General features: G+C 65.0%; 59 protein-coding genes and 1 tRNA gene. 15 read left to right on the top strand and 45 right to left on the bottom strand.

The window, feature by feature from the left end; translation table 11 throughout:
- Positions 1 to 2: 2 nt before the first annotated feature.
- From JQ632_RS26770 to JQ632_RS26740, 7 genes are all read right to left on the bottom strand, one after another.
- Positions 3 to 80 (bottom strand) — tRNA-Pro (locus JQ632_RS26770).
- Between the two features lie 93 nt (positions 81 to 173).
- Complete coding sequence (locus tag JQ632_RS26765; protein WP_212405637.1) at positions 174 to 746, bottom strand: MerR family transcriptional regulator; 573 nt, start codon at positions 744 to 746, stop codon at positions 174 to 176.
- A gap of 24 nt (positions 747 to 770) precedes the next feature.
- On the bottom strand, positions 771 to 1,109 hold the full coding sequence (locus tag JQ632_RS26760) for an integration host factor subunit alpha (protein WP_212405636.1): 339 nt from the start codon (positions 1,107 to 1,109) through the stop codon (positions 771 to 773).
- 133 nt (positions 1,110 to 1,242) lie between these two features.
- Complete coding sequence (locus JQ632_RS26755) at positions 1,243 to 2,223, bottom strand: beta-ketoacyl-ACP synthase III (protein WP_212405635.1); 981 nt, start codon at positions 2,221 to 2,223, stop codon at positions 1,243 to 1,245.
- A complete protein-coding gene (plsX, locus tag JQ632_RS26750; RefSeq protein WP_212405634.1) occupies positions 2,220 to 3,281 on the bottom strand; it encodes a phosphate acyltransferase PlsX in 1,062 nt (353 codons plus the stop codon). The genes JQ632_RS26755 and plsX overlap by 4 nt, the downstream gene beginning before the upstream one ends.
- Before the next feature lie 300 nt (positions 3,282 to 3,581).
- Complete coding sequence (locus JQ632_RS26745; protein WP_212405633.1) at positions 3,582 to 4,151, bottom strand: DUF177 domain-containing protein; 570 nt, start codon at positions 4,149 to 4,151, stop codon at positions 3,582 to 3,584.
- On the bottom strand, positions 4,148 to 4,699 hold the full coding sequence (locus JQ632_RS26740) for a ubiquinol-cytochrome C chaperone family protein (RefSeq protein WP_212405632.1): 552 nt from the start codon (positions 4,697 to 4,699) through the stop codon (positions 4,148 to 4,150). Before JQ632_RS26740 ends, JQ632_RS26745 begins: the two co-directional genes overlap by 4 nt.
- Before the next feature lie 98 nt (positions 4,700 to 4,797).
- On the opposite strand from JQ632_RS26740, the gene JQ632_RS26735 reads away from it, so the two are divergent.
- Both JQ632_RS26735 and JQ632_RS26730 read left to right on the top strand, forming a co-directional pair.
- The gene (locus tag JQ632_RS26735) at positions 4,798 to 5,283 is read left to right on the top strand and encodes an outer membrane protein assembly factor BamE (RefSeq protein WP_212405631.1); all 486 of its coding nucleotides are present in this window, start codon (positions 4,798 to 4,800) and stop codon (positions 5,281 to 5,283) included.
- A 112-nt stretch (positions 5,284 to 5,395) separates the two neighbouring features.
- Positions 5,396 to 6,397, top strand: a complete 1,002-nt coding sequence (locus tag JQ632_RS26730; protein ID WP_212405630.1) for a tripartite tricarboxylate transporter substrate binding protein — start codon at positions 5,396 to 5,398, stop codon at positions 6,395 to 6,397.
- A gap of 186 nt (positions 6,398 to 6,583) precedes the next feature.
- On the opposite strand, the gene JQ632_RS26725 is transcribed toward JQ632_RS26730, so the two are convergent.
- From JQ632_RS26725 to JQ632_RS26665, 13 genes are all read right to left on the bottom strand, one after another.
- On the bottom strand, positions 6,584 to 8,698 hold the full coding sequence (locus JQ632_RS26725) for a sodium-translocating pyrophosphatase (protein WP_212405629.1): 2,115 nt from the start codon (positions 8,696 to 8,698) through the stop codon (positions 6,584 to 6,586).
- A gap of 263 nt (positions 8,699 to 8,961) precedes the next feature.
- Positions 8,962 to 9,576: a hypothetical protein gene (locus JQ632_RS26720; RefSeq protein WP_212405628.1), complete on the bottom strand. Its 615-nt coding sequence runs from the start codon at positions 9,574 to 9,576 to the stop codon at positions 8,962 to 8,964.
- 92 nt (positions 9,577 to 9,668) lie between these two features.
- A complete protein-coding gene (gene thiL, locus JQ632_RS26715; RefSeq protein ID WP_212405627.1) occupies positions 9,669 to 10,655 on the bottom strand; it encodes a thiamine-phosphate kinase in 987 nt (328 codons plus the stop codon).
- A gap of 161 nt (positions 10,656 to 10,816) precedes the next feature.
- Positions 10,817 to 11,314, bottom strand: coding sequence for a transcription antitermination factor NusB (gene nusB / locus JQ632_RS26710; protein WP_212405626.1), 498 nt, complete (start codon positions 11,312 to 11,314; stop codon positions 10,817 to 10,819).
- 3 nt (positions 11,315 to 11,317) lie between these two features.
- On the bottom strand, positions 11,318 to 11,809 hold the full coding sequence (gene ribH / locus JQ632_RS26705; RefSeq protein ID WP_212405625.1) for a 6,7-dimethyl-8-ribityllumazine synthase: 492 nt from the start codon (positions 11,807 to 11,809) through the stop codon (positions 11,318 to 11,320).
- Between the two features lie 188 nt (positions 11,810 to 11,997).
- Positions 11,998 to 12,606 carry a riboflavin synthase gene (locus tag JQ632_RS26700; RefSeq protein ID WP_212405624.1) on the bottom strand — a complete coding sequence of 203 codons (609 nt, stop codon included), beginning with the start codon at positions 12,604 to 12,606 and terminating at the stop codon, positions 11,998 to 12,000.
- A complete protein-coding gene (gene ribD, locus JQ632_RS26695; protein WP_212405623.1) occupies positions 12,606 to 13,763 on the bottom strand; it encodes a bifunctional diaminohydroxyphosphoribosylaminopyrimidine deaminase/5-amino-6-(5-phosphoribosylamino)uracil reductase RibD in 1,158 nt (385 codons plus the stop codon). Before ribD ends, JQ632_RS26700 begins: the two co-directional genes overlap by 1 nt.
- A complete protein-coding gene (gene nrdR / locus JQ632_RS26690) occupies positions 13,760 to 14,242 on the bottom strand; it encodes a transcriptional regulator NrdR (RefSeq protein ID WP_212405622.1) in 483 nt (160 codons plus the stop codon). Before nrdR ends, ribD begins: the two co-directional genes overlap by 4 nt.
- Before the next feature lie 12 nt (positions 14,243 to 14,254).
- Entirely contained in the window at positions 14,255 to 15,559 is a 1,305-nt protein-coding gene (gene glyA / locus JQ632_RS26685) for a serine hydroxymethyltransferase (RefSeq protein ID WP_212405621.1), read from the bottom strand.
- Between the two features lie 280 nt (positions 15,560 to 15,839).
- A complete protein-coding gene (locus JQ632_RS26680; protein ID WP_212405620.1) occupies positions 15,840 to 16,061 on the bottom strand; it encodes a hypothetical protein in 222 nt (73 codons plus the stop codon).
- Positions 16,062 to 16,110: 49 nt separating this feature from the next.
- Positions 16,111 to 16,347 carry a hypothetical protein gene (locus JQ632_RS26675; protein ID WP_212405619.1) on the bottom strand — a complete coding sequence of 79 codons (237 nt, stop codon included), beginning with the start codon at positions 16,345 to 16,347 and terminating at the stop codon, positions 16,111 to 16,113.
- Between the two features lie 199 nt (positions 16,348 to 16,546).
- Positions 16,547 to 17,065, bottom strand: coding sequence for a transcriptional regulator LdtR (gene ldtR / locus JQ632_RS26670; RefSeq protein ID WP_018320040.1), 519 nt, complete (start codon positions 17,063 to 17,065; stop codon positions 16,547 to 16,549).
- Positions 17,066 to 17,568: 503 nt separating this feature from the next.
- Entirely contained in the window at positions 17,569 to 18,054 is a 486-nt protein-coding gene (locus JQ632_RS26665) for a DUF6163 family protein (RefSeq protein ID WP_212405618.1), read from the bottom strand.
- A gap of 207 nt (positions 18,055 to 18,261) precedes the next feature.
- On the opposite strand from JQ632_RS26665, the gene hemB reads away from it, so the two are divergent.
- The 3 genes from hemB (at position 18,262) to JQ632_RS26650 (ending at position 20,967) form a co-directional block, all read left to right on the top strand.
- Positions 18,262 to 19,320, top strand: a complete 1,059-nt coding sequence (gene hemB / locus JQ632_RS26660) for a porphobilinogen synthase (RefSeq protein ID WP_212405617.1) — start codon at positions 18,262 to 18,264, stop codon at positions 19,318 to 19,320.
- Positions 19,321 to 19,576: 256 nt separating this feature from the next.
- Entirely contained in the window at positions 19,577 to 20,122 is a 546-nt protein-coding gene (locus JQ632_RS26655; protein ID WP_212405616.1) for an RDD family protein, read from the top strand.
- 68 nt (positions 20,123 to 20,190) lie between these two features.
- On the top strand, positions 20,191 to 20,967 hold the full coding sequence (locus JQ632_RS26650; protein WP_212405615.1) for an arginyltransferase: 777 nt from the start codon (positions 20,191 to 20,193) through the stop codon (positions 20,965 to 20,967).
- A gap of 21 nt (positions 20,968 to 20,988) precedes the next feature.
- Here JQ632_RS26650 and JQ632_RS26645 read toward each other — a convergent pair whose 3' ends face one another.
- Complete coding sequence (locus JQ632_RS26645) at positions 20,989 to 22,350, bottom strand: Nramp family divalent metal transporter (RefSeq protein WP_212405614.1); 1,362 nt, start codon at positions 22,348 to 22,350, stop codon at positions 20,989 to 20,991.
- Positions 22,351 to 22,516: 166 nt separating this feature from the next.
- Here JQ632_RS26645 and JQ632_RS26640 point away from each other — a divergent pair, with 166 nt between their 5' ends.
- A complete protein-coding gene (locus JQ632_RS26640; RefSeq protein WP_212405613.1) occupies positions 22,517 to 23,761 on the top strand; it encodes an MFS transporter in 1,245 nt (414 codons plus the stop codon).
- A 24-nt stretch (positions 23,762 to 23,785) separates the two neighbouring features.
- Here JQ632_RS26640 and JQ632_RS26635 read toward each other — a convergent pair whose 3' ends face one another.
- Together JQ632_RS26635 and arsC are read right to left on the bottom strand one after the other, a co-directional pair.
- Positions 23,786 to 25,045 carry an adenylate/guanylate cyclase domain-containing protein gene (locus JQ632_RS26635; protein WP_212405612.1) on the bottom strand — a complete coding sequence of 420 codons (1,260 nt, stop codon included), beginning with the start codon at positions 25,043 to 25,045 and terminating at the stop codon, positions 23,786 to 23,788.
- A gap of 49 nt (positions 25,046 to 25,094) precedes the next feature.
- Positions 25,095 to 25,499, bottom strand: coding sequence for an arsenate reductase (glutaredoxin) (arsC, locus tag JQ632_RS26630; protein WP_212405611.1), 405 nt, complete (start codon positions 25,497 to 25,499; stop codon positions 25,095 to 25,097).
- 154 nt (positions 25,500 to 25,653) lie between these two features.
- Here arsC and JQ632_RS26625 point away from each other — a divergent pair, with 154 nt between their 5' ends.
- From JQ632_RS26625 to JQ632_RS26615, 3 genes are read left to right on the top strand one after another with little or no spacing between them, the layout of a single operon-like run.
- Positions 25,654 to 26,811: an MFS transporter gene (locus tag JQ632_RS26625; protein ID WP_212405610.1), complete on the top strand. Its 1,158-nt coding sequence runs from the start codon at positions 25,654 to 25,656 to the stop codon at positions 26,809 to 26,811.
- Positions 26,812 to 26,862: 51 nt separating this feature from the next.
- A complete protein-coding gene (locus JQ632_RS26620) occupies positions 26,863 to 27,054 on the top strand; it encodes a hypothetical protein (protein ID WP_212405609.1) in 192 nt (63 codons plus the stop codon).
- Between the two features lie 22 nt (positions 27,055 to 27,076).
- Positions 27,077 to 27,487, top strand: a complete 411-nt coding sequence (locus JQ632_RS26615) for a RidA family protein (RefSeq protein WP_212405608.1) — start codon at positions 27,077 to 27,079, stop codon at positions 27,485 to 27,487.
- Between the two features lie 6 nt (positions 27,488 to 27,493).
- Here JQ632_RS26615 and JQ632_RS26610 read toward each other — a convergent pair whose 3' ends face one another.
- Positions 27,494 to 28,372, bottom strand: coding sequence for a DMT family transporter (locus JQ632_RS26610; RefSeq protein WP_212405607.1), 879 nt, complete (start codon positions 28,370 to 28,372; stop codon positions 27,494 to 27,496).
- A 130-nt stretch (positions 28,373 to 28,502) separates the two neighbouring features.
- The gene (gene dmeF, locus JQ632_RS26605) at positions 28,503 to 29,477 is read right to left on the bottom strand and encodes a CDF family Co(II)/Ni(II) efflux transporter DmeF (RefSeq protein ID WP_212405606.1); all 975 of its coding nucleotides are present in this window, start codon (positions 29,475 to 29,477) and stop codon (positions 28,503 to 28,505) included.
- A gap of 203 nt (positions 29,478 to 29,680) precedes the next feature.
- Between dmeF and JQ632_RS26600 the strand changes: the two genes are divergently transcribed.
- Together JQ632_RS26600 and chrA are read left to right on the top strand one after the other, a co-directional pair.
- Positions 29,681 to 30,499 carry a chromate resistance protein ChrB domain-containing protein gene (locus JQ632_RS26600; RefSeq protein ID WP_212405605.1) on the top strand — a complete coding sequence of 273 codons (819 nt, stop codon included), beginning with the start codon at positions 29,681 to 29,683 and terminating at the stop codon, positions 30,497 to 30,499.
- Positions 30,499 to 31,887 carry a chromate efflux transporter gene (chrA, locus tag JQ632_RS26595; RefSeq protein ID WP_212405604.1) on the top strand — a complete coding sequence of 463 codons (1,389 nt, stop codon included), beginning with the start codon at positions 30,499 to 30,501 and terminating at the stop codon, positions 31,885 to 31,887. The genes JQ632_RS26600 and chrA overlap by 1 nt, the downstream gene beginning before the upstream one ends.
- On the opposite strand, the gene JQ632_RS26590 is transcribed toward chrA, so the two are convergent.
- From JQ632_RS26590 to rpoZ, 14 genes are all read right to left on the bottom strand, one after another.
- Positions 31,884 to 33,509, bottom strand: coding sequence for a hypothetical protein (locus JQ632_RS26590; RefSeq protein WP_212405603.1), 1,626 nt, complete (start codon positions 33,507 to 33,509; stop codon positions 31,884 to 31,886). The genes chrA and JQ632_RS26590 overlap by 4 nt on opposite strands.
- 54 nt (positions 33,510 to 33,563) lie before the next feature.
- The gene (locus tag JQ632_RS26585) at positions 33,564 to 34,625 is read right to left on the bottom strand and encodes a hypothetical protein (RefSeq protein ID WP_212405602.1); all 1,062 of its coding nucleotides are present in this window, start codon (positions 34,623 to 34,625) and stop codon (positions 33,564 to 33,566) included.
- Between the two features lie 307 nt (positions 34,626 to 34,932).
- A complete protein-coding gene (locus JQ632_RS26580; RefSeq protein WP_212405601.1) occupies positions 34,933 to 35,148 on the bottom strand; it encodes a dodecin family protein in 216 nt (71 codons plus the stop codon).
- Between the two features lie 233 nt (positions 35,149 to 35,381).
- A complete protein-coding gene (gene parC, locus JQ632_RS26575; RefSeq protein WP_212405600.1) occupies positions 35,382 to 37,637 on the bottom strand; it encodes a DNA topoisomerase IV subunit A in 2,256 nt (751 codons plus the stop codon).
- 60 nt (positions 37,638 to 37,697) lie between these two features.
- Entirely contained in the window at positions 37,698 to 37,976 is a 279-nt protein-coding gene (locus JQ632_RS26570) for a hypothetical protein (protein ID WP_212405599.1), read from the bottom strand.
- Between the two features lie 99 nt (positions 37,977 to 38,075).
- Complete coding sequence (recO, locus tag JQ632_RS26565; RefSeq protein WP_212405598.1) at positions 38,076 to 38,828, bottom strand: DNA repair protein RecO; 753 nt, start codon at positions 38,826 to 38,828, stop codon at positions 38,076 to 38,078.
- A gap of 147 nt (positions 38,829 to 38,975) precedes the next feature.
- Positions 38,976 to 39,356, bottom strand: coding sequence for a hypothetical protein (locus tag JQ632_RS26560; RefSeq protein ID WP_212405597.1), 381 nt, complete (start codon positions 39,354 to 39,356; stop codon positions 38,976 to 38,978).
- Positions 39,357 to 39,380: 24 nt separating this feature from the next.
- Positions 39,381 to 40,307, bottom strand: a complete 927-nt coding sequence (gene era, locus JQ632_RS26555; protein ID WP_212405596.1) for a GTPase Era — start codon at positions 40,305 to 40,307, stop codon at positions 39,381 to 39,383.
- The gene (rnc, locus tag JQ632_RS26550; protein WP_212405595.1) at positions 40,297 to 41,130 is read right to left on the bottom strand and encodes a ribonuclease III; all 834 of its coding nucleotides are present in this window, start codon (positions 41,128 to 41,130) and stop codon (positions 40,297 to 40,299) included. Before rnc ends, era begins: the two co-directional genes overlap by 11 nt.
- A complete protein-coding gene (gene lepB, locus JQ632_RS26545) occupies positions 41,127 to 41,885 on the bottom strand; it encodes a signal peptidase I (RefSeq protein WP_212405594.1) in 759 nt (252 codons plus the stop codon). The genes rnc and lepB overlap by 4 nt, the downstream gene beginning before the upstream one ends.
- A gap of 249 nt (positions 41,886 to 42,134) precedes the next feature.
- Complete coding sequence (acpS, locus tag JQ632_RS26540; protein ID WP_212405593.1) at positions 42,135 to 42,554, bottom strand: holo-ACP synthase; 420 nt, start codon at positions 42,552 to 42,554, stop codon at positions 42,135 to 42,137.
- On the bottom strand, positions 42,551 to 43,303 hold the full coding sequence (locus JQ632_RS26535) for a pyridoxine 5'-phosphate synthase (RefSeq protein WP_212405592.1): 753 nt from the start codon (positions 43,301 to 43,303) through the stop codon (positions 42,551 to 42,553). Before JQ632_RS26535 ends, acpS begins: the two co-directional genes overlap by 4 nt.
- A gap of 45 nt (positions 43,304 to 43,348) precedes the next feature.
- On the bottom strand, positions 43,349 to 45,640 hold the full coding sequence (locus tag JQ632_RS26530) for a bifunctional (p)ppGpp synthetase/guanosine-3',5'-bis(diphosphate) 3'-pyrophosphohydrolase (RefSeq protein ID WP_212405591.1): 2,292 nt from the start codon (positions 45,638 to 45,640) through the stop codon (positions 43,349 to 43,351).
- 205 nt (positions 45,641 to 45,845) lie between these two features.
- Entirely contained in the window at positions 45,846 to 46,238 is a 393-nt protein-coding gene (gene rpoZ / locus JQ632_RS26525) for a DNA-directed RNA polymerase subunit omega (protein ID WP_027522935.1), read from the bottom strand.
- Between the two features lie 326 nt (positions 46,239 to 46,564).
- Between rpoZ and JQ632_RS26520 the strand changes: the two genes are divergently transcribed.
- Together JQ632_RS26520 and JQ632_RS26515 are read left to right on the top strand one after the other, a co-directional pair.
- Positions 46,565 to 47,209: an NYN domain-containing protein gene (locus JQ632_RS26520; RefSeq protein WP_212405590.1), complete on the top strand. Its 645-nt coding sequence runs from the start codon at positions 46,565 to 46,567 to the stop codon at positions 47,207 to 47,209.
- A complete protein-coding gene (locus JQ632_RS26515; RefSeq protein WP_212405589.1) occupies positions 47,190 to 47,864 on the top strand; it encodes a uracil-DNA glycosylase in 675 nt (224 codons plus the stop codon). Before JQ632_RS26520 ends, JQ632_RS26515 begins: the two co-directional genes overlap by 20 nt.
- Here JQ632_RS26515 and JQ632_RS26510 read toward each other — a convergent pair.
- From JQ632_RS26510 to dapA, 4 genes are read right to left on the bottom strand one after another with little or no spacing between them, the layout of a single operon-like run.
- A complete protein-coding gene (locus JQ632_RS26510) occupies positions 47,861 to 48,442 on the bottom strand; it encodes a peroxiredoxin (RefSeq protein WP_212405588.1) in 582 nt (193 codons plus the stop codon). The two genes, JQ632_RS26515 and JQ632_RS26510, sit on opposite strands and share 4 nt — an antisense overlap.
- Positions 48,443 to 48,446: 4 nt before the next feature.
- Positions 48,447 to 48,920: an SsrA-binding protein SmpB gene (smpB, locus tag JQ632_RS26505; RefSeq protein WP_212405587.1), complete on the bottom strand. Its 474-nt coding sequence runs from the start codon at positions 48,918 to 48,920 to the stop codon at positions 48,447 to 48,449.
- 59 nt (positions 48,921 to 48,979) lie between these two features.
- On the bottom strand, positions 48,980 to 49,396 hold the full coding sequence (mscL, locus tag JQ632_RS26500) for a large conductance mechanosensitive channel protein MscL (RefSeq protein WP_212405649.1): 417 nt from the start codon (positions 49,394 to 49,396) through the stop codon (positions 48,980 to 48,982).
- Positions 49,397 to 49,450: 54 nt separating this feature from the next.
- Positions 49,451 to 50,341, bottom strand: a complete 891-nt coding sequence (gene dapA, locus JQ632_RS26495; RefSeq protein ID WP_212405586.1) for a 4-hydroxy-tetrahydrodipicolinate synthase — start codon at positions 50,339 to 50,341, stop codon at positions 49,451 to 49,453.
- A gap of 279 nt (positions 50,342 to 50,620) precedes the next feature.
- On the opposite strand from dapA, the gene JQ632_RS26490 reads away from it, so the two are divergent.
- Both JQ632_RS26490 and JQ632_RS26485 read left to right on the top strand, forming a co-directional pair.
- Positions 50,621 to 52,969, top strand: coding sequence for a lytic transglycosylase domain-containing protein (locus JQ632_RS26490; RefSeq protein WP_212405585.1), 2,349 nt, complete (start codon positions 50,621 to 50,623; stop codon positions 52,967 to 52,969).
- Between the two features lie 155 nt (positions 52,970 to 53,124).
- Positions 53,125 to 53,403, top strand: coding sequence for a DUF3551 domain-containing protein (locus JQ632_RS26485; protein ID WP_212405584.1), 279 nt, complete (start codon positions 53,125 to 53,127; stop codon positions 53,401 to 53,403).
- 31 nt (positions 53,404 to 53,434) lie between these two features.
- Here JQ632_RS26485 and JQ632_RS26480 read toward each other — a convergent pair whose 3' ends face one another.
- Both JQ632_RS26480 and JQ632_RS26475 read right to left on the bottom strand, forming a co-directional pair.
- Positions 53,435 to 53,713, bottom strand: coding sequence for a DUF3551 domain-containing protein (locus JQ632_RS26480; protein ID WP_212405583.1), 279 nt, complete (start codon positions 53,711 to 53,713; stop codon positions 53,435 to 53,437).
- Between the two features lie 185 nt (positions 53,714 to 53,898).
- Positions 53,899 to 54,915, bottom strand: a 1,017-nt coding sequence (locus JQ632_RS26475) for a porin (RefSeq protein WP_212405582.1), incomplete at its 5' end; no start/stop codon positions are given.

Raw genomic sequence — 54,915 nt, 5'->3', positions numbered from 1 at the left:
TTTGGTCGGAGCGAGAGGATTTGAACCTCCGACCCCTAGTCTCCCAGACTAGTGCGCTAACCGGGCTGCGCCACGCTCCGAATGCCGTTCCCTTAGCCGCGATCAGGCCGTTGCGCAAGGCGCAGGACTAGTCGTTTGGTCCGGGAACAACCCTATTGCAGCTTCCGGGACGGTCAGCCGTCCTTCATGGCGTGGTCGAGCATTTCGCGGCAGGCCACGAGGTCGGCCAGCACTCGCTCCAGCCGCTCCCGGTCGGCCGGACCCGGGCCTGAGCGCTCGCTCGGGCCCTTGCGGAAGGTGGTGAGCACCTCCTCGTCGTCGATCTCGGCGAAGCGGAAGTCGATACCTTCCTCCTCTTCACCCTGGTAATCGTCGTCGTCGGTGTCGCGGCCGCGCGGGGCTTCGATCTCTTCGCCATCCTCGACCAGGCTCCGTCCGATCGCGTCCTCGATCGCGCCGAAGGAGACGGCGGCTGACGAATCGGCCAGCCCCTGGACGGACTTGATGCCGTGCTCCTTCAGGATCCGCTGCACGCCGCGGATGGTGTAGCCCTCGCTGTAGAGCAGCCGGCGGATGCCCTTCAGGAGGTCTACGTCATCAGGGCGGTAGTAGCGGCGGCCGCCGCTGCGTTTCATGGGCTTGATCTGGGAAAACCGCGTTTCCCAGAAGCGCAGCACGTGCTGCGGGATGTCGAGGTCCTGCGCGACCTCACTGATGGTGCGGAATGCGTCCGGCGACTTGTCCAAAAGCCGGCTCCTCCTGGAGGGCGATTACGCCTCCGGTTGCTCGTTGCCGTCGCCGTTGGCCCTGTGCTGGCCGTTGATCCGCTGCTTGAGGATGGCCGACGGCTTGAACACCATCACACGGCGCGGCGAGATCGGCACCTCGGTGCCGGTCTTCGGATTGCGGCCGATACGCTGGCCTTTCTTGCGTACCATAAAGGAACCGAATGACGACAATTTCACCGTCTCGCCCCGCTCGAGGCAGTCGGTGATTTCCTTCAGCACGAGTTCCACGAACGCAGACGACTCGGTGCGCGACAGGCCGACCTTTTGATAGACGGCTTCGCAGAGATCGACACGCGTTACGGTTTTACTAGTCTCGGTCATCGCCTTGGCCCCAAAACTCGCGGCGAACAATTGTTGTCTAAAATTATGAGGTTACGAGACGATGGTCAACAGCGCTCATCAATGCAGGAGCATCCAAATAACTCGCAATGCGAGCAAAATTGTCGCGGACGCTCTACCAGCGCACGAGCGCTGAGCCCCAGGTGAAGCCGCCGCCCATCGCTTCCAGCAGCACGAGGTCACCGCGCTTGATGCGGCCGTCCTTCAGCGCCACCGACAGCGCCAGCGGAATCGAGGCCGCCGAGGTGTTGCCGTGGCGGTCGACCGTCAGCACCACCTTCTGCGGTGCGATATGAAGCTTGTGCGCGGACGCGTCGATGATTCGCTTGTTGGCCTGGTGTGGCACGAACCAGTCGATGCTTTCGGCATTGAGGCCGGTGGCCTCGAAGGCGTCGACGATCACGTCGGTGATCATGCCGACCGCGTGCTTGAAGACCTCGCGGCCCTCCATGCGCAGATGGCCGACGGTCTGGGTCGAGGACGGACCGCCGTCGACGAACAGCTTGGCCTTGTGCCGGCCGTCGGAGCGCAAATGCGTGGTCAGCACGCCGCGGTCGGTCGCCGCCTTGCCGGACTGCTCCTGGGCTTCCAGGACGATCGCGCCGGCGCCGTCGCCGAACAGCACGCAGGTGCCGCGATCGTTCCAGTCGAGGATGCGCGAGAACGTCTCCGCGCCGATCACCAGCGCGCGCTTGTAGGCGCCTGTGCGCAGGAAATTGTCGGCGGTCGCGAGCGCAAACACGAAGCCGGAGCACACCGCCTGGAGATCGAACGCCGCGCCATGGGTAATGCCGAGCCCGTGCTGCACGGCGACCGCGGTCGCCGGGAAGGTGTTGTCCGGCGTCGAAGTCGCCAGCACGATCAGCTCGATCGATTGCGCGTCGATGCCGGCATTGGTGAGGGCTTCCTGCGCCGCCTTGATCGCGAGATGCGAGGTGAACTCGCCATCAGCCGCGATGTGCCGCTCGCGGATGCCGGTGCGCTGCACGATCCACTCGTCGGACGTGTCGATGCGCTCTGCGAGTTGCGCATTGGTCACGACCTGCCCCGGCAGATAGGCGCCGCAGCCCAGCACGACCGAACGAATTTGAGTCACGAAACAGCCTCCTGCGCGGTTGGCACGGAACTGAGCGCACCCCCGTCGCGATTGAGCATCTGATTGATCTTGTTCAGGAGATCGTAGTGGACCATCTCATAGCCAACATCGATCGCATAGGCAAAGCCTTCGGCGCTGATTCCGCCATGGCTCTTCACCACGACCCCGTTCAGCCCAAGGAACACGCCGCCATTGGACTTGTTGGGGTCCATCTTGTCGCGCAGGGCTTGGAAAGCGCCACGCGCGAACAGGTAGCCGAGCTTGGACAGCCAGCTCCGCTGCATCTCGTTGCGAAGTAACCCCGCCATCTGCCGGGCGGTTCCCTCGGCGGCCTTCAGCGCGATATTGCCGCTGAAACCCTCGGTGACGATCACGTCGGCCAGCCCCTTGCCGATGCCGTCGCCCTCGACGAAGCCGACATAGTCGAGCTGCGGCAGGTTCATCGCGCGCAGCTTTTCGCCGGCCTCGCGGATTTCCTCGTGCCCCTTGATCTCCTCGGTCCCGATGTTGAGCAGCCCAACCGTCGGGCGCGGCTTGTCGAACAGCACGCTCGCCATCGCAGCGCCCATCACCGAGAGCGCCACGAGGTGCTGCGCATCGCCGCCGATGGTCGCGCCCAGATCGAGCACGACGGAGTCCCCGCGCGTCGTCGGCCACACCGCTGCGATCGCCGGGCGGTCGATGCCCTTCAGCGTGCGCAGGTGGAAGCGCGACATCGCCATCAGCGCGCCGGTATTGCCGGCGGAGACAGCGACGTCAGCCTCGCCCTTCTTGACGGCGTCGATCGCGAGCCACATCGACGAGGTCTTGCGGCCGCGGCGGAGCGCCTGGCTCGGCTTGTCCTCCATGCTCACGGCGACGTCTGTATGGATGATTCTTGAGGCCGCCTTCAGCTTGGGATGCTTGTCGAGCTCGGGCTCGATCTTGGCGCGGTCCCCGACCAGCAAAAATTCGGTATCGCGATGCCGGGCGAGCGAGATGGCGGCGCCGGGAATGACGACGGGGGCGCCGACATCGCCTCCCATGGCGTCAAGCGCGATTCTTACCTTCTGAGGCATCAAAGTCCCGGAAACCTGGTCTCGTGCGGTCTGGAGCTAGCGGGACCGCGAAAATGAAGTCGCCATGCTCAACGGCGATCGGTTTGGCACCACGCTGCGCCCGAACCGGGCCGCGACAATAGCGTCTCCCCGTCCCGACACAACCTCTTGACCCCAGCCTTTTGCATCCAAGGCGATCCCCATGCGAGTTCTTACCAGCAATAAAAATAGCGCTCAATCAAGTAGATATACCGGGGTTTCGATCCGGCCCAACAACGGGCTCATGCACATTGCCAGGCCTCCCGGCGCAAGCACCGGCCGTTACTTGCCTTTCGGCTTGTCCTGAAGCGCCTTCAGGACCGCAAACGGATGGTCGTCGGGATCGGGCGCGACAACCTCCGGCTGGAATACGGCGTCCGGCTTGCGCGGATAGGGATCGATGGCGAGGTACAGCGCGTCGGTGGCGATCCGGCCGAGGTCGATGACGCCGTTCACAATCGCCTCCGGCGGCTCAGCCACGTCGGGCGCCTCCTCGCTGTCCTGCCCCTCCTCGATGAGGTCGGCCAGCTTCCGGGCCTCCTCCTCCGGGGCGAACATCAGATCGACCTCCTCGTCGATGTCGTTCTCGATGGGGTCGAGCGTCACCACGCAGGTCTGGCCGACCCGCGCTTGCACGCGGCCGGCAACATGGACGCGGCCGCCGCTCCTGGGCGTCACATCGAAAGAGGCGTGCGCCGCAAGGACGCCGAGCAGGCCCGCAACCGCCGCGATCGCCTCCCGCTCACGGGCCGAGGCCTCGAGCTCACGATGCAGGCCAGTATCGGGGATCTGGGCGACCGTCACGGGCGCGCGCCAGGGGTCGGTGGCAGGGGCAGTGTTGGGCCGGGTCATGGCGCCATCTCCTCCCGAATCGGGGACGGAAATTCAAAGGTTGCCTCGCGCAACGCCGCCTCGTCGGCCCGGCCCAGGGTGGACTCCACGTCCCGGGCGTAGGCCGCAAGCCGCTTTGCCTGGGCGATGTGGGCTCCGTTCAAGATATTCTTGCAGATCGCCAGCGCCAGCGCCTCGCCGCCCTCCTCAAGGGCCTGGTCGTAGGCCTTGGTCCGGCCGTAGAAGGCCTCGCCAAAGGCTCGCATCCGCTTGGGCACGACCTGATCGCCGATGCCCATTTCGCGCAGATTGTCGTCCATGTCCTCGCAGAAGCGGTCGAACAGGGCCTGCGACAGCTCGGGGCCCTCGGCGGCGGTCCGCAAGCGGCGCAACAGCAGCCACAAATGCAGGAGAAGCAGGTCGAATCGGCCGTTAACCGTGTCGGGCACGGCCAAGTCCCGGTAAAATATGGGTTCTCGCGCCTGCGTCACGATCATGCCATAGATGGCTTCAATGGTGCCGCGCGGGGTGAGCGGGGGTTTCCTGAAGTGACTGAACGGCCAGAGCATTGTGGGTTCCGCAAGCGGGCGCGCGCGTGTTGCGTTCGCCGCGTGTGCCCGGTACTTCAGCGCCTCGCGCGACGCAAGGGGACGGGATAGTTCCAGGAATGACCGATTTGAGCCAGACCAGCCTCCGCGGAGCCAGGCCGCGCGGCCTTCATGCGCGCTGGCGCTCTTTGCGCGCGGTTGCGGCCGCAGCCCTCGTCAGCGTGGCGCTGGCTGCCTGCACCGGCGAGCAATTCCAGAAGGGCTACATCCTGCCGCCGGGCGCGCTCGAGCAGATTCCGATCGGCGCGAGCCAGGACCAGGTGCTGATCGTGATGGGCACGCCCTCGACGGTCGCGACGCTGGACGGCGAAGTCTTCTATTACATCTCGCAACGCTCCGAGCGGCCCGTGGCCTTCATGAACCAGAAGGTCGTCGACCAGCGGGTGATCGCAATCTATTTCGACAAGAACCGCCGCGTCCGCCGGCTCGCGAATTACACGATGCAGGACGGTCGGATTTTCGACACCGTCAGCCGCACCACGCCGACATCGGGCCAGGAGCTCAACTACCTCACGCCGCTGTTCAAGCTGCTCAGCTTCAACTGATCTCCTGCGGCGTCGTGCCGCCCTCCGCGCGGCACTTGCCGTCGCGGGCGGCTTGCCCGCGCGCGCTCCGTTTCCTACGCTCCCTGCAAAACAAGAAGCAGGGAGTGGATTCGTGACCAAAAAATTGTTTTCCCGCCGCCGCGTGCTTGCAGGTGCCGCGACATTATCGACGGCAGCGATCCTGCCCCGGTCGAGCCTGGCGGACTGGAAGCCCACCGAAAATGTGCGCCTGATCGTGCCGGCGGCCGCCGGCGGCTCGACCGACGTGATGGGGCGCCTGCTCGCAGCCCATCTGCAAACCGCCTGGGGCCAGTCAGCGATCGTGGAGAACCGCTCGGGCGGCGGCGGCACCATTGGTACGGCGGAGGTGGTTCGCGCCAAGGGCGACGGCCACACCATCCTGGTCGGCAATCCCGGGCCGAACGCGATCGCCTACAGCATCTTCAAGAACCTCAGCTACAAGGCGGACCAGCTTCAGCCGGTCTCGAACATGATCCGGATCCCCAACATCGTCTCGGCGCATCCGAAGACCGGCATCAAGTCGATTCCCGAGCTGATCGCGTTCCTGAAGGCTAACCCGGACAAGCTCAGCTACGCCTCGTCCGGTGTCGGCCAGAGCCCTCACCTCACCGGCGCCTGGTTTCTTCAGCTCACCGGCTTGAAGATGACGCATATTCCGTTCCGCGGTGCAGGGCCCGCGCTGCAGGCCGCGCTCGCCGGCGACATCCAGATCCTGTTCGACAATCTGTTTCCAAGCCTGCCGCAGGTGCAGAACGGCACGCTGAACGGCCTCTGCGTCACGACGACCGAGCGGAGCGAATCCGCGCCGAACCTCCCCACCATGCGCGAGAGCGCGCCGGAGCTTGCGAATTTCGACGTCTCGTCCTGGTTCGGCGTCTTCCTGCCGAAGAGCGCGCCGGCCGCCGTGGTCGAGGCGCTCAACGTCCAGGCCAAGGCGCTGCTCGAGCGCGACGACATCAAGAAGAACATCGCTGCGATGGGCGCTCGCTCCGACTACGGCACGCCGCAGCAGTTCACCGACTTCGTCGATGCCGAGACAAAGAAATTCGCCGGCATCATCCAGAAGGAAGGCCTACAGATGGACGTGCAGTAGCTCTCGTGTCCCGGACGTAGTGCAGCGTGTAACGCTGCACTGCTGAACCGGGACCCATGGGCCCCGGATCTGCAGCGCATCACTTCGTGCTGCGCAGCGTCCGGGGGACGCGGCCGGAGTAACGTTTCCAAAAACAAGAACCCCGCGGCTCGCGCCGCGGGGTTCGTTTTGTGCCGTTTGCGCCGCTCAGTGCGCGAGGATCGCCAGCAGCAGGAGCGCCACGATGTTGGTGATCTTGATCATCGGGTTCACCGCCGGGCCGGCCGTGTCCTTGTAGGGATCGCCGACGGTGTCGCCGGTGACGGCCGACTTGTGGGCATCAGAGCCCTTGCCGCCGTAGTGACCGTCCTCGATGTACTTCTTGGCGTTGTCCCAGGCGCCGCCGCCCGAGGTCATGGAGATCGCGACGAACAGGCCCGTCACGATCACGCCGAGCAGCATCGCGCCGACGGCCGAGAACGCCGCCGACTTGCCGGCCGCGCCGCCGCCCGCGATCGCGTAGATCAGGAAGTAGACGACGATCGGCGACAGCACCGGGAGCAGCGAGGGGATGATCATCTCCTTGATCGCCGCGCGGGTCAGCAGGTCGACCGCCTTGCCGTAATCCGGCTTGTCGGTGCCCTGCATGATGCCCGGCTTCTCGCGGAACTGGCGACGCACCTCTTCCACGATCGCGCCGGCGGCACGGCCCACGGCCGTCATGCCCATCGCGCCGAACAGGTACGGCAACAGACCACCGAACAACAGGCCCACCACGACGTAGGGGTTGTTCAGAGAAAAGTCCGGATTGACGCCCGCGAAGTAGGCGTTCTTGTTGGCGATGAAGAACTTGAGATCCTGGTTGTAGGCCGCAAACAGCACCAGCGCGCCGAGACCGGCCGAGCCGATCGCGTAGCCCTTGGTCACCGCCTTGGTGGTGTTGCCGACCGCGTCGAGCGCGTCGGTCGACTTGCGCACCTCCTTCGGCAGTCCGGCCATTTCGGCGATGCCGCCGGCGTTGTCGGTGACGGGGCCGAAGGCGTCGAGCGCGACGATCATGCCGGCCAGCGCCAGCATGGTGGCGGTCGCGATCGCGATGCCGAACAGGCCGGCAAGGCTGTAGGTGACGAGGATGCCGGCGATGATGACGATCGCGGGCAGCGCGGTCGCTTCCATCGAGATGGCGAGGCCCTGGATCACGTTGGTGCCGTGACCGGTCACCGAGGCAGCGGCGATCGACTTCACCGGACGATAGTCGGTGCCGGTGTAGTACTCGGTGATCCAGATGATCAGCGCGGTGACGAGGAGGCCGACCACGCCGCACTCGAACAGAGCCATGCCGGTGTAGTCGGCGCCCTCGAGCTTGCCGAAGCCGATCAGGTAGTAGATCACGCCGGCGATGCCGACCAGCGACAGGACGCCGGTGGCGATCAGGCCCTTGTAGAGCGCGCCCATGATGGACTGGCTCGGCCCGAGCTTCACGAAGAAGGTGCCGATGATCGAGGTGATGATGCAGATGCCGCCGATGGCGAGCGGCAGCGTCATCATGCTGGTCAGGATCTGCGTCTTGGCGAAGAAGATCGCCGCCAGGACCATGGTGGCGACCGCGGTCACCGCATAGGTCTCGAACAGGTCGGCGGCCATGCCGGCGCAGTCGCCGACATTGTCGCCAACGTTGTCGGCGATGGTGGCCGGGTTGCGCGGATCGTCCTCGGGAATACCTGCCTCGACCTTGCCGACGAGGTCGCCACCGACGTCAGCACCCTTGGTGAAGATGCCGCCGCCGAGACGGGCGAAGATCGAGATCAACGAGGCGCCGAAGCCGAGCGCCACCATGGCGTCGACCACGGTGCGGCTGTCGGGAGCCAGCTTCAGCGAATAGACCAGGAAGCCGAAATAGAGGGTCACGCCGAGCAGCGCGAGACCCGCGACCAGGAGGCCGGTGATGGCGCCGGCCTTGAAGGCGAGTTCGAGACCGCCGGCCAGCGAGGTCGTCGCGGCCTGGGCCGTGCGCACGTTGGCGCGGACCGAGACGTTCATGCCGATGAAGCCGGCTGCGCCCGACAGGATGGCGCCGATGGCGAAGCCGATGGCGACGTAGATTCCGAGCAAATAGGCGACCACGACGAAGATGACGATGCCGACGAGGCCGATCGTCGTGTACTGGCGCCGCAGATAGGCCTGCGCACCTTCGCGGACCGCCCCCGCGATCTCCTGCATGCGCGGACTACCCGCATCCGCCTTCAAGACCGAAGACGTCGCCCAGATCGCGTAAACGATGGAAAGCACTCCGCAGAGCACGATCAACCACAATGCTGTCATGTGAATTTTGCCTCAGATCCTTGATGTACCCCCGACGCCTTGTTTCCCGCTGTGACGGGTCGGCGCCTTAAAACAGGACCGCCCCTGCCCAAAAGGGGAGACCCTAAATCGGCGGGGACCTTGCCAAAATCGCAATGCCCGTGCAACGCCGGAAGCGTGGAAATCGTCAATTTCGGCACCGATTTAGGTCGTAGATGCCCGGTTCGCGGAAATTGCGTCAGGTCGCTACCGAAACCGCAGGAGCTATAGTTCCTTCGCCCCGGTCAAGCCGCCGGCCGCACCTGATGACGAGAGGTGGAGGCGATCTCAAACGTCTGCCCGTCGGGAGTCGTCCGGATTGTCGCGACCTTGACCTCGTAGACGCCGCCATTGGGACCGGGCTCGTGCCGCAGCGAGATCGTCTGGTCGCCCGCCAGCGGTCCGATCGGCAGGTCCTGATCCGGCAGAACGAGCGTCGCCAATTCGTTGACGAAGACGATGACGTACCACCCCTTCGGCAGATTGTTCCGCGACCACTGCCGCAGGTGACCGTAATAGGGTTGCCGCTGCCAGGCCGATGGCAGGCCGGGATCGACCCGGACCATAATGTTTTCCGTCTTCGGATGGATGGTGACCACCATCTTCGCCTGATCAGGCTTCCACTGCGGCGGCATCTCCGCATCGGTCCGCCACAGGCAATTGAAGTCAGCACATTGGCGGGGAAGGCTATCGTGAATCGTGCAGCCTCGTCCGGGCTTGCACTTTGAGCACCACTTGCCCGCGACCTTGTTGATCTCGGCGACGTCGTAGACTTTGCAGCACAGCGTGCAGCTTCCGCATTCCCGGCCAGGAACAACGGTGGCGGCCGGACGGGCCGCGATGGAATCAGCCGTCGACATGCGAATCGAATCCGTCAATTTCGATGGCCAATAGTACCCGACATCAGGAAAAGGCCAGAGGGATCGATGTCGCGCCTGCCGTGCGGGGACTTTCAGAAATGGCTGTAGGACAGGCGCGACAGCACAATGTCGGCGCCTTGCGCGTCGATCAGGCGCGGCCGTTCGCGCCCGGCGGTCACGGTACCGATCTCTGCGATCGGAACTCCCACCCGAGCGGCCTGTTCGATCAGCGCCGCGATGTGGTCTTGCGGAACGGTGCAGAGGATTTCGTAGTCGTCGCCGCCCGCCACGAGCTTCTCGATAGCAACGGCGGCGCACGCGGCTGCGGGCGAGATCGGAATGCGCGCTGCCTCGATCACGGCGCTGACGCCTGAGGCTGCGCAGAGCTTGGCGAGGTCACCGGCCAGACCGTCGGAGACGTCCATCGCGGCGCTCGCATAGGCGCGCACCGCTTCGGCCAAGGCGTTGCGCGGCCGCGGGACGCGGTAACGGTCGATCAGTTCATCCTGTGCGAGCCGATCGCCCGCAAGCGCAGCTGCGACTGCGCCACCCTTCAGGATATCGAGACCCAAGGCCGCGTCGCCGATCGTGCCCGTGACCATGATGCGGTCGCCCGGCTTCGCGCCGGTGCGGCCGATCATGCGCCCTGCGGGCACGCGGCCGAAGGCGGTGATCGAAATCATCTGAGGACCGGGCGTCGAGACGGTGTCGCCGCCGAGCAACGGACACGCAAAACTCCTGATCTCCTCGCCCAGCGCATCGGCAAACGGTCGGAGCCACGCATCGTCGGCCTTGCGCAGCGCCAGCGTCAGCACGAAGCCGGCCGGCACGGCCCCCTTGGCGGCGAGATCGGACAGGTTCACCCGCAGCGCCTTGCGCGCAATCGTGTCGGGCGGATCGTCGGCGAGATAGTGCACGCCTTCGACCACGGCGTCCGTGGTGACGACGATGTCTTCGCCCTGCGCCTTCAGGACGGCCGCATCATCGACAAGACCGAACGCACCGGGATCGGTCGCCAGCGGCTTGAAATAGCGCGCGATGAGGGAGTCTTCGCCGGATACTGGCTTATCCTGCGTCACGATCGCAGACCCGTCATCCTGAGGTGCGAGCCCTTGCGAGCCTCGAAGGATGCACGGCCAAGGTGCAGCCTCAGCGGCACGCCGCCACCCTTCGAGGCCTCCGCTTCGCTACGGCACCTCAGGATGACGGCTACTGCAAGAGTCATCGTCTCGTCCTACTCCTACCCCCGCCCGAACTCGTCGCCGCGGAAGTGGCGGCCGATCTGGTCGAGCACCGCGTTCACCATGCCGGTCTCCTCGCGATCGACGAAGGCGTTGGCGACGTCGACATATTCGGACACTACAACGCGGCCGGGAACGTCCTTGCGGTGCTCCAACTCGTAGGCGCCGGCCCGCAGCACCGCGCGCAGGATCGCCTCGATGCGCTTCAGGGGCCAGCCCTTCGACAACGCCTCGTCGATCAGGGGATCGAGCTTCTTCTGGTCGCGCACCACGCCCGAGACGACGTCGCGGAAGAACGCCGCTTCTGCCGGGAGGTATTTTTCGCCCTCGACCTCGTTGCCGAGCCAGTGGCTCTCGAACTCGGCGAAGATGTCGTTGATACCGGCGCCCGCGATGTCCATCTGATAGAGCGCCTGCACGGCGGCAAGGCGCGCAGCACCGCGCCGGTTCGCTTTCTTCTCGGCGCCCGCAGGCTGCTTTTTGGTGGTGTCGGCCATGGCTCAGGCCCGCGCCAGACGGCGCTTGATGCGCAGCATCGCTATCGCGGCGCGGGCGGCGTCGCCGCCCTTGTTGAGCTCGCTCGCGCGTGCCCGCGCCCAGGCCTGCTCCTCATTATTGACGGTGAGGATCCCGTTCCCGAGCGGCAGCTTGCGCATCACGGCGAGATCCATCAGCGCGCGGGAGGACTCCTGCGAGACGATCTCGAAATGGATGGTGTCGCCGCGGATCACGCAGCCGAGCGCGACGACGGCGTCGTAGGGCTTGCCGTGGCTTTCGGCCGCATCGACCGCGATCGCCACCGCCGCCGGAATCTCCAGCGCGCCGGGAACCGTGATGACGTCATGCGTGAGCCCAGCCGCCTTCAGCTCGGCGACTGCGCCTTCCAAAAGCGCATCCTGGAGGTCGTCATAGAAGCGCGCTTCGACGATCAGGGCGCGCGCGCCGGAGATGTCGGTCTGGTCCTTCAGGGGTGCGCGCCGCGCGTCTGCCATCGCAAAAATCCGTTTCTACTCTCGTACCGGCGCGTATGTAGTCGCCGCGGGCGGGTAAGCCAAGTTCTAAACTCACTGTCATTCCGGGGCGATGCAAAGCATCGAACCCCAATGCGCGCTTGCGCATTGTGGAATCTCGAGATTCCGGGTCTGGTCCTTCGGACCATCCCGGAATGACGGCTGCACCGTCACTTCATTTCCGTCAGCCGCGCCGCATAGCGGGCCATCAAATCGACCTCGATGTTGACCTCCGCCCCGGCGTGCCAGCCGCCGATGGTCGTCACGTTCAGCGTGTGCGGGATGATCAGCACCGAGAAGGTGACGTCCGTCACCGTATTGATGGTCAACGACACGCCGTCGAGCGTGATCGAACCCTTGGTCGCGATGAAGCGCGCCAGCTCCCGTGTGGTCTTGAGCTCGAACCGCGCCATGTCAGGCAGGTCGTCGCGGTTGACGATGGTTGCGATCCCGTCGGCATGGCCGGCGACGATGTGGCCGCCGAGCTCGTCGCCGATCTTGAGCGCACGCTCGAGGTTGAGCTTCGTCCCCACCTTCCAATGCTTCGCGGTTGTCAGCGCCAGCGTTTCCGCCGCGGTGTCGACGTCGAACCAGGTCTTGCCGCCCTCGACGCCGGACCCCACGACCGTGAGGCAAACGCCGTTGCAGGCGATCGAGGCGCCGTCGGCAATGGTGGCGCGATCATAGCGGCAGGCGATGCGCAGGCGATGCAACTGGCCCTGCGCGGTCGGCGTCAGGCTGACGATTTCGCCAATATCGGTGACAATGCCGGTGAACATCAGGCGCGCTCGTAAACGGTGAGAGTATCCTTGCCGAATGTTTCGCTAGCATGAACCTTGAACGTCTGCGACTGCGCGATTTTCGACAGGGGCAATGCATCGAGCGCATCGACGCCGTCGGGCCCGATGGCTTCCGCCCCGCGGAACAGCCAGATTTCGTCGACGAGATCGGCGGCGACGAAGGACGACGCCACGCGGCTGCCGCCCTCCACCATCAGCCGCGTGATGCCCTTCTCCGCCAAAAGCTTGAGCACGGAGGGCAGATCGAGCCCAACACCGTTGCCGGGCGGCGTGCGAAGGACCTGCACGCCGGCAGCGCCGAGCCGCGTCGCGCTGGCGGCCTCCGCAAGCTCCGAGCCGACCACCCAGAGCGGCGTTTCGCGTGCGGAGTGAACGAGCCTGCTCGTGGCCGGAATGCGCAGGCTGCGGTCGAGCACCACGCGCACGGGCGAGCGTGCCGCCATGCCCGGCAGGCGGCAGGTGAGAAGCGGATCGTCCGCCAGCACCGTGCCGATGCCGACCAGGATCGCATCGCTCTCGGCGCGCAGCAGATGCACGCGCACCCTCACCGCTTCGCCGGTGATCGCGACCGGCTTGCCGCCGGCCGCCCCGATCTTGCCGTCGGGCGAGACCGCGAGCTTGAGGATCACATGCGGCCGGTGATCCCTGACGCGGCGGAAATGGCCGGCATGGTCGAAGGCCGCTTCCGCTCCGCACAGTCCGACATCGACGGTTATCCCGGCCGCGCGCAGCCGCGCATGGCCCTGCCCCGCGACTTCGGGATTCGGATCCTCAATCGCAGCGACCACGCGCTTGATGCCAGCTGCGATCACCGCGTCCGCACAGGGCGGCGACTTGCCGACATGCGAGCACGGCTCGAGCGTGACGTAGAGCGTGGCGCCGTGTGCCGCCTCGCCGGCCCGCCGCAACGCTTCGGGCTCGGCATGCGGGCGGCCGCCCGGTTGCGTCCAGCCGCGGCCGACGATCACGCCGTCCTTGACGACGACGGCGCCGACGGCCGGGTTCGGCCAGGTCCACCCCTGCCCGCGCCGCCCAAGGGTCAGCGCGAGCTGCATGAAACGGCGATCAGCTTCCTTGGAATCTTTTTCCTTTTGCGCCTTCTGCGCGAGCTGATCTTCCAGGATGCGGAAGATCATTTGCGCATCGTCGCGAGCCGCGCTTCGTCCTCGCCGGAGAGCTCGCCGAGCACCTCGGCAAAGTCCTTGGCTTCGCGGAAATTGCGGTAGACGGAAGCGAAGCGCACATAGGCGACGTCGTCGAGCGTGCGCAGATGCTCCATCACGGTCTCGCCGATCACCTCCGAGGAGATCTCGGCCTCACCGCCGGTCTCCAACTCGCGCACGATGGTGGAGACCATCTTCTCCACCCGCTCCGGCTCGACCTGCCGCTTGCGCAAGCTGATCTGCACCGAGCGCATCAGCTTGTCGCGGTCGAACGGCACGCGGCGGCCGTTGCGCTTGATCACGGTGAGCTCGCGGAGCTGCACGCGTTCGAAGGTCGTGAAGCGGAAATTGCAGGCGACGCACACGCGCCGCCTGCGGATCACGGCGGAGTCCTCGGTCGGACGCGAGTCCTTTACCTGCGTATCGAGACTGTTGCAGTTTGGACAGCGCATCCTGGTTCGGCCTTACTGGTAGATCGGGAAGCGGTCGGTGAGCGCCTTGACCCGCTCCTTGATCGCGTTCTCGGCCAGCGGCGCCTTGCCGTCCGGCGACTGCGCGATCGCATTCAAGACCTCGGCGATCATGCCGCCGACCTGCTGGAATTCCGCGACGCCGAAGCCGCGGGTGGTCGCAGCCGGCGTTCCCAGCCGAATCCCGGAGGTGACGAAGGGTGACTCAGGATCGAAGGGAATGCCGTTCTTGTTGCAGGTGATGGCCGCGCGGACCAGTGCCTTTTCCGAGACGTTGCCCTTCAGGCCCTTCGGGCGCAGGTCGACCAGCATCAGATGGTTGTCGGTACCGCCCGAGACGATGTCGAGCCCGTGGCCGCGGAGCGTTTCCGCGAGCGCCTTGGCGTTCTCGACGACGTTCTTGGCGTAGACCTTGAAGTCCGGCCGCAGCGCTTCGCCGAAGGCGACCGCCTTCGCCGCGATCACGTGCATCAACGGACCGCCCTGCAAGCCGGGGAAGATCGCCGAGTTGAGCTTCTTGGTCAGCGTCTCGTCATTCCACAGCATCAGGCCGCCGCGCGGACCGCGCAGCGACTTGTGCGTCGTCGTCGTGGTGACGTGGGCGTACGGAACGGGCGAGGCATGCACGCCACCGGCAACAAGGCCGGCGAAATGCGCCATGTCCACCAGCAGGTAGGCGCCGACCGAGTCGGCGATCTCGCGAAAACGCTTGAAGTCCCAGGCGCGCGAATAGGCCGAGCCGCCGGCGATGATCAGTTTCGGCTTGACCTGCTCGGCCTGCTTGGCCACCGCATCCATGTCGATGACCTGGTCCTCGCGGCGCACGGTGTAGTGCGCGGCCTTGAACCATTTGCCGCTCATGTTGACGGGCGAGCCGTGGGTAAGATGGCCGCCGGCCGCGAGGTCGAGGCCCATGAAGGTGTCGCCGGGCTGCAGCAGCGCCAGAAACACCGCCTGGTTCATCTGGCTTCCGGAGTTCGGCTGCACGTTGGCGAAGTTCGCGCCGAACAGTTTCTTGGCGCGATCGATGGCCAGGTTCTCGGCCACGTCGACCCACTCGCAACCGCCATAGTAGCGCGCGCCCGGATAACCCTCCGCATATTTGTTGGTCATCACCGAACCCTGCGCTTCCAGCACGGCCCGGCTGACGATGTTCTCGGAGGCGATTAGCTCGATCTCATGGCGCTGACGGCCGAGCTCGCCCTTGATGGCGGCGGCGATCTCCGGATCGGCCTGGTCGAGCGTGGCCGAGAAAAATGAATCGGGCGCGGAGGCGGTCTTGGCGGAGGAAGAAGTCATCGGCGAATATCTCCACCGCCGCAGCCTTTTGGCGGGCTACGGTCGGTCTGGTGTGGCGGTTGGAAGCAGGCGCGATCTACCACATCGCCCCGCCCCGGCCAAGCATTTGCGGGTCCGGGCCGACAATTGTGCAAGATATGGTGGGGATTGGGGGATTTGCAGCCCGCGAACCCACGGTGCTGCGCCTGCCCGCCACCGGGCCAGTGCCGCCAATTTGTGCCGATAGAGCGCTCGCCCGGGCCGATTCCCCTGGCGCCGGGCGGAGCTTAGCCGCCTCTCCTCACAAGCCGGTATACCCCGCCTTCACCGGATCCACGCTCCCGTCGAGCTGACGCAGATAGGTCAGGCCGCACACCGTCAACCTGTGCGTGTCTTTTTCGCCCGCTTCTATCAGCGTGTTGAGGTAGTCCGTCACCTTGGCGCGGGCCTCGGCGCTCGCCGCGGCGGTGCGGTTGGCGAGCAGGTCATAGGTCTGCATGATGCGGTCGATGGCGGCTTCCATGGCATCCTCGAATTGATCGTGATCTTGATCGTGGTTTTGGGGACTTTGATCAGGCAAGCACGCTGGCCTCGAGCATCGCCTCGAACTTGGCGATCGCCTTGTTGGCGAGCCTGATCCTGTTGAATTCGCCGTGCTGGAACATCTGCACGATGATCTTCAGCAGGCGATCGTCGGTTGCGAGCGTGTCTGGAAGCGCGCCGCTGCGACGCAGATAGTTGGCGGCGATGGCATAGGCATCGCTCACCACTTCGACGTTCAATACCTGCAACCCGCGCTCGACCAGCATCACTTGCCTCCGCTCCGGACTGATAAGCCGGAAAAACGGAACAAGTTCCGGTTAGGGACGGGCTTTTTTTGCAGGCGCGAACAACAAAACGCACCGGTCCGGGCAGAGCCGGGCCGGCGCGATTGGGGAAGTCTCTCAAATCGGGACGGCCGCCGGTCTTGTTATGGGGCCGGCTTGGCCAAATCCCTTTCTAGGAAACTCAGAGACGATACAGGATCTGGTCGGTCCAGAACCGCTCGAGGCGGTGCAGCGACTTGTTCAGCGTGGAGAACTCCTCGCCGGAGATGCCACCGACCTGCTCCACCGTCTTGACGTGCTTCTGGTAGAGCGCGTCGACGATGCGGCGGACTTCCTGGCCCTGCGGGGTCAGGCGGATGCGCACCGAACGACGATCAACGCGCGAGCGCTGATGATCGAGGAAGCCGAGCTCGACCAGCTTCTTCAGATTGTAGGACACGTTGGAGCCGAGATAGTAGCCGCGCGTGCGCAGCTCGCCAGCGGTCAGCTCCTTGTCGCCGATGTTGTAGAGCAAAAGCGCCTGCACCGAGTTGATGTCGGCGCGGCCACGGCGATCGAACTCATCCTTGATGACGTCGAGCAGGCGGCGATGCAGCCGCTCCACAAGAGTCAAAGCTTCGAGATAGAGCGACTGCACCGAGCCCTGCTGGCCGGAAACGCGCTCGGCGGTATCTGCCGCGGTAGCGACGGCTTTCATCATGACACTTCCCCTGTTGTCGTTTTTATCGACACTTATTCGACGAAACTTGTGTCCCGCCTGATAGCTGCAACTTAAGGGGGCCGTTTGAAGATCCGCTTAAATAAGACAATAAAGAGATCATGAATTTAGGACAGTGAATTGCAGATTAAGCCTGTGCCAAAAGGGGTTTTCGCAACTCTCTGTTGACGGTGGCCACACCTTGTTCACCATCCGTCCGCCCCACCTGTCGCATTCCAAAACAGCCCTGTCACGTTTGGAAACGAGCGCGTAACAGTTGTGGCCGGCCACTCAAGGTAAGCGAAAAGTTGCAGCGAATTTTACGCAACCAACGGTCAACCAATCGCGCACATCTCCGCCCTCGTGTCCCGGACAAGCGCCGCGAGCGCAGATCCGGGCCCAGATAGCCAGAGGATACATCGTGGAGAGGTGGACCCCTGCTCTGCAACGCATCACGCCGCAAGTGCAGCGCGCTGCGGCGCATCCGGGACACGAGATTTTGCCGACTACGGCGGCCGTTCCCGCGCGGCCATCCAGGCGAGCGCGAGATAGGCGGCGAGCATGAAGGCCTCGACCGCCACGACGACGAGGCTGCCGCCATAGATGCCGGGGAACATCAGCTCGATCACCGCCATCGACACGACCGTGGTCAGCCACACCACCGCGCCCCAGGGCGTTGCGAGCCACAGGCCCACGGCTGCGACGAGCTCGATCACCGCGAAGTAAACGGTCGCCGCCTGCCAGGCCATCGACTGGTTCTCGAACGCATCGTCCTCGCCGCCGACGAAGCCGGTGACCTGCGCCCAGTGATAGAGGCCCTTTAAAATCGAGAGCAGCGCCATCACGCGCAGGAACAGCACGAGGCGCCGCGTCCAGACGTTCTCGTCGGACTCGGGGCGCTCGGAGGAGATCGCCGCCACCGACATGTCATTGTCCCGGGCGTTGTCCCTGGGATTGTCGCGGGCGGCGTCGCGGGTCGTGGTCTCGGACATCGTTCCCTTCTGGCCGCTTCGCCCGGCAAAATCAATCGGCGGCCAGCTAATTGCGGCAGGTCAAGCCGCGGTGACGGGAACCATGCGAGCTGGTATAAGAATAATTCTAGAAGCGTGATCTGGAAAAGTGTGCAGCGGTTTTCCGAAAAGATCAGCTCGGACATGACCTAAAGCGCGATGAGATCATCGCGCCTGGAGACTGGTGACATGGCGATCAAATACGGACGTCCGATCGAATTGCGCGAGGTGGCGCGCCCCGGCACGGTCGCCGCCCCTGCCCTGGATCTGACGATCCGTCCGCGCCGCAACCGCAAGGCGGAATGGGCGCGCCGCATGGTGCGCGAGAACGTGCTGACGACCGACGATCTGATCTGGCCGCTGTTCCTGATCGACGGCAACAACAAGCGCGAGGCGGTTGCCTCGATGCCCGGCGTCGACCGGCTCAGCGTCGACCAGGCCGTGCGCGACGCCGAGCGCGCGCAAAAGCTCTCGATCCCCTGCATCGCACTGTTTCCCTACACCGACCCGTCCCTGCGCGACGAAGACGGTTCGGAGGCCACCAACCCGGACAATCTCGTCTGCACGGCGGTGCGCGCGATCAAGAAGGAATTCCCCGACATCGGGATTCTCTGCGACGTCGCGCTCGATCCGTTCACGAGCCACGGCCATGACGGCCTGATCGCCGACGGCAGGATTTTGAACGACGAGACCGTGGCCGTGCTGGTGCGCCAGGCCCTGGTGCAGGCCGAAGCCGGCTGCGACATCATCGCGCCCTCGGACATGATGGACGGCCGCGTCGGCGCCATCCGCGAAGGGCTGGATCGTGCGGGCCTGCTCGACGTGCAGATCATGGCCTATGCGGCAAAGTACGCCTCTGCCTTCTACGGCCCGTTCCGAGACGCCATCGGCTCGGCGAAGACGCTTGTCGGCGACAAGCGCACCTACCAGATGGACAGCGCCAACACCGACGAAGCTCTGCGCGAGGTCGAGCTCGACATCGCCGAGGGCGCCGACATGGTGATGGTGAAGCCCGGCATGCCCTATCTCGACGTGGTTCGGCGGGTGAAGGATACCTTTGCGATGCCGACCTTCGCCTACCAGGTGTCGGGCGAATACGCGATGATCGCGGCAGCCGCCAACAATGGCTGGCTCGACGGCGAGCGCGCGATGATGGAGAGCTTGCTCGCCTTCAAGCGCGCCGGCGCCGACGGCGTGCTGACGTATTTTGCGCCGAAGGCAGCCGAGAAGATCAAGGCGCAGGGGTAACTACAGGCCTGTAGGGTGGGCAAAGCGAAGCGTGCCCACCTCTTCTGCCAATCCAGGTCAGAGTGAGATGGTGGGCACGGCGACAACGCGCCTTTGCCCACCCCACAGCGTCCGAGGTTATGGCGGATGTAGCGCCCCCCTCACACCCAGCCCTCGAATCGCCCAAAAATTTCCGCTTGCTCATCCTCGCGCCCTTGGCACGAGGACGGGTCCTTCCCATGTCCTGCCGCGGGGGTTCCCTTTGGGAGGACGGACGATGTCTCATACGGACTCGGGCAATTCCGGCGGCTGGCGCGATGACGGCGGCGTGCCACAGCACGCCTATGACCCGTACCTCCATCCGGAGCTGTTCCGCGGCGTGGCGACGCGGCGGGTGTTCGCCTTCCTGATCGACTGCCTCGTGATCACCGTCCCGATCGTGCTCGGCTACATCTTCATCTTCGTGTTCGGCATCATCACGATCGGGATCGGCTGGATGCTGTTCTGGCTGGCCTGGCCGGCCTCGGTGATCTGGGCCATCGTCTATTACGGCGCCTGCATCGGCGGCCCGAACTCGGCAACGCTCGGCATGCGGGTGATGGACCTGGAATTGCGCACCTGGTACGGCGCGCCGGGCTATTTCGTGCTCGGTGCCATGCACGCGGTGCTGTTCTGGGTGTCGGTGTCGTTCCTGACGCCCTTCGTGGTCCTGGTCGGCCTGTTCAATGGCCGCCGGCGCCTGCTGCACGATATCGTGCTGGGCACTGTCGTGATCAATAATTCGGTGCGTTCACCAGTTCCTCAGACAGCTCGGCCATACTGAGCTAACTGATTGACCGGGGGCCTGCGTGGCGCGATGCTGATGACCGTTTCGGAGGCCCACGACGTCCCTTGACCCAACACTCGCGCGACACACCCCAGTTTTACCTCACGGCGCCGTCGCCCTGCCCCTATTTGCCGGGCCGGCATGAGCGCAAGGTGTTTACGCACCTCGTGGGTGATCGCGCCGGCGACCTCAACGACCTGCTGACCCATGGCGGCTTCCGCCGCAGCCAGTCAATCGCCTATCGCCCCGCCTGCGACCAGTGCCGGGCCTGCGTCTCGGTCCGGGTGGTCGCCAACGAGTTCCGCCCCTCCCGCAACTTCCGCAAGGTCATGGCCCGCAACGCCGACGTCATCGGCGACCAGCGCAGCGCCGTGCCGACCTCGGAACAATATTCGGTGTTCCGGGCCTATCTCGACGCTCGCCACCGCCACGGCGGCATGGCCGACATGACCGTGCTCGACTACGCCATGATGGTCGAGGACAGCCATGTCGAGACCCGCATCATCGAGTACCGCCGGCGCGGTCCCGATAGCGGCATCACCGGCCGCGGCGAGGAGCTGCTCGCGGTGGCGCTGACCGACGTGCTCAGCGACGGCCTGTCGATGGTCTATTCCTTCTTCGACCCCAGCCAGGAAGCGCGCTCGCTCGGCACCTTCATGATCCTCGACCACATTGCGCGTGCGCGACGCCAGGGCCTGCCTTACGTCTATCTCGGCTACTGGATCGATGGCTCGCGGAAGATGGACTACAAGGCCCGCTTCCTGCCGCAGCAGCGCCTCGCCCCCTCCGGCTGGCTGCGCGTCGACGCAGAGGGCGACGCGACATCCGAGCCGCAGGACTAACGACCGCAGCTGCGGTCGCCCTCACCCGAAGATCGTGTCGAACAACAGCTTCAGGTTCAGGACCACGATCACGGCCGCCACGATCCAGGCGATTGCGGCGACCGAGGCCGGGATGACGAACTGCCCCATCTTGCGCCGGTCGGACACGAACCGCACCAGCGGGATCACCGCAAACGGCAACTGCATGGAGAGGATGACCTGGCTGAACACCAGGAGATCGGCGGTGCCGCGCTCGCCATAGATCGCCGTGACGATGATCACGGGAACGATCGCGATGCCGCGCGTGAGCAAGCGCCGCGCCCAGCTCGGCAGGCGCAGGTCGAGAAAGCCCTCCATCACGATCTGGCCGGCGAGCGTCGCCGTCACCGTCGAGTTGAGGCCGGAGGCGAGCAGCGCCACCGCGAACAGCGTCGAGGCGATGCCGAGACCGAGCAGCGGCGAGAGCAGCTCAAAAGCCTGGCCGATTTCGGCAACGTCGGAATGGCCGCTCTTGTGGAAGGTCGCGGCCGCCACCACCAGGATCGCGGCGTTGATGAACAGCGCCAGCATCAGCGCGACCGTGGAGTCGGTGGTCGCCCATTTGATCGCTTCGCGCCGGCCTTCGTCGGTCCGCTGATAGGCGCGCGTCTGCACGATCGAGGAATGCAGATAGAGATTATGCGGCATCACCGTGGCGCCGATGATGCCTATCGCAATGTAGAGCATCTCGTGATTGGTGAAGATCTCGGTGGACGGCACAAACCCCCTCAGCACCGCCGCGATGGGCGGCGCGGCCGCGGTGATCTGGATCGCAAAGCAGACCGCGATTACGACCAGCAGCGAGATGACGAAGGCTTCGAGGAAACGAAAACCCCGGTTCATCAGGATCAGCAGCAGGAACGCATCGAGCGCGGCGATCAGGGCGCCGCCGATCAGGGGGATGCCGAACAAAAGCTTGAGCGCGATCGCGGTGCCGATCACCTCGGCAAGGTCGCAGGCGATGATCGCCGCCTCGCAGGCGAGCCACAGCATGAAGTTGACCGCCGGCGAATAGGTCGCCCGGCAGGCCTGCGCGAGGTCGCGATCAGTGACGATGCCGAGCCGCGCGGCAAGCGACTGCAGCAGGATCGCCATCAGGTTCGAAAGCAGGATGACCGACAGCAGCGTGTAGCCGAACTTCGACCCACCCGCGAGGTCGGTCGCCCAGTTGCCGGGGTCCATGTAGCCGACCGAGACGAGGTAGCCCGGACCGACAAAGGCCAGCAGCCGGCGCCACCACCGTCCCGCCAGGGGAACGGCGATCGTGGCGTTCACCTCGGCCAGGCTCTTGGTGGTCGGCGCATCGGAGCGCCAGCCGGCGGACGAGAGGGCGTCGGGGGTCAAATCGGGCGATCGGGCATCCATGCGCTGAGAATACCGAACTCCGTTCTTATTGCAACTCATTTGCAACTGCATCTAGCCGGGTCGGTTCCCGTTGCAGGGCCATGATGGCCTCTTGTCGGGAAGCGGGTGGGTTTGGCCGTCCTCGACGCGAATAGTGCCGCCAGATCGCGCTTTCAGGGAATGAGCCATGTCAACCAGATCCACCCTTCCGGCGACCTTCAACCGCCTTGCCTGGTCCAACCTTGCGGCCCAATCGGCCGAGCAGATCGCGCTTGCGGCCGCCCCCATCGTTGCCGTGCTCACCCTTGGCGTCGCCGAGGGCGCGAGCGGCCTCCTCCAGACCGCCCTCACCTTGCCCTTCGTCCTGTTCGCGATCCCCGCCGGCCTGCTCGCCGACCGGATGTCGCGCCGCTCGCTGATGGCGGGTGCCGAGGCACTGCGGGCCGCAGCCCTCGCCTCCATTGTGCTCCTGGTCGCAACGGGCGCACTGAACCTGCCCCTGCTAGCCCTCCTCGGCTTTGCCGCGGTGTGCGGCACCGTGGTCTACAGCGTGGCCGCGCCGGCGCTGGTGCCTGCGCTGGTGGGCCCCGAGCTTCTTCCGGCCGCGAACGCACGGATTGAGCTCGCGCGCACCATAGCCTTTGCCAGCGGGCCCGCACTCGGCGGCGTGCTGGTCGGCTGGTTCGGCGCCAGTCCGGCGTTCGGCTTTGCGGCCGTGCTCTCGGCGATCGCCGTGGTGTCGCTGTCCGGCATCTACGAGCCCGCACGCGCGGCTGTGCCGCGCCGGCATCCGCTGCAGGAGATCCGCGAAGGCGCCGCCTTCGTCTTCCATCACGCGCTGCTGCGGCCGGTGTTCATCACCCAGTTCATCTTCAACACCGCCTGGTTCCTCCAGATCGCCGTGTTCGTGCCCTATGCGGTGCGCCATCTCGGACTGTCGGCGAGCGGCGTCGGCGTAGTGCTCTCGATGTACGGCGTCGGCATGGTGATCGGTGCCCTGCTGGCAACGCGCATCATGCGCCGCCTCGCCTTCGGTACCGTCGTCGGGCTCGGTCCCGTGACCGGTTTCGTCGCCGCGCTCGTGATGGCGCTGACGGTGCTGGTGCCGGCGCCGTGGCTTGCGGCCCTGAGCTTCTTCCTGCTCGGCGTCGGTCCGATCCTCTGGGTGATCTCGACCACGACCTTGCGCCAATCGGTGACGCCGCCGCGCCTGCTCGGCCGCGTCTCCGCCATCAACATCATGAGCTACGGCGCGCGCCCCCTCGGCTCGGCACTGGGCGCGATCGTCGGCGGGCTCTGGAGCGCGGAGGCGTGCCTGTTTCTTGCCGCTGCGATTTTTGGCGCACAGGCGCTGGTGATCTGGCTCTCGCCGGCGGTCGTGCTCGATCGTCAGCCAGCGATGGTGGAGGACGGCGCGGCGGTCCGCTGTTAGCCAAATCCTCCGCAGTCGTCCTGCCTATCCCGCCAGATACCGCTCGTAGCTCCCCGTCACCGGCTCGTTGGTGTCGATATCCGGGTCGAGCGTGTAGAGGTCCTGCGCGCGGCCGATGCCGCGCAGCGCGTAGCGGCCGGTGGAGACGAGGTAGCGGCGCCCCGCGGCGTCCAGGCCCTTGTAGAACTCCGAGGACGCCAGCAGCTCGCGATCGACCGAACGGCTCATCGAGGCGATGCGGCTGACCTCGTTCACGGTCGGCCCGACCACGGTAAAATCCAGCCGGTCCTCGCTGCCGATATTTCCGTAGAAGACCTCGCCGACATGCAGGCCGATATAGGCCGACGTGACGGGACGTCCCTCCGCGGCCCGGCGCGCGTTCAGCGCGACCACGTTCTTGCGGAACAGATGCTCGGCGCGCAGCGCCGCCCGGCGCGCCGCCGTCATGTCCTCGCCGGTGAACATCGCGAGCACGCCGTCGCCGATCAGCTTCAGCACGTCGCCGCCGGCGTCGTGGATCGCGTCGATCACGGCCTGCGCGTAGTCGTTGAGGAACGGGATGATCTCGTCGGGCCCGATGCTCTCGCTGATCCCGGTCGAGCCGCGCAGGTCGGAATACCACAGTACGGCATTGATGCGCTCGGTGACGCCGCGCGAGATGCGCCCGCTCAGCACCTGCTGGGAGGCATCGCGGCCGAGATAGACCCGGCCGAGCGTGCGCGCGATGTCGACCTGTTGCGCCGACTTGATCGCGAGCCCCAGCACCGGAATGAGATCGCGCAGCGCCGCGAGCTGTCCCTCGGTAAAGCCGTCGTCGCGCCGCGTGGTCCAGTAGGAATACAGGCAGTCCATCTGGCCGAGCGCGCCGGTCTCGCCAAAGCGATGGACGAAGGCGAGGAAATGCCGGTGGCCCTTTTCCGCGAGTTCGCCGATCTGCGAGTAGTTGAGCGTCTCAGGACCGGCGAGATCGATCAGCATCTCGTCATGGCCGTGCTCGAGCAGATGGTAGAACACCGAGCGCTGCCAGTTCTTGGCCGCATCGCCCTCGGCCGTCGAGCCATATTCGATGACGTCGCTCTCATTGCTCGGCACATCGCTCCAGCGGAAGGCGCGTCCCTCATAGATTGGATGCAAGGTGTCGATGACGATGAGCCCGCGTGACAGCTCCAACCCCTCGGCGCGGCAACGCTCGCAGAAACCGCGGAGCAGCTCGATTTCGGGCAGGCCGGTGAGACCCTGGCCGGTCAGCCAGTTCATCAGGTCGAGGCGGGAGCTCAATTGCATAAGCCATTATGCCGTGCCTTCGTGACCGGCGAAAGGCAGACCTCGGTCTTCAGGGCTTGCGCGCGACGACCTCGCCGTCCTCCTTGGTGAAGGATGCGGGCGGATTGTCGAGAAGATCGAGCACCAGTTCCGAGGGACGGCACAGCCGCACACCCTTCGGCGTCACCACGATCGGGCGGTTGATCAGGATCGGGTGCTTGAGCATCAAATCGATCAGCTCGTCGTCGCTCCATTTGGGAGCGGCGAGGCCGAGTTCGGCGTACGGCGTGCCTTTCTCGCGCAACAGCGCGCGCACCGGGATGTCCAGCGCCCTGATCAGTTCGAGTAGCCGCGCGCGGCTCGGCGGCGCCTTGAGATATTCGATCACTTCGGGCTCGACGCCGCTTTCGCGGATCATGGCGAGCGTGTTGCGGGACGTCCCGCAGGCGGGATTGTGATAGATGGTGACGGTCATAGGCGGCGCCTCCGGCCAGGCTGTTCGGTGCGCGCTTTAGCATCCCGCCTCGCGCAGGTCGAATATGCCGAGGCAAGGTGTTGACGCCCTCGCCGCGCGGGATGCAAATGCGGCTGATGATTTCGCCACCCGCCAGCCTCGCAAACGCCCTGCAATGAGCCAGCGGCAGCTTCCGATCATCCTGGCGCTCGGCACGACGCAGACCCTGGCCTGGGCCTCCAGCTACTATCTGCCCGCCATCCTCGCCGACCCGATCGGGCGCGATCTCGGCATCTCCTCGAACTGGATTTTTGGCGCCTTCTCCGCCTCGCTGGTGATTTCAGCGATGCTGGGTCCCCGCATCGGGCGGCAGATCGATCTCGTCGGCGGGCGCCAGGTGCTGTCGGCCTCGAACCTGACGATCGCCGCGGGCCTGGTGCTGCTTGGCCTCTCGCAAAACGCAGTTGTGATGTCGATCGCCTGGCTCATTCTCGGGATCGGCATGGCGCTCGGCCTCTACGATGCCGCCTTCGCGGCGCTCGGGCGCATCTACGGTGTCAATGCGCGCGGGTCGATCACCGGCATCACGCTGATGGCGGGGTTTGCCTCGACCGTCGGCTGGCCGCTCACGGCCTGGGGCCTGTCGCATATCGGCTGGCGCGACACCTGCTTTGCCTGGGCCGCCGCGCATATCCTCATTGGTCTGCCCCTCAACCTCATCATGCTGCCGAAGATCAAAGGCGCAAAGGAAGCGGCGGCCACGGCCATCAAGCCGCACATTCCGCTCGATCGGACCATGATCCTGTTGGCCTTCGTCTTTGCGGCCGCCTGGACCGTCACCGGCGCGATGGCGGTGCATTTCCCGCGCATTCTCGAGGCTGCCGGCGCCACGCCCGTCGAGGCGATTGCGGCCGGTGCCCTGATCGGTCCGGCGCAGGTCGGCGCGCGGGTTCTCGAGGCGAGCGTTCTCAGCCGCTTCCATCCGCTGTGGTCGACGCGGCTTGCCTGCATCACCCATCCGATCGGCGCGGCCGTGCTGGCCGTCTTCGGCGCGGCCGGGGCAAGCGCCTTCGCGCTCTTCCACGGCTCGGGCAACGGCGTCCTGACCATCGCGCGGGGAACGCTGCCGCTGTCGATCTTCGGGCCCAAGGATTACGGCTACCGGCTCGGCATCATCGGCGCGCCGGCGCGCATGGCGCAGGCGGTCGCACCGCTGGCCTTCGGCCTGCTCATCGACGTCATGGGCACCAAGGTGCTGATCGTCTCGTCAGCCCTCAGTCTCGCCGCGTTGGCCGCGCTGTTCCTGATCCATCCGGAACGCCGGTCCGCCTGAGCCACACAGATTGGCCTTCCCTTGCACCTCGCTTTCGCGCAAAAGCAGGACATGCCCGACAAGTCCAGTCCGCCCGGTGCTCTCAGACGTTTCGCCTCCTGGGCCACCACGCCGCCGCAGGCCTATGGCGTCTATCTCACCGCCGTGGTGCTGGTGTTCCTGCTGTCATTCTATGCCGGCACGATGAAGCCGAAGAAGACGCCGGACGGCGTCTCGCCGCCGGTATCGGCGCCGCGGAGCTGACCAGCCGACGAAAGGACAGAAGATGGCCGACCCTGAGCCGATCACGCGCTACAATCCGCCCGAGCTCGGCGAGCCGCCCGGCTATTCGCACATCGTCGAGGTCAGCCGTGGCCGCATGATTTTCATGGCCGGCCAGACCGCCGTTGACGCCGACGGCAACGTCGTCGGCAAGGGCGATTTTCCCGCCCAGGCCGCGCAGGTCTTTCGCAACATTTCTCTCGCGCTCACCGCGCGCGGCTATGATGCCTCGAACCTCGTGAAGCTGACCGTTTTCCTCACCGACATGAACAACCTCGCGGCCTATCGCGAGGCGCGCAACCGCTTCTTTGCGACCGTCAGGCCGGCCGCGGCGCCCGCGATCACCCTGGTCGAGGTGTCGAAACTCTACGGCCCGGATTTCCTCATCGAGATCGAGGCGATCGCGGCGGCGTGAAGCCGATCAGGCGCTCTTCGCCTGACTGGTCGCGATCCATATGCCGGCGAAGACGGCCACCAGCCCGACCACAAGAGTGGCCCTGATCGGCTCGCCGACCAGCAGCGCCGCAAGGGTTGCGGCCGCAATCGGATTGACCGTCATGGTGTTGGCGACGCGAGTCGGTGTCGCCCGCTCCAGGGCCATTACCCAGAGGATGAAGGCAAGCGCGCCTCCGGCAACGCCGAGATAGAGGCCGGCGGTCCATTGTGCCGCGGTGAAAGCATTCAGCGCCGCGAAACTGCCCCTCAGCGCTCCGGCCAGGAGAAGCACGGCGGCCCCCGCCCCCATCCCAACCGTCAGGAAACCAAGCGCGCTCGACCGTTGCATCAGGGGACGCGACAGCACGTTGTAGAAGGCCATGCAGAACACCGCGCCCGTCATGATCAGTTCGCCGCGCCAGGCGCCCACGGGGCTCTCCGCAAGGCCGGCCGCGAGCGCCGCCACCACCCCCAGCACCGCCACACCGACGCCAATCACCTTGCGCAGCGTCAGTCGCTCGACACCCAGCAGAGCGCCAACCACCATGGTGTGCAACGGCAGGGTCGCGAGCGCCAGGCTCGCGCGCGCGGCGGTCGTGTAACCGATCGCAATATTGTAGAGAATGAAGAACAGGCCGAAGAAGCAGACGCCGAGCAGCAGGACCGACGGCAGGTCACGCCGCGAGGGCCAGCGCACGCTGAGCAGCAGCGCCGTCGGCAGCAGAATGACGAAACCAATTCCCCAGCGCAGGCTTGCAAGCAGGATCGGATCGGCGCCGCCGACGAGATAGCGGGTGACCGCGGCGGCCGTGCCGCCGAGAGCGGAGGAGACAAGCGCGACCGCAACGCCCATCCATTCGCTCAAAATCGTCTCCCGCCTTGAGGCTTGTCGACGTGCCTCCCTTAGCACCTCCTGCTGACAGCATACTGGCAACAGCAATGTTCGGATTTGCGGAGATGCGCCACGCCCGCACGGCGTGACCGGTCGCAAAAACCTAATGCGGACAGGTTTCGACCTCGACCGTGACATGGCTCAGGCCCTTCAGCCCGGCGAGACGCTTCTTGTAGACGGCCGGCTGCTTGGGCTTGTCCGAGACCAGCGACACCAGCACGGCGCAATGGCCGGGGCCGACCTGCCAGAGATGCAAATCGGTGACGCGGTCCTCGCCGACCTCCATGCGGGCGCGGATGACCCGTTCCATCTTCTCGTCGGCGCGGACGTCGAGCAGCACCGCGCCCGAAGCCTTGATCAGGCCGAACGCCCAGCTTGCGATCACGACGCTGCCGATCAGGCCGACCGCGGGATCGGCCCACACCCAACCCGAATACATCGCGACCAGGAGCGCCGCGATCGCCAGCACCGAGGTCGCCGCGTCAGCCATCACGTGAACATAGGCGGCGCGCAGATTGTTGTCGTGGTGATGATGGTGGTGATCATGGTCGTGATCATCATGATGGTGCGCTTGGCCGTGACCGTGTCCATGACCGTGTCCTTGGCCGTGATCATGGTGATGATTGTCGCGCAGCAGCCAGGCGCTGGCGAGATTGACGCAGAGGCCGAGCGCGGCGACGGCGATCGCCTCGCCATAGCCGATCGCCACCGGCGTGATCAGCCGCAGCACGCTTTCATAGGCGATCTCGACCGCGATCAGCCCCAGGATGATGGCGCTGGCAAAAGCCGCGAGATCGCCGAACTTGCCGGTGCCAAAGGTGAAATGCGCATTCCCCAGGTGACGGCGCGCGAAGCGGTAGGCGAACGCCGCTATGCCGAGCGCCGCCGCGTGCGTACCCATGTGCCAGCCGTCGGCGAGCAGCGCCATCGAGCCGAACAGGGAGCCCGCCACGATCTCGGCCACCATCATAACAAGCGTCAATATCACCACGAACCAGGTGCGCCGCTCGTTCTCGTCGTGCTTGTCCCCGAGGAACGCATGCTCATGCGTCCATTGATCGATGGAGTGGGAATGCATCGGCCATGATCTCCGGAAGAGAATCCGTTTTCCCCAATATAGGCCCGGCCGGCTTACGTTTCTAACGTTTGTCGCCGTCGAAACAGGCGGATTGACAGGTCCGCACGGTTTCGCTGTAATGGCGGACATGGGGATTGAGCGATCTCCCCGTGAGGCGACAAGCCCAAGCATCGCGTCCCGTTCACTCCTAACGAGGGCGCATCATGTCTTCTTTCACGACGATATCACCTGACAAACTGGCACGCCTGATCGGCACGGCAAACGCGCCGCTCCTGATCGACGTGCGCACGGACGAGGATTTTGCCGCCGACCCGCGGCTGATCCCCGGCTCCGTCAAACGCAGCCACGAGAGCGTCCCGAACTGGGGCGAGGAACTTGCCGGCCGCTCAGCCATCGTCGCCTGCCTGCGCGGGCAGAAGCTCGCCCAGGGCACCGCGGCGTGGCTGCGCCAGCTCGGCGTTCAGGCCGAAACCCTGGACGGCGGTTTCGAGGGCTGGAAGGAGGCAAAACTGCCGCTGATCGACAGCAAGAAACTGCCGCCACGCGACGCCAAGGGACGCACCGTCTGGGTCACGCGTGCCCGCCCCAAGGTGGACCGCATCGCCTGCCCCTGGCTGGTCCGCCGCTTCGTCGATCCCAATGCGGTGTTCCTGTTCGTGGCGCCGTCCGAGGTGGTCGCCGTCGGCGAGCGCTTCAATGCCGCGCCCTTCGACATCGAGAATGTGTTCTGGAGCCATCGCGGCGAGCTCTGCACCTTCGACGTCATGGTCGAGGAGTTTGGGCTTGCGACCCCGCCTCTGCTGCGGCTGGCGACGCTGGTGCGCGGCGCCGACACGGCACGGCCGGACCTGGCGCCGGAAGCGCCGGGCCTGCTTGCGGCCTCGCTCGGCCTGTCCAGGATGTTTGACGACGATCTCGAACAGCTCGAGGCCGGCATGCTGCTCTACGACGCCTTCTACCGCTGGTGCCGCGATGCCACTACGGAGACCCACAATTGGCCGACCGGCAAGGCAAAGAGCTGATGGATACTCGCATCAATGAAACCAAGGGAGCTGATGCCGGTCACGGCATCAGCTTCCACGAAGCCTTCCGCGTCTGGCTCCGCGTCGCCGTGCTCTCCTTCGGCGGCCCGGCCGGCCAGATCGCGGTAATGCACCGCATCCTGGTCGAGGAGAAGAACTGGATCTCGGAAGGCCGATTTCTGCATGCGCTGAACTACTGCATGCTGTTGCCGGGGCCGGAGGCGCAGCAGCTTGCGACCTATATCGGCTGGCTGATGCACCGCACGGCCGGCGGGCTGATGGCGGGCGGGCTGTTCATCCTGCCCGGCATCATCGCCATCATGGGCCTCTCCTACATCTACGCCGCCTTCGGCAATGTCAGCTTCGTCGAGGCGCTGTTCTTCGGGCTCAAGGCCGCGGTGCTCGCCATCGTGGTCGAAGCTGTGGTCCGCGTCGGCAAGCGCGCGCTGAAGAACAACATCATGATCGCGCTCGCCGCGATCGCCTTCGTTGCGATCTTCTTCTTTGCCGTCCCCTTCCCGATCATCATCATCGCCGCCGGCATCATCGGCTATGTCGGCGCACGAAGCGGCCGGAGCGAGTTTGCGCCCGCCGCCCACGGCAGTGGTAGCAACACCGCCGCGATCGACAGCATGCTCGGCGAAGCCGTGCCCGATCACATCCGGCCGAACACGGCGCGCGCGATCCGCGTCGGCGTGGTCTGGCTTGCGCTCTGGCTGGTGCCGGTCATCGCGCTGCTCCTCGCTTTCGGCCAAGCCAACGTGTTCAGCCAGATCGCGCTGTTCTTCTCCAAAATGGCGCTCGTGACCTTTGGTGGCGCCTATGCGGTGCTGGCCTACGTCGCCCAGCAGGCCGTCGAGCATTATCACTGGCTCAGCGCGCGCGAGATGCTCGACGGCCTCGGCATGGCCGAGACGACGCCGGGCCCGCTGATCATGGTGCTGCAATTCGTGGGCTTCATGGCCGCCTTCCGCGATCCCAGTGGCCTGTCGCCGCTGCTCGCCGGCACGCTCGGCGGCCTGCTCGCGACCTGGGTCACCTTCACGCCCTGCTTCCTCTGGATCTTCTTAGGGGCCCCCTATGTCGAGCTCCTGCGCGGCAACAAGGGCCTCGCCGGCGCGCTCGGTGCAATCACGGCCGCGGTGGTCGGCGTGATCCTCAACCTCTCGATCTGGTTCGCGCTGCACACGCTGTTCCGCGAAACCACTCCGGTGCACGCCTTTCCGCTGTCCTTCGACATGCCGGTACTATCAAGCATCGACGTCCCGGCGCTGGTGCTGTCGATCGCGGCCGCGACCGCCATCTTCCGCTTCAAGCTCGGCATGCTCACGGTGCTCGGCGGCTCCTGCGCGGCGGGTGTGGTGCTACGGCTGGTGGGGGTGATCTAGGCCGCAGCAGCCGCGCGGGTGGGATCTAGCTCACCGCCGCGCGGCTCAGGCAGCTGCGGCGGTGGCTTTGCGTCCAGCTGCACCGAGGGACGCTGCGCGGCATTGCAGGTACCGCTCCACTGCTCGATCAGATCGAGATTCGAATTGGTGCGGAGCGAGGCCTCCAGCGCCGACATCGCGCTGGCGCCGTCGGCCCCCTGCAAGATCCGGTCGAACGCCTCGGACCTTCCCTGGAGCCGCGCTTGCGCCGAAGCCCACAGCAGCGAGCTCGCGGTGCGAATGCCGTGCATTCGCAGCTTTTCGCGTGCGTCGGGGCCCTCCTTCCGCTTGGGCGGCGGCCCGAGCTGCGTGTACAGGATGGCCTGGTCGGTCCAGTCGATGATCCGCTCCGGCGGCAGGCGCGTGTTGAGCAGGAGCTCGACGATGTCTGCGGTCGCCATGTTGGGGATGTTCTCGATGTCCTCCTCCTCGAGCCTGACCTCGTGCCAGACGGTGAGACCGTCGAGATCGCTGATCGGCAATTGCGAGACCATGCTCGGCAGGATGATGCCCGCGCCCATCTTGAACAACTGCTCCACGACCTGCCAGAGCACGCGGGGGAATACGCCGAACACGAAGCCGGCGAGCAGAACCAGGTGTTCGTTCACAGTACACACGGCCGTGAAGGTCCAGATGCCGATGACGGCCAGAATGATGCGCAGCGAAGCCGCGACGTAAGCGCTGCCGCCGAGATCCTCCAGCACGTAGCGGCGAAACAGCATCTGGAGCGAGAAGAAATAGGCGCCGAGAAACGCGAGCTGGACCGGCGTGCCCGACGGCGTCAGCGCCTGCACGCCCGGGCTCTTGGTGAGGACGAGATCGGCCTGGTACGGCGGCAGCGTGACGAGCCAGCCGAGCGAGATCAGCACCGTGGCGAGCAAGACCGGGACCGTCGCGGTCGAGAGGGTCGTTACGCCGCCGGTATCCGCCCTTGAATATTTGCCGAGACGGCCGCTCAGCACATCCGCATAAACGTTCGGCGCAAGCTCGCCATAGATGGCTTCGAACTTCTGAAGATACCCCTGAACGCGCCGTCCCCGGATCGCCGCGTCCTCGTTCCGCACTTGGCGCAACAGTCCCAGACGATCGAGATTGACCAGATATTCGTTCAGCAGGCTCGCCTTGCGCGTTCCGACGAAGAGGTACCACATGGCGCCGGGCAACAGGCACACCACGGCCAGAAACACGCCGCGCAGCACCGTGTACTGGTAGAGTTGGCCGAGCGAGGCGACAATGGCCACGATCAACATCAGCACCAGCAGGAAGAATATGAAGAACGCCGCGCGCGTCGTCGCCTTGCTCTCCCTTAGCCAACGCTGCCCGATCGGCATCAGCAGGATCATCGAGAAAACGAACGCGACGAACGCCACGACCGGGATGGTCACCTGGCGTGAGTCCCAGAGGAAATTGCGGAGCGGATCCACGGTGAGGACCACGATGAAAAGGCCGCCAAGAAATGGAAGCACCTCGAAGAGCGATTCCACCCGTTTGGCGAATCCGGATGCTGGCGGCGGAGCTTCAGAACCTGCAACGTCCACCTGAACCGGCTCGTCCGCAGGCGCGGGATTTGGAGTCTCGATCATTGCCAGACCTCCCTTCATCGCGGGACGCAGTCTGAACTTGCTAACCTTCCGTACTCATTGCGCGCGCGTGACATATTTCAGCTCGCCCCCGGCCACATAGGCGATGCTGGTCCTGCCGGCATTGTCGTAGGCGAGCGAGGGCGATCCGGCACTGACCGCATCGACGGTTTCGACCGTCCAGGTCCCGGATCGGCTGCGCGAGGCGAGCTTCACCGCGTCGACATCGGCATAGGCCACGCGAAACTGGTCGGCCTGCACGGCTGCAGACGGCGTGACGATGTTGTTGATGCCGGTCGCGACGACCTCGATACCGGAGGGTCCGAAGAACGACGAGACATGCGCCTTCAGCGTCTTGTTGGCGCTGTCGAAATAGGCGAGGCATCCTTCGCTGAAGGTCCGCACGATCGAGGTCGGCCGCCGGACATTGATGAACTGCGAGCCTTCGATCACAACCGGCTGGGAAAACTCGCCTTGCACGATGTCGACGACGTTCGTTGCCCGGATCGAGATATTGTCCTGCGGACTGCCGTTCTGGAAGATGCCGACATAGGCAACGAAATAGCCCTCCGACGGGTCGAACGTCGCCGATGGCCCGGCGAACAGCGTCAGGTCGTTCGGGTCGTCCTGCACGGTAACCGGCGTCGGGCCGAGATTGCCGGTATGGGCGAAGCCGATCCCGTCGGTGGCCGCATCGACATAGACGAAATAAGCGACGTCGCGACTCTCGGTATCCTCCCGCCCGGGATGGAGCGCGAAGTCGACGGAGCCCACGCCGCCCGGCCGGTGATCCGGCGTCAGCCGCGTGGGAATGTGGGTGAACGACCATTGCCCGTTGCGCTTGGCGGCGTGGATCAGATCGCCCCCGCTCAAGTCGCGGTAGGCGATCTGGGGATTGCCCAGGGAATCGATGCCGATGCGGGGACGGCTGTCGATGCCGGTGAAGGCGCTCTGCACCACCTCCTGCGTCCAGGAGCCGGCATTGCGCCGCGCAACGACGATCTGGCCCGAGCCGCGTTGCGAGAAGACGACACTGGGATTGCCGGACTTGTCGAGCGCGAGGCTGACCTCGCCGCTGACCCCGCCTGCTACCGCCTCGAACGTGAATGGCGCCGCCATGGGCGTTCCTCCCGTGTCGAACTCGCTCCATTCACGCTAGCACAATCTCGGCGCGTATCATGTGAAGTGGTTCACCTTCGATGGCGGTAGCCTTTTGGTCGCCCGGCTTCGGCGAGCATTCACCCTGCGCAGCGTCCAGCACGCGACATTTGCGCCACGGCTCCACCGCAAATTGTACGGGTCACGCAGGATGTGCTTTCCCGAGTAGCGGTGTCCCACGCGACCACCGCCGGCGTGAACTATCATTTCTGAGTCCGGGGATCGAAGCCCCGACCTCGCCCCGCAAGCGGGGCGAGGTGACGTCAACTCAGGTGCCCTCGAATTTGAACGAGACGCTCAGCTTGGCGCGGAAGGCTTCCACTTTGCCCTTGGCGTCCAGCTGCATATCGAGTTTGACGACCTCGGCAACGCGGAGATCCCGTAGAGACTTGCCGGCCTGCTCGACCGCGTTGGCAGCGGCCTTCTCCCAGGAATCGCTGCTGGTGCCGACCAGCTCGATGACCTTGTAGACGCTCTCGGCCATGTTCGTCCTCCCGTTCATGATGAAGCAGGAAGCAGGTGCTCCCTGCTGCGCGAGCCTAACATCACGATAGTGGCGCTGGAAGGATTGCGATCTGCGGTTTGTGGCGCAGGATAAATCGCTGCCTCGGGGCCCGGATGGCGCGAAGCGCGATCCGGGCGCTACTGTGCATGGGGTTGTTTTCGACATTTTATTGTTCCGTCACGGAAGCAAGGCTCCGCGACTGAACCGAGCCCCTACTCGATCACCCGTCCGAACTTGTTCGACTTCGGGAAGCCCTTTGGCGGCAGGCGGCCGGCGTCGGCGCGGGTGCCCTGCCACTCGGCGAGCTCCTTCATGGTCGCGCTGAACTCGCGGCCGGCGGAGTCCTTCCAGGTCAGACCCGCCTTGGCGTCAAACACGGCGACGTCGGACAGGCCACCGTCCTTGTACTTCTGCAAGCGCACGCCGCGGCCGCGCGCCATCTCCGGCACCTGGTCGAGCGGGAAGATCAGCATCTTGCGATTGTCGCCGATGACCGCGACGGTGTCGCCGAGCACTTCGGTCACCGTGCGCGCCTCGTTCGGCATCTCGACGTTGAGGACCTGCTTGCCCTTCTTGGTGGTGCCGACGCAGTCGTCCTCATTAACCAGGAAGCCCTGGCCCTCGGTGCTGGCGACCAGGAATTTTCGGCCGCCCTTGTTGACGAACAGAGCAACCGGCGCGGCCTCCTGCTCCATGTCGATGAACAGGCGGATCGGCTCGCCATGGCCGCGGCCGCCTGGAAGCTTTGCGACGTCGAGCGTGTAGAATTTGCCGTTGGTCGCAAACATCAGGAGCTTCGACGTGGTCTCGGCGCAGAAGGCGAAGCCGAGCTTGTCATCCTGCTTGAAGGCGAGCCCCGAGAGATCCTCGACATGCCCCTTCATCGTGCGGATCCAGCCCTTGTCGGAGACGACGACGGTGACCGGCTCGCGCTCGACAAAGGCCTCTTCGATGGCCGCGAGATCGTGCTCGGGCGCGTCCGCAAAGGTGGTGCGGCGCTTGCCGAGCGGCGTCTTCGGCCCGAACATGTCGCGGACCTTGCCGACCTGCTCGCCGACCTTCTTCCACTGCTCGGCTTCCGAGGCGAGCAGGCCTTCGATACCCTTCAGCTCCTTGCGCAGATCCCTGTCTTCATTGCGGATCTCCATCTCCTCGAGCCTGCGCAGATTGCGCAAGCGCATGTTGAGGATGGCTTCCGCCTGGATCTCTGTGAGCTTGAACGCCTTGATCAGCGCCGGCTTCGGCTCGTCCTCGGTGCGGATGATCTTGATCACCTTGTCGAGGTTCAGATAGGCGACCAGATGGCCGCCTAGGACCTCCAGCCGGTGCTCGATCTGGCCCTTGCGGAAGTTGGAGCGGCGGATCAGCACATCGCGGAGATGGTCGAGCCATTCCCGCAGGCACTCCGCGAGCCCCACCACCTTGGGGATGCGGCCCTTGATCAGCACGTTCAGGTTCAGCGGAATCTTGCTTTCGAGCTCGGTGAGCCGGAACAGCGATTCCATCATCAAGGCGGGATCGACGTTCTTCGACTTCGGCTCGATGACGAGACGGACGTCTTCGGCGGATTCGTCGCGGACCTCACCGACCAGCGGCAGCTTCTTCTGGTCGAGCAATTCGGCGATCTTCTCGACCAGCCGAGACTTCTGCACCAGCCACGGAATCTCGGTGACCACGATCACCCAGGTGCCGCGTGCGCCCTCCTCCTGCTCCCATTTGGCCCGGACGCGGAACGACCCGCGGCCGGTGGTGTAGGCCTCAGCGATCGCCTGCTTGGAATCGACGATGATGCCGCCGGTCGGGAAATCCGGTCCCTTGACCCATTTCAGCAGCGACTTGGACTTTGCATCGGGCTTCTCGATCAGATGCAGCGCCGCGTCGCAAAGCTCGGCGGCGTTGTGCGGCGGGATCGAGGTTGCCATGCCGACCGCGATGCCCTGCGCACCGTTGGCGAGCAGGTTCGGGAAGCCGCCGGGCAGCACGATGGGCTCTTTCGACTGGCCATCGTAGTTGGGGCGAAACTCGACACCGTCCTCGTCGATGCCGTCGAGCAGAAGCCGCGCGACATCGGTCATGCGCGCTTCGGTGTAGCGGTAGGCGGCCGGATTATCGCCGTCGATATTGCCAAAATTGCCCTGGCCGTCGACCAGCGGATAGCGCGAGGAGAAGTCCTGGGCGAGACGCACCATCGCGTCGTAGATCGCTTGGTCGCCATGCGGGTGGAACGAGCCCATCACGTCGCCGACGATTTTCGCGGACTTCTTGAAGGCCGTGCCGGGATCGAGCCGGAGCAGGCGCATGCCATAGAGGATGCGCCGGTGCACTGGCTTCAGACCGTCGCGCGCATCCGGAAGCGCACGATGCATGATGGTGGAGAGCGCGTAGGCGAGATAGCGCTCTTCGAGCGCTTCCCGCAGCGGCACCTCGTGAATTTCAGCCGGCTCCGGCGGAATCAGTCGTTTTCCCATGGCGCCGGGTTAAACCGCCGCGGCGAATCGGGCAAGAATCGATTGGTTCCGGTGCAGAATTTACTGACCGGCCCAGCCGGCGATCACGGGCTGCGGAGTCTTGGGCTGCGCCGGAGCCGGCGCATTGGCCACGCAGCGGCGCGCAGCGTCGATCTCGGCCTCGGTAGCCCCGTGGGACCGCGCCCATGTCTCTGCCGCTGCAGCCGAATATTTCGCGACATAGTACCGGACGACGGTGCAAGACGCGCGACGAAACACGCCTGGTTGCGGCTCGCCAGCCATCGCGTCCGGCGCAAATGCGAGCAGCGCCGCCGACAGCGCAAATCCCCTGATCAACATTTAGGCTGTCCCCGTTGTGGAACCTTCCGGCCAACTCGGACAGGTACAATTGGTTCCGGGAAAGGCCATGTCATGCGGCAAGGCAGAAACCCGGTTCCTTCATGGCGCCGGGAGCGACACCCTCGCCTGTTGCCGTGCCAGGGCGTTGATGAAGCCCGCGCGCGCGTCAGAATGGCCCAGGCCGCGCGGCTCCAGCACATGGCGCAATAGAAACAGTCCCGTTAGCCGGAACCCGTCCTGGAGGTCCTGCTCGGTGAGGTCGTCGTGCGATTCGCCATGGCGCAGGAACGGCGGCAGGCGCAACAGGCGGTCGCGCCACGGCTCGCCCGCGGTGCGGGACACCGCGCCGCCGGATTTCGGCGAGACGTAGATCAGGTCCGTGGTCTCCCCGGTTACCGCGCAGTTCTCCAGCGCCAGCCCGAAGCCGAGTTCGCCCAGCATCGCCAGCTCGAAATGGATCAGGTGGACGGCCGCGCTGCCGATGTCGTCGAAATCGTCGAGCGCATGTTCCAGCAGCGCAAAGATGTCCCCGTGCGGATCGCGCTCCGGCAACAATCGCGCGACGGAGGCAAGGTGCGTCACGCCATAGACCCCGTGTGAAGACGCGAGCAGCGTGGCTGCGCGCAGCCGCAGGCCCTCGATCGCGTAGGTGCCGAGATGCTCGTCGAGCCGCGCCCGCCAGACCGCGCTCACGCTGTTGCCGGGCTGCAGCAATGGCCGCATCCGCGATCCGGCGCCGCCCCGCACCAGCCCGAGATGCCGGCCATGCTCGCGCGTCAAGAGCTCGACGATGGCGCTGCTCTCGCCATGCCGCCGCACCCCCAGCACGATGCCTTCGTCGGTCCATTCCATGGTCCGGGAGCCTACCGCATTTCGCAGCGTCGTAGGGTGGGCAAAGCGAGGCGTGCCCACCGATTTGATCGCTCAGTGCGCAGACCGTTGCGGTGGGCACGGCGCGTCAAGCCGCGCCTTTGCCCCCCTACGGCACCGCGCTCGCATTCAGGCGTTGAACCAGCCCTTCGCATCGCCGGTGAAGGACGCATAAAGCCCGAACGCGGTCACCACGCAGGACACGATCTCGATCGCGCTGTCGAGCGCGAGGCCAACCTCATTGATCCGCACGGCCAGCGACGGCACGGAGAGCGCCAGCGCGGCCGCCAGCACCCAGCGCGCCCAGTTCTTGCGCCGCTGCGCTGCGAGCCAGACCACATAGACGAACAGCACGATCATCACGGCGCTGAGCAGCGTTCCCGTCATGATCATCTGCTCGGTGCGCTCGCGCGTCGGCGTGCGGTCCTCGAACGCGACGGAGAGCGCGTCCAGCATCAGCGATGCGTAGAGCAGCACTTCGAATCGCAGGACGTTACGAGGCACGCTCATCGGAGACCGATCATTATTGCTTGTTCATTCTTTCGGAAATTCCAGACCCATCTCGCGGTAACGGTCGGGATCGTCGCCCCAGTTCTCGCGCACCTTGACGAACAGGAACAGATGCACCGGCACGCCCAGGATCTCAGCGAGCTCCCTGCGCGAGTCCGCGCCGATCGATTTTATGGTGGCGCCGCTCTTGCCGAGCACGATCTTGCGCTGGCTCTCGCGCTCGACATAGATCGTCTGCTCGATACGGACGGACTTGTCCTTGCGCTCCTCCCATTTCTCGGTCTCGACCGTGGACTGGTAGGGCAATTCCTGGTGCAGCTTCTGATAGATCTTTTCGCGGGTGATCTCGGCCGCAAGCTGCCGCATCGGCGCGTCCGACATCTGGTCCTCGGGATAGAGGAAGGGACCTGCCGGCACCATCTCCGCCAGAGCCTGCCTGATATCGTCGACGCCGTCGCCCGACAGCGCCGAGATCATGAAGGTTTTTGCGAAACGAATACGCTCGTTCGCGGCCTGCGCCAGCGCCAGCAGCTTCTCGCGCTGGACCAGATCGACCTTGTTGAGCACGAGGATCTTCTCGTGGCCGACGCCCGCGACCTTGTTGAGAATCGCATCCGCCTCCTCGTCGAGGCCGGCCTTGGCGTCGATCAGCACGCAGACGAGATCGGCGTCATGCGCCCCGCTCCAGGCCGTCGACACCATGGCGCGGTCGAGCCGGCGCTTGGGCGAGAAGATGCCGGGCGTATCGACCAGGATGATTTGTGCGTTGCTCTCGATGACGATGCCGCGGATCAGCGCGCGCGTCGTCTGCACCTTGCGCGAGACGATCGTGACCTTCGCCCCGACCAGTGCATTGACCAGCGTGGACTTGCCGACATTGGGAGCGCCGATCAGCGCCACGAAGCCGCAGCGCGTCGCGGCGGGCGTGCCGCCACTGGTCTCAGCCGTCATTGCCGCCGCCAACGCCTTCGCGTTCGATCATGACTGACGCCGCGACCTTCTCCGCCGCACGCTTGCTGCCGCCGACGCCTTCCGCCGAGGCAAGCCCCGGCAGGTCGACGGCAACACGGAATTGCGGGTCGTGATGCGGACCGGTGCGCTCCACCTCGCGATAGACCGGCGTCGGCAGGCCCTTCCCCTGCGCCCATTCCTGCAGCACGGTCTTGGGATCGCGCAGCGGCCGCCGTGGCTTGTGCATGCGCTCCGTCCAGTTGCGCTTGACGAACTCGGCCGCGGCCGCGTGACCGCCGTCGAGATAGATGGCGCCGATCACGGCTTCGCAGATGTCGCCGAGCACCGATTTGCGCAGGCGCGCGTCGGCGCTCGCACCGACCGAGCCGAGCTTGATGTCGTCGAGCAGGCCGAGCGATTTCGCAACGTCCGCGCAGCTTTCCTTGCGCACGAGCTCGGCAAGCCGCTTCGACAATTCGCCCTCGTCCGCGTTCGGGAAGGCGACGTAGAGCATGTCTGATACCACGAGCCCGAGCACGTGATCACCGAGGAATTCCAGCCGCTGATAGCTGTCGCCGCGCTTGCGCCCGGACTTCAGCGCCGAGACATGCGTGATCGCCTGGGTCAGCAGATTCGGATCGGCGAAGGCGTGCCCGATGCGCGCCTCGACCGCCGCAGTCGCGCCCTTGGCCTTAGCCGCGCCCTTGGGCCGCTTCTTCTTCGCAGGAGCCTTGTTCGCAGGAGCCTTGGCAGCGGCCTCGACTTCATGGCCCGCTTCGGCAGCGATCGTCTGGGTCACAATGTCCTTGGCTTCATCTTTCATCGGACGATTTTGAACAGCCGGGCCCAGCGCACCGCCACCGGCCAGCGCCAGAACATCCAGGCGTGTTCACCCTCAGCGATGGAGAAAAAGATCATCTGGGCGCGGCCGATGAGGTTTTCCGACGGCACATAGCCGACCGCCGATTGCACGCGGCTGTCGGTGGAATTGTCGCGGTTGTCGCCCATCATGAAGAAGTGACCGGCCGGCACAGTGTAGACGTTGGTATTGTCGTAGAAGCCGTTGTCCACGCAATCGAGCGTTTCATAGGACACGCCGTTCGGCAGCGTCTCCTTCCAGCGCTTCACCCGCGCCATCGCATCCGAGCCGCAGGGGTCTTCACCGATGAAGTCGCTCAGGCGCTCGCGCTGCACCGCGACGTCATTGATGTAGAGCAGCCCTTCTCGCATCTGGATGCGGTCGCCGGGCAGTCCGATCACGCGCTTGATGTAGTCGGTGGTGTCGTCCTTGGGCAGACGGAAGACCACGATGTCGCCGCGGTTCGGATCCGAGCCCCAGATGCGACCGGAGAACAGCGGCGGCGAGAACGGGATCGAGTAGTGGCTGTAGCCGTAGGAATATTTCGAGACGAACAGATAGTCGCCGACGAGCAGCGTCGCCTTCATCGAGCCGGAGGGGATGTTGAACGGCTGGAACAGGAACGTGCGGATCACCAGCGCGATCAGGAGAGCATGGATCACGACCCGGATGGTTTCGCCGATGCCGCTCTCAGATTTGGTTCCCGAAGTCACGCTCATTGCTTTCCCAGTTCCGGCCGGCGATAGCAGAATGCCCTCTGCCCGCGCTCAGCCCCGTCGCTTCGCGGCGCAAGAGATTGTCCTGATTCTGATAGTGAGGGCCAATTCCGGCGTAAAGCCGAATTCGCCCATAAAGACCCGACGCCGCGGACTTTTAGACGGTTGTCGGCGGGCACGCAATCAAGCGCTTCATCAAAATTGTATAAGCAATTGATGTATAACAGATATTTTAATTGCGCCTGGTTTCGCTCAAGCCTTTGCCAGCGGGACGGCAGAAATGATGACAAAGGCCTGCGCCAGCGGCCAATCATCGGTGATGGACAGGTCGATCCGCGCTTCAAAACCGTCTGGGGTCAGCGCCTGTAGCCGGGCCAGCGCCCCGCCGGTCAATTGCATGGTCGGCCGGCCGCCCGGCAGGTTGACCACGCCCATATCCCGCCACCAGACCCCGCGCCGGATGCCGGTGCCGAGCGCCTTGGAGCAGGCCTCCTTGGCGGCGAAGCGCTTGGCGTAGGTCGCCACCACCATCTTCTCGTTCTTGGCGCGCCGCTCGGCCTTGGCCCGCTCGGCCGGGGTGAAGATGCGGTCGAGGAAGCGTTCGCCATGGCGCTCGATCACCTTGGCGACGCGCGTGATGTCGATCAGGTCGGAGCCGATGCCGATGATCATGCCCGGCTCCGGCCGCGATCCATGGCAGCGCGCATGCTGCGGACGGTCTCGGCGAGCCCGACGAACAGCGCCTCGCCGATCATGTAGTAGCCGATGTTCAACTCCATGATCTCCGGTAAGGCCGAGATTTTCTCTGCCGTCGCATAGTCGAGCCCGTGACCGGCATGAACCTCCAGCCCCGCTGCGCGTGCGAGCTTTGCACCCGCCACGATGCGCTGCCATTCGGCCTCGGCCTTCTCAGTGTGCCCGTCGACGACGGCGTCGCACCAGGCGCCGGTGTGGATCTCGATCACCGGCGCGCGCAGCCGCGCCGCCATCTCGATCTGCGCAGGGTCGGCGGCGATGAACAGCGACACCCGGATGCCGGCATCGTTCAGCCGCGCGATGAAGGGGGCGAGCGCGTTGTGCTGGCCGACGACGTCGAGCCCGCCTTCGGTCGTGACCTCCTGCCGGCGCTCGGGCACCAGGCACACCGCATGCGGCCTGGTGGCAAGCGAGATCCGCATCATGTCATCGGTCGCCGCCATCTCGAAATTCAGCGGCTTGGAAATCTCGGCCTTCAGCCGCGCCATGTCCTCGTCGCGGATGTGCCGGCGGTCTTCGCGCAGATGCGCGGTGATGCCGTCGGCGCCCGCCTCGATCGCGATCAGCGCCGCGCGTACAGGATCGGGATTGCGCCCGCCCCGCGCGTTACGAAGGGTCGCGACATGATCGACATTGACGCCGAGGCGGAGCGGAGTTGCGGGCATGATCGGGACTCACGAATTCCGGGGACAGGCGAGGTGCGAGCGCGCCTATCCATTAACACGTTCGACGCGGGCGACGACCGCCTTCGCACGCAACTGGGCTATGATCGCGCTCAGGTGCTTCAGGTCGTAGACCTCGAGATCGATCGTGGTCTCGGTGAAGTCGGGCGAGCGGCGCTGCATGCTGATATTGTCGATGTTGCCGTCGTGCTCGGCGATGACGGTCGCGATCTGCGCCAGCGCGCCGGGCTCGTTGACGTTTTCGACCCTGATGCGCGCAGGGAAGCGCTGCGGGGCGGTGTCCTCGATGTCCCAGCGCACGTCGAGCCAGCGCTCCGGCTCCTCCTCAAAATCCTTCAGGGCCGGCGACTGGATCGGATAGATGGTGATCCCCTCGCCCGGCGTGACGATGCCGACGATGCGATCACCGGGCACGGCGCCGCCGTTCGGCGCGAACTTCACCGGCAGGTCGGAATTGATGCCGCGGATCGGGATTGCCGGCGGGCCCTTCGGGGGCTCCGGGATCACCTTCTCCTTGATCTTTGCCGCCAGGCCCTTCTTCACGCCGTAGCGCGCGACACGCTCCTCCCTGTAGTCGGGATACATGGCGCGTGCGACATCGGAGGCCTTGATCTCACCGCGCCCGACCGCCGCCATGACGTCCTCGATCGAGGTGCGCGCGAGCCTCGGCAGCGCGCCCTTCAGCTTGTCGTCGGCGTAATCGATCTTGGCACGCTCGAACAGGCGCTCGACAATGCGCCGTCCGAGGCCTGCATATTGGTCGCGCACGGCGGTGCGCGTGGCACGGCGGATCGCGGCGCGCGCCTTGCCGGTGACCGCGAGCGATTCCCAGGCCGATGGCGGCGCCGACTGCGCCTCGGAGGTCAAGACCTCGACCTCGTCGCCGTTCTGGAGCTCCGACGACAGCGGCGCGAACTTGCCGTTGATCTTGCAGCCGACCGCGCTGTTGCCGACGTCGGTGTGCACGGCATAGGCGAAGTCGATCACATTGGCATGGCGCGGCAGCGCGATCAGCTTGCCCTTCGGGGTGAAGCAGAACACCTGGTCGTGGAACAGCTCGAGTTTGGTGTGCTCGAGGAATTCCTCGGGGTTTGCGCTCTCCGAGAGGATCCCGATCGTGTGGCGCAGCCAGGCAAACGCGTTGGATTCGCGCTTGAGGAATTCAGTCGGCGAGCCCACGCCTTCCTTGTAGAAGACGTGCGCGGCGATGCCGCGTTCGGCGATCTGGTCCATCGCCTCGGTGCGGATCTGCAGCTCGACGCGCTGGTTGCCGGGGCCGATCACCGTGGTGTGGATCGAGCGATAGTCGTTCTGCTTCGGCGTCGAGATGTAGTCCTTGAAGCGCCCGGGCACGACCGGCCAGGTGGTGTGGACGATGCCCATCGCACGGTAGCAGGCCTCGACGTCATTCACGACAACGCGGAACCCGAAGATGTCGGACAGCTGCTCGAAGCCGACCGACTTGCGCTCCATCTTGGTCCAGATCGAGAACGGTTTCTTGCGCCGGCCGTATACCCGCGCTCCAAGCCCCTTGTGGCGCAAATTGTTGGAGAGCTGGTCCTCGATCTCGCCGATCAAATTGCGGTTGCGCTCGGCCAGCGCATCGAGGCGCTGCATCACCACCGCATAGGCCTCAGGATCGAGGGTGCGGAAGGAGAGATCCTCGAGCTCCTCGCGCATCTCCTGCATGCCCATGCGCCCCGCCAGCGGCGCGTAGATGTCGAGGGTCTCCTCAGCGATGCGGCGGCGCGATTCCGTCGGCACGAATTCCAGCGTGCGCATGTTGTGCAGGCGGTCGGCGAGCTTGACCAGAAGCACGCGGACGTCGTCGGCGATCGCCAGCAAGAGCTTGCGCAGGTTCTCGGCCTGCTTGGCCTCCCGCGACACCAGCTCGAGCCGTTTCAGCTTGGTCAGGCCCTCGACCAGCGCGCCGATCTCGGGGCCAAAGATCTGGTCGATCTCGGCGCGAGTCGCTTCCGTGTCCTCGATCGTGTCGTGGAGCAGCGCCGCGACGATGGTCGCGTCGTCCAGCTTCAAATCGGTGAGAATCGCCGCCACTTCGAGCGGGTGCGAGAAATACGGGTCGCCGGAAGCGCGGGTCTGCGAGCCATGCGCCTTCATGGCGTAGACATAGGCGCGATTCAGCAGATCTTCGTTGGTCGCGGGGTTATACGACCTGACGCGCTCGACGAGGTCATATTGACGCATCATGCGGGTGCGCGGCTTCGGTGGCCGCGCCGCAGCCGGCGCAGTAGGGGCCACGGCGACCGATTCGGTCGCGGCCTGCATCTGCGATAGTATCCGGCGTCGATCCACCATGCATTCCTGCCTTCAACCGAGCCGAAAGCCAGCCCGCCGCATCCACTCTAACGCCAACCCGGCCACCTTCCGATCAAATCGAAGACAGCTTGTCGCGTCATCCCACGACTCTATCGTAACCACAAAAAGGTCAACAAAAGCAAAGGCCCGAACGTGGGTCCGGGCCTTTTCGAAATGGGAGATCTGAGATCGCCGGTCGGGACGATTACTCGTCCTCCTCGGGCTGCTCCTCGGGCGGCGCCAGGCCTTCGAGACCCTTCAGAAGTTCCTCTTCGGTCATGCGCTCCACCGCAACCTCGGTGTCGTCGGCGTCGACGCTCGCACCAGCCGAACCGATCAGCGGCACGGTATCGGGCTCTGGCTCGTCCACCTCGACGAACTTCTGCAGGGAGTGAACCAGCTCCTCGCGGAGGTCCTCCGGCGAGATGGTCTGATCCGCAATTTCGCGCAAGGAGACAACAGGGTTCTTGTCGTTATCGCGGTCAACCGTTAGTTGTGATCCTGACGAAATCATGCGGGCACGGTGGGCAGCCAGCAGGACCAAGTCAAACCGGTTGTCGACCTTGTCGATACAATCTTCTACGGTGACGCGAGCCATGGACTATCGCTCCGCTCTGGGTGGGACCAAATATGTGGATGATGCGGGCTAGTTATAGGGGCCGGGACGATTGCGCAAGGCTATTTTGTGATTTGGCCTCGCCGGGCGGCTCTGCTAACCCCACATTGGGGTTGGAATCGAGCGTTTCCCGGGTCGGCACGGAGGGCGGACCCGGACGGGCAGGCGCTCGCCATAGCTACGCCTTTATTGCCCCGGCTTCTCTGGATTTACGGGTTCGACGGATTCTGGCAGCACTTTGAGTTGCGCGGCCTGCTGCCGCCGCGCCAACAATAAACGATTGTCACAGACACTACGCGAGCAACTGAATGTCACCTTCCCCAACCAACAAGATCGCGCTCTTCATCGATGGGGCCAATCTGTATGCCACGGCGAAAACCCTTGGTTTCGACATTGATTACAAGCGCCTCCTGAAGGAATTTCAGAGCCGCGGGACGCTTCTTCGCGCCTTCTACTACACCGCCATCATCGAGGATCAGGAGTACTCCTCGATCCGTCCCCTGATCGACTGGCTGGACTACAACGGCTACACCGTCGTCACCAAGGCGACCAAGGAGTTCATCGACGCCTCCGGCCGCCGCAAGGTCAAGGGCAACATGGACATCGAGCTTGCTGTCGACGCCATGGAACTCGCCGAGCACATCGACCAGATGGTGCTCTTCTCGGGCGACGGCGACTTCCGCTCCCTGGTCGAGGCCGTGCAGCGCCGCGGCGTCCGCGTCACCGTGGTGTCCACGATCGCCAGCCAGCCCCCCATGATCGCCGACGAGCTGCGTCGCCAGGCCGATGTCTTCACCGACCTCGTCGAGCTGCAGTCCAAGCTCGGCCGCGATCCGTCCGAACGCCCCGCCCCGCGTGATCGCAGCGAGCGCGAGCAGCGTCACCACGCCCCGCAGTTCCTGCAGCGTGCGACCACGGTGGCGCCGAGGGGTGATGACGACTTCGACGATTGAGACCGGCCGATCAAGCCGTCAGGCCTCCGCCGTCGTACCCGGCCGTGACTGTCCGCTCTGCCCGCGACTGGTCGCCTTTCGCGAGGCGAACCGTGCGCGTGAGCCGTCGTGGCACAATGCGCCGGTTGCCCCCTTCGGCGACATCAAGGCGCGCCTGCTGATCGTCGGCCTGGCTCCAGGCATGCAAGGCGCTAACCGCACCGGCCGGCCGTTCACCGGCGACTATGCCGGTGACCTGCTCTATGCGACGCTGATCGAATATGGGTTTGCCAGGGGCAACTATCAGGCGCGGCCTGACGACGGCCTGAATCTGCTCGACTGCCGGATCGCCAATGCCGTGCATTGCGTGCCGCCGCAGAACAAGCCGCTGCCGGTGGAGATCAACACCTGCCGTCAGTTTCTCGTGGCGAACCTCGAGGCAATGCCGAACCTGCGCGCGATCGTCGCACTGGGACGGATTGCGCACGACAGCGTGCTCAAGCCTCTGAAGCTGAAGGCCGCGCAGGCGCCGTTCGGGCACGGCGCGGTCCACCAGGCGGGCGCGTTCCGCCTGTACGACAGCTATCACTGCTCCCGCTACAACACGAACACCGGCGTTCTGACGCCGGACATGTTCCGCAAGGTCTTTGCCCGGGTGAAGGCCGATCTCGACTAGCTTTTCGCTGGGTTGGCCTTCAGCCAGTCCAGGACGTCGCCGGCGTTTCGGTCGGGCGGAAACACCGGATAGAACACGTGGGTGATGCAGGCGTCGTCGATGATCAGCGCGAGCCGCTTGATCAGCGTGAGCCCTGCGACCTCCATCGTCGGCAGCTTCAGCGCGCGGGTCATCTCCAGCTTTTCGTCCGAGAGCACCGGGAACGGCAGATGCAGCCGCGAGGCCATCTCGGTCTGGTACTCATTGCTCTGGGTCGACAGACCATAGACATATGCTGCGCCGGCGGCCTTGAGCTCGGCGAAAAGATCACGAAACGCGCAAGTCTGCGGCGTGCAGCCCCGTGCGCCGGGAATCATGTCCCAGTCGTCGACCAGCGCGATCTTGCCCGGCTCGCCCGTGCGCGGATAGGCGAACACCACCGTGCGCCCGCGCAGGGCCGACAGCTTCACCGACGTGTCGTCGGTCGCGAGCAGGCTGACGGGGGGAACCGTCATGCCCTTCAGATGCGCCGCGCCGCCATCGTCCGATGGCGCCGGAATCTTGCTCCAGTCGACCTCGAGCAGGTTTCGCTGAATCATGGCCTCATCCCCTCGCCCGCATCAGGCGGCCCTTCTCACGGCCCCAGTCGCGCTTTTTCTCGCTCTCGCGCTTGTCGTGCAGCTTCTTGCCCTTGGCCACAGCAAGCTGAAGCTTCGCGCGGCCCCGTTCGTTGAAATAGAGCTTGAGCGGGATCAGCGTCATGCCCTCGCGATCGACCGCACCGATCAGCTTGTTGATCTGCCTGCGATGCAGGAGCAGCTTTCGCGGCCTTTTGGGCTCGTGGTTGAAGCGATTGCCCTGGAGGTATTCGGGAATATTGGCGTTGATCAGCCAGATCTCGCCGTCCTTGGAATCGGCGTAGGATTCCGCGATCGTGCTCTTGCCGTTGCGGATCGATTTGACCTCGGTGCCGGTCAGCGCGATGCCGGCCTCGACCGTATCCTCGATCGCATAGTTGAAGCGCGCCTTACGATTTTCCGCCACGACCTTGATGGGGCGTTCGTTCTTGTCGGCCATAACGAAAAAACCTGAGCAGTATGCGCGCGCACGCTAACAGTTCGGATGAAGCGCGCGCGTCAAGACTTCTTGAGAAGATCGCGGATCTCGGTCAGCAGCTCGACCTCGCGCGACGGTTTTGGTGGAGCGGCCGGCGCGGCCTCCTCCTTGCGCTTCAGCGTATTCATGGCGCGGATCACCAGGAACAGCACGAAGGCGATGATGATGAAGTTGATCGTGAGCGTGAGGAAGTTACCCCAAGCCAGCACGGCGCCTTGCTTTTTCGCGTCAGCCAGATTGGTGGCGGTGACCGACTTCGACAAGCCGGTGAAGTAGTTGGAGAAGTCGAGGCCGCCGGTGACGGCGCCGATCAGCGGCATGATCACGTCGCCGACCAGCGATGTGACGATGGCACCGAAGGCCGCACCGATGATGACACCGACCGCGAGGTCGACGACGTTGCCCTTCATGGCGAATTCGCGGAACTCCGTAAGCATCCGCCTGCCCTTATCCTCGACAGCGCTCATGAAAGGCGTCTCCCCGGTTTGGCGTCAGTTGATCAGCCCGGCGTGGACCATGGCGCTGCGCACCGCGACTCGGGTCGGCTCCGAGACCGGCACCATCGGCAGCCGCAAATTCTCTTCCAGTTTGCCGAGCAGCGACATCGCATATTTGATCGGCGCCGGATTGCTCTCGATGAACAGGTTGTTGTGCAGCGGCATCAGCTTGTCGTGCAGCTTGAGGGCCGTGGCGTGGTCGCCCTTCTGCCAGGCGGCGTGGAACTCCGAGCACAGGCGCGGCGCGACGTTCGACGTCACGGAGATGCAGCCATGGCCGCCGTGGGCCATGTAGCCGATGATGGTCGCATCCTCGCCGGAAAGCTGGTTGAAGTCCTCGCCCATCGCGGCGCGCTGCTGTGACACCCGCACCATGCTGGCGGTGGCATCCTTGACGCCGGCGATGTTCTTCAACTCCCACAGCCGCTTCATGGTGTCGACCGACATGTCGATCACCGAGCGTGGCGGGATGTTGTAGATAATGATCGGAATTCCAATGGCATCGTTGATCGCCTTGAAGTGCTGGTAGAGCCCTTCCTGGGTCGGCTTGTTGTAGTAGGGCGTCACCACCAGCACGGCATTGGCGCCGGCCTTTTCGGCGTGCTGCGCCAGTTCAACGGCCTCGCGCGTCGAGTTCGAACCGGCCCCTGCAATCACCGGCACGCGGCCCTTGGCCTCCGCGATGCACCATTCGACGACCTTCTTGTGCTCGTCATGGCTGAGCGTCGGGCTCTCGCCGGTGGTGCCGACCGGGACCAGGCCATGGGTGCCCTCGGAAATCTGCCAATTCACCAGCGACCGGAACGCGCCCTCGTCGAGCGAGCCGTTTTTGAACGGCGTGACCAAGGCGGTGAACGACCCCCGGAATTTCGTCTTGGCTGCCATGGACTTCCTCCGTACGCGTGCTGGCCTGAAAGCAAGCTTCATTCATATCGGGTCTACCCGGCCGGTAAAAGGGCTGCCCCGGAATGACGCACCGTTTAGGCCGCGATTTTGCCGCGGTGATGGTGCAAACACGGCACCGGTAAGTGGCTGTTGGTATTTTATCCGCATATTCAATCAAATAGAGCTGTTTCACAGCGCTTGAATGATTCGGGGCGACGTAAAGCCGTGATCTCCTTTCTTCCTGCCGTATGGCGATCCGCCGGCCTGGTCGTTTGCCTGATGGCAGGGCTGTCGGTCGACTGCGCCGCCTTGGCCAAGTCCAATGAGACGATTGAGGCAGGGGCAAAGGAAACCGCGAAGCCGGCCGCCAAGGAAAGCGCTAAGGGACCGGCCAAAGGGTCGGCCAAGGACACTGGCAAGGAAACAGCCAAGGGAGGGAGCAAGGGAACAGCTCCTGCCCCATCCAAGGATGCCGGGAAGAAACCTGCCAAAGATGCCGGCAAGGAACCCGCGAAGGACAAACCAAAACCTGCGCCAGCAGCCTCTGCGTCCAAATCACGACCGACCGCCAACGCCTCGGCCCCCAAGACCGCACCCGCAGCCACCGTCAGACCTGCCGCCCCCGTTGCCAAGCCGGTCACAGCTCCCGTTCTGGCGCCCGCCACACGCCAGCACGCCACGCCGCGCAAGCCGGTGACGCCGGCCGCCGTCGCTGCGACCTCGTCGACCTCGCAGGCCGACAAGGATGCGCTCGAAAACGTCATCGAGCTCGTCGGCAAGCGCCGGCAGAGCGAGGCCACCGACATCCAGGCAACGATCTCCGATCCCGTCGCCCGCAAGCTCGCCGAATGGGTCATCCTGCGCAGCGAAGGCAACGGCGTCAGCGTCGAGCGCTACCGCAACTTCGTCACCGCCAATCCGAGCTGGCCGTCGCAGACCTTCATGCGGCGGCGACTCGAGGCCGCGTTGTGGGACGACAGGCGGGAAGAATCCGCCGCCTGGTCTTGGTTCGAAAACGAATCTCCGCTGTCGGCCAAGGGCCGCTTCGTGCTGGCGAGGGCGATGCTTGCGCGCGGCGATCGCGCCAATGCCGAACGCCTGGTGCGCGAGGCCTGGCGCAGCGACGCGATGTCGGAGGAGACCGAAAACAACGCGCTCGACCAGTTCGGCGCGCTGCTGACGGGAGGCGACCAGAAGGCGCGGATGGATTCCCTGCTCTATGGCAGCGAGCACGAGGCGGCGATGCGCGCCGCCAAACGGCTCGGCCCCGGCTATGTGGCGCTGGCAAAGGCGCGCATCGCTTCCTACAAAAAGGCGCCCAATACGCGGGCGCTGCTCGAGGCCGTGCCACGCGAGCTGCACAACGACCCGGGCTTCCTGTTCAGCAAGATCCAGCTCCTGCGCCGCGAGGAGAAATTCTCCGACGCCGCGCAGTTGATGTTGTCAGCGCCGAAGGATCCGGGCCGTCTCTACAATCTCGACGAATGGTGGATCGAGCGCCGCCTGCTTGCGCGCAAGATGATCGACACCAACGAATTCCGCAGCGCCTATCTGATCGCGCGCGACGCGGCGCTGCCCGCGCGCGACATCTACAAGACCGAGCAGGAATTCACCGCGGGCTGGATCGCGCTGCGCTTCCTCAACGATCCCGCCACCGCCAGCCAGCATTTTGCCCGTGTCGGCGTCGGCAGCGTCAACCCGACCACGTTGGCCCGCGCCGGCTACTGGCAGGGCCGCGCCGCCGAGGCCGCCGGCCGCCAGCAGGAGGCGCGCGCCGCCTATGGCCGCGCCGCCGAGCAGTCGACCAGCTATTACGGCCAGCTCGCACGCGCCAAGCTTGGCCTGCCCCAGCTCGAGCTCAACGGCACGCCGCGCAGCCGCGGCGGCGACCGGCTAGAGATCGTGCGTGCCGTGCAATTGCTGTACGAGCTCGACGAGCGCGAATACGCGATTCCGATCCTGGCCGACATGGGCGAGAACGGCGATCCCGAAGCGCTGGGCGCGCTTGGCGAGCTCACGCAGCGCTACAGCGATGCCCGCGGCATGCTGCTGCTCGGCAAGGCCGCGCTCAACCGCGGCCTGCCCTTCGACCACTACGCCTATCCGGTCAACGGCATCCCCAATTTCACGCCGATCGGCCCCGAGGTCGAGCGCAGCATCGTCTACGCGATCGCCCGGCAGGAGAGCGCGTTCAATCCGGCCGTTGTGTCACCGGCGCAGGCCTACGGGCTGATGCAGGTAACGCCGGACGCGGCGCGCTATGTCTGCAAGCGCCACGGCGCGACCTACGACCTGTCCCGGCTGAAGAACGATTCGGTTTACAACGCGACCCTCGGCTCGGCCGAACTCGGCGGACTGCTCGAGGATTACCGCGGCTCCTACATCATGACGTTTGCCGCCTATAATGCCGGGCGCGGCAGCGTGAAGAAATGGGTCGATCGCTATGGCGATCCGCGCGATCCCAAGGTCGATGCCGTGGACTGGGTCGAGCTGATCCCGTTCTCCGAGACGCGCAACTACGTGCAGCGGATCATGGAGAACCTGCAAGTCTATCGCGCCCGATTCGGTGGCGGCACAAAGCTGCAGATCGAGGCCGATTTGCACCGCGGCGCCGGCAGCGTCGAGTAGCAGGCGAGCTGTCCCGTGCGGTTGCATCTGTGCCGCAGCCCTAGAGCACGATCCGGAAAAGTGCGCAGCGGTTTTCCGAAAAGATCGTGCTCAAACAAGGAGCTAAAGCGCGATGACGATTCAACCTAAATTCATCGCGCTTTAGGAGAAGCACGATGCGATGTTCAATTTCCACCGTCGTATGCGGGGGCGCGGTTCTGGCAGCGATCATTCATGCCTCCCCCTCGCTCGCCCGGAGCCGCTCCGTCCAAGCGCGCCCCGTCGCCCAGGATCGCTTTTGTCTGCAAGGAAGAATATGGGGCTGGCCAGGCAATTGCCTGTTCGCCACGTACAGCCAGTGTGTCGCTAGCGCCTCGGGCACCGACGCATTTTGCGCGCTCAACCCGACCTACGCATTTCGCGAGTGGAAGGGCTCCAACACACCCACACACTAGCTCCTCGCGGAGTAGCTCCCGTGAACTTCGATCACCGGACCCAGGAATTCCTGCTCGCGCCGGGGATAGCCGCACGGTCGCGCTGATATGCCTGCGACCAATAGGGATTGACCAGGCACATGGCCGAAAGCCCTGCGGCCGCCGCCTTGCACTGCTCCCACGATGTATAGCTGCAATAGATCGAGCTGCCGCCTCCCCATTCCCACTTCTGCATGCAGACGGGAGAACCGGAATCGTAACGTTGAGCACTCGCCGGCGTGATGACCATCGTCATCGCAACGACGGGAAGCACCAGGTGAAGCGTTCGCATCGAATCCTCCTGGGCGATGGCCGACTGCCCACGCCGCAGTATATCCCGTTCCGCCTAGATCCCGGGCTTCCAGGGCTGCCGCACGAAAAAGTCATCGCGACATCTCGAACGCAAGCAACGGCCGCTCAAAGCAAAACCCCCGGCAGTTTCCTGCCGGGGGCTCTGTTAGATCAGATGAGCTGATCTTAGAAGTTGCGCTGAGCGCGGAGCAGCAGGGCGAGCGAGTCCTGATCCTTCAGCTCGTACACAGCTGCCGGCTTGGCGGGGGCAGTAATCGCCGGGAGCGCAATCGTGCCCGAGTACTTCTGGTCCAGACGCGAGTAGCTCAGGTCCGCCGTGAAGGCCAGGCCCTTGACCGGGGTCCACACGGTGTTGACACCGATCACACCGAAGTTGAAGTCCGGGTTGCAGGTCGCAGTGGCGGCACCAAATGCGGCGACGAAGTTTCCGCAAATCATCGCCTTGCCCGCATCGCCGTACTTCACCTGACCATAGCCACCATAGATGGCGCTCGCCCAGTTCGGGGTCCAGTTGTGGGTATAGCCACCACGGAAGCCCCAGGTCTTGACGGTATCGATGCCGGTACCGGTACCGAAGACGCCGTCAGCAAGAGCAGCGATACCTAGGCTCTGGTAGGCGCCAGGCACGCCAGTACCGCCGTACATGAAGAAGGCTTGCGGGAACAAGCTCTGGAAGTTGTAGCGAGTCGCGCCGTCCGTGTAGACCGCCTGCATGTTGATCGAGTCGCCCGCACCGGTCGGGATGTTCTTGATCGACAAAGCGCCCTGGACAGCGAAGCCCCACTTGTCGGACGGATGACCGGTCAGCTCAGTCGTACCGTACCAGGCGGGATGGAGATTATGCCCAACAACCGACAACTGGGCCAGACCCCAGGCCTGATCGACGCGGACTTGGCCGACGATGTCGGGAGCACGCGTGCCGCCCCAAGCGTTGACACCGTAGGCGCCAGTCGAGAACCCAGTGCCGAAAGCAGTAATGATAGCAGCAGGCGTCGCCCCGCCAAATGAGGTGTTAAAGAGGTTCGACTCGCCGCCTGCCGACGTCGTTTCATCCTGCAACGACACCGAAGCGGTGACGCCCTGACCGAAGTCAGCCGTGTAGGTCACCTGGTTCACACCGGTGACGTGGTTGGAACCGCCCGGAAGGGTATCGGGACCGCCAGCCGGATAGCTCTGCCACGG

Origin of the sequence: Bradyrhizobium liaoningense (assembly GCF_018130955.1) — a bacterium.
Classification (GTDB): Bacteria; Pseudomonadota; Alphaproteobacteria; order Rhizobiales; family Xanthobacteraceae; genus Bradyrhizobium; species Bradyrhizobium liaoningense_C.
This window is presented reverse-complemented; position numbering and strand designations above follow the sequence as displayed.

Bases quoted from the DNA above. Each gene is read 5' to 3' on its own strand.
- JQ632_RS26760 (WP_212405636.1), bottom strand. From the start codon at position 1,109: ATGACCGAGACTAGTAAAACCGTAACGCGTGTCGATCTCTGCGAAGCC.
- plsX (WP_212405634.1), bottom strand. From the start codon at position 3,281: ATGCCTCAGAAGGTAAGAATCGCGCTTGACGCCATGGGAGGCGATGTC.
- JQ632_RS26745 (WP_212405633.1), bottom strand. From the start codon at position 4,151: ATGACCCGGCCCAACACTGCCCCTGCCACCGACCCCTGGCGCGCGCCC.
- JQ632_RS26740 (WP_212405632.1), bottom strand. From the start codon at position 4,699: ATGCTCTGGCCGTTCAGTCACTTCAGGAAACCCCCGCTCACCCCGCGC.
- JQ632_RS26735 (WP_212405631.1), top strand. From the start codon at position 4,798: ATGACCGATTTGAGCCAGACCAGCCTCCGCGGAGCCAGGCCGCGCGGC.
- JQ632_RS26725 (WP_212405629.1), bottom strand. From the start codon at position 8,698: ATGACAGCATTGTGGTTGATCGTGCTCTGCGGAGTGCTTTCCATCGTT.
- JQ632_RS26720 (WP_212405628.1), bottom strand. From the start codon at position 9,576: ATGTCGACGGCTGATTCCATCGCGGCCCGTCCGGCCGCCACCGTTGTT.
- nusB (WP_212405626.1), bottom strand. From the start codon at position 11,314: ATGGCCGACACCACCAAAAAGCAGCCTGCGGGCGCCGAGAAGAAAGCG.
- ribH (WP_212405625.1), bottom strand. From the start codon at position 11,809: ATGGCAGACGCGCGGCGCGCACCCCTGAAGGACCAGACCGACATCTCC.
- JQ632_RS26700 (WP_212405624.1), bottom strand. From the start codon at position 12,606: ATGTTCACCGGCATTGTCACCGATATTGGCGAAATCGTCAGCCTGACG.
- ribD (WP_212405623.1), bottom strand. From the start codon at position 13,763: ATGATCTTCCGCATCCTGGAAGATCAGCTCGCGCAGAAGGCGCAAAAG.
- nrdR (WP_212405622.1), bottom strand. From the start codon at position 14,242: ATGCGCTGTCCAAACTGCAACAGTCTCGATACGCAGGTAAAGGACTCG.
- glyA (WP_212405621.1), bottom strand. From the start codon at position 15,559: ATGACTTCTTCCTCCGCCAAGACCGCCTCCGCGCCCGATTCATTTTTC.
- JQ632_RS26680 (WP_212405620.1), bottom strand. From the start codon at position 16,061: ATGGAAGCCGCCATCGACCGCATCATGCAGACCTATGACCTGCTCGCC.
- JQ632_RS26675 (WP_212405619.1), bottom strand. From the start codon at position 16,347: ATGCTGGTCGAGCGCGGGTTGCAGGTATTGAACGTCGAAGTGGTGAGC.
- ldtR (WP_018320040.1), bottom strand. From the start codon at position 17,065: ATGATGAAAGCCGTCGCTACCGCGGCAGATACCGCCGAGCGCGTTTCC.
- JQ632_RS26665 (WP_212405618.1), bottom strand. From the start codon at position 18,054: ATGTCCGAGACCACGACCCGCGACGCCGCCCGCGACAATCCCAGGGAC.
- hemB (WP_212405617.1), top strand. From the start codon at position 18,262: ATGGCGATCAAATACGGACGTCCGATCGAATTGCGCGAGGTGGCGCGC.
- JQ632_RS26655 (WP_212405616.1), top strand. From the start codon at position 19,577: ATGTCTCATACGGACTCGGGCAATTCCGGCGGCTGGCGCGATGACGGC.
- JQ632_RS26645 (WP_212405614.1), bottom strand. From the start codon at position 22,350: ATGGATGCCCGATCGCCCGATTTGACCCCCGACGCCCTCTCGTCCGCC.
- JQ632_RS26640 (WP_212405613.1), top strand. From the start codon at position 22,517: ATGTCAACCAGATCCACCCTTCCGGCGACCTTCAACCGCCTTGCCTGG.
- JQ632_RS26635 (WP_212405612.1), bottom strand. From the start codon at position 25,045: ATGCAATTGAGCTCCCGCCTCGACCTGATGAACTGGCTGACCGGCCAG.
- arsC (WP_212405611.1), bottom strand. From the start codon at position 25,499: ATGACCGTCACCATCTATCACAATCCCGCCTGCGGGACGTCCCGCAAC.
- JQ632_RS26625 (WP_212405610.1), top strand. From the start codon at position 25,654: ATGAGCCAGCGGCAGCTTCCGATCATCCTGGCGCTCGGCACGACGCAG.
- JQ632_RS26620 (WP_212405609.1), top strand. From the start codon at position 26,863: ATGCCCGACAAGTCCAGTCCGCCCGGTGCTCTCAGACGTTTCGCCTCC.
- JQ632_RS26615 (WP_212405608.1), top strand. From the start codon at position 27,077: ATGGCCGACCCTGAGCCGATCACGCGCTACAATCCGCCCGAGCTCGGC.
- dmeF (WP_212405606.1), bottom strand. From the start codon at position 29,477: ATGCATTCCCACTCCATCGATCAATGGACGCATGAGCATGCGTTCCTC.
- JQ632_RS26600 (WP_212405605.1), top strand. From the start codon at position 29,681: ATGTCTTCTTTCACGACGATATCACCTGACAAACTGGCACGCCTGATC.
- chrA (WP_212405604.1), top strand. From the start codon at position 30,499: ATGGATACTCGCATCAATGAAACCAAGGGAGCTGATGCCGGTCACGGC.
- JQ632_RS26590 (WP_212405603.1), bottom strand. From the start codon at position 33,509: ATGATCGAGACTCCAAATCCCGCGCCTGCGGACGAGCCGGTTCAGGTG.
- JQ632_RS26585 (WP_212405602.1), bottom strand. From the start codon at position 34,625: ATGGCGGCGCCATTCACGTTCGAGGCGGTAGCAGGCGGGGTCAGCGGC.
- JQ632_RS26580 (WP_212405601.1), bottom strand. From the start codon at position 35,148: ATGGCCGAGAGCGTCTACAAGGTCATCGAGCTGGTCGGCACCAGCAGC.
- parC (WP_212405600.1), bottom strand. From the start codon at position 37,637: ATGGGAAAACGACTGATTCCGCCGGAGCCGGCTGAAATTCACGAGGTG.
- JQ632_RS26570 (WP_212405599.1), bottom strand. From the start codon at position 37,976: ATGTTGATCAGGGGATTTGCGCTGTCGGCGGCGCTGCTCGCATTTGCG.
- recO (WP_212405598.1), bottom strand. From the start codon at position 38,828: ATGGAATGGACCGACGAAGGCATCGTGCTGGGGGTGCGGCGGCATGGC.
- JQ632_RS26560 (WP_212405597.1), bottom strand. From the start codon at position 39,356: ATGAGCGTGCCTCGTAACGTCCTGCGATTCGAAGTGCTGCTCTACGCA.
- era (WP_212405596.1), bottom strand. From the start codon at position 40,307: ATGACGGCTGAGACCAGTGGCGGCACGCCCGCCGCGACGCGCTGCGGC.
- rnc (WP_212405595.1), bottom strand. From the start codon at position 41,130: ATGAAAGATGAAGCCAAGGACATTGTGACCCAGACGATCGCTGCCGAA.
- lepB (WP_212405594.1), bottom strand. From the start codon at position 41,885: ATGAGCGTGACTTCGGGAACCAAATCTGAGAGCGGCATCGGCGAAACC.
- acpS (WP_212405593.1), bottom strand. From the start codon at position 42,554: ATGATCATCGGCATCGGCTCCGACCTGATCGACATCACGCGCGTCGCC.
- JQ632_RS26535 (WP_212405592.1), bottom strand. From the start codon at position 43,303: ATGCCCGCAACTCCGCTCCGCCTCGGCGTCAATGTCGATCATGTCGCG.
- JQ632_RS26530 (WP_212405591.1), bottom strand. From the start codon at position 45,640: ATGGTGGATCGACGCCGGATACTATCGCAGATGCAGGCCGCGACCGAA.
- rpoZ (WP_027522935.1), bottom strand. From the start codon at position 46,238: ATGGCTCGCGTCACCGTAGAAGATTGTATCGACAAGGTCGACAACCGG.
- JQ632_RS26520 (WP_212405590.1), top strand. From the start codon at position 46,565: ATGTCACCTTCCCCAACCAACAAGATCGCGCTCTTCATCGATGGGGCC.
- JQ632_RS26515 (WP_212405589.1), top strand. From the start codon at position 47,190: ATGACGACTTCGACGATTGAGACCGGCCGATCAAGCCGTCAGGCCTCC.
- JQ632_RS26510 (WP_212405588.1), bottom strand. From the start codon at position 48,442: ATGATTCAGCGAAACCTGCTCGAGGTCGACTGGAGCAAGATTCCGGCG.
- smpB (WP_212405587.1), bottom strand. From the start codon at position 48,920: ATGGCCGACAAGAACGAACGCCCCATCAAGGTCGTGGCGGAAAATCGT.
- mscL (WP_212405649.1), bottom strand. From the start codon at position 49,396: ATGCTTACGGAGTTCCGCGAATTCGCCATGAAGGGCAACGTCGTCGAC.
- dapA (WP_212405586.1), bottom strand. From the start codon at position 50,341: ATGGCAGCCAAGACGAAATTCCGGGGGTCGTTCACCGCCTTGGTCACG.
- JQ632_RS26490 (WP_212405585.1), top strand. From the start codon at position 50,621: ATGGCAGGGCTGTCGGTCGACTGCGCCGCCTTGGCCAAGTCCAATGAG.
- JQ632_RS26485 (WP_212405584.1), top strand. From the start codon at position 53,125: ATGCGATGTTCAATTTCCACCGTCGTATGCGGGGGCGCGGTTCTGGCA.
- JQ632_RS26480 (WP_212405583.1), bottom strand. From the start codon at position 53,713: ATGCGAACGCTTCACCTGGTGCTTCCCGTCGTTGCGATGACGATGGTC.